The sequence below is a fragment of the Streptomyces sp. NRRL B-3229 genome (assembly GCF_000719505.1).
GTDB lineage: Bacteria > Actinomycetota > Actinomycetes > Streptomycetales > Streptomycetaceae > Streptomyces > Streptomyces griseorubiginosus.
In genome coordinates, this window is sequence record NZ_JOGP01000004.1 from 115,344 (window position 1) to 172,337 (window position 56,994).

At 70.4% G+C, this 56,994-nt stretch carries 54 protein-coding genes and 1 riboswitch (1 of these 55 cut by a window edge); of the genes, 12 read left to right on the forward strand and 42 right to left on the reverse strand.

The genetic code is table 11. The annotated features are described in order from the left end of the window. Positions 1 to 9 precede the first annotated feature (9 nt). Together IF54_RS0107290 and IF54_RS0107295 are read right to left on the reverse strand one after the other, a co-directional pair. Complete coding sequence (locus IF54_RS0107290) at positions 10 to 1,200, reverse strand: polyamine ABC transporter substrate-binding protein (protein WP_030315768.1); 1,191 nt, start codon at positions 1,198 to 1,200, stop codon at positions 10 to 12. Positions 1,201 to 1,356: 156 nt separating this feature from the next. Further along, positions 1,357 to 2,796, reverse strand: a complete 1,440-nt coding sequence (locus tag IF54_RS0107295; RefSeq protein WP_030315769.1) for a gamma-aminobutyraldehyde dehydrogenase — start codon at positions 2,794 to 2,796, stop codon at positions 1,357 to 1,359. A gap of 168 nt (positions 2,797 to 2,964) precedes the next feature. On the opposite strand from IF54_RS0107295, the gene IF54_RS0107300 reads away from it, so the two are divergent. From IF54_RS0107300 to IF54_RS0107330, 7 genes are all read left to right on the forward strand, one after another. Then, positions 2,965 to 3,489, forward strand: coding sequence for an Lrp/AsnC family transcriptional regulator (locus IF54_RS0107300; RefSeq protein WP_020138787.1), 525 nt, complete (start codon positions 2,965 to 2,967; stop codon positions 3,487 to 3,489). Between the two features lie 19 nt (positions 3,490 to 3,508). Continuing rightward, entirely contained in the window at positions 3,509 to 4,873 is a 1,365-nt protein-coding gene (locus tag IF54_RS0107305) for an aspartate aminotransferase family protein (protein WP_030315771.1), read from the forward strand. Positions 4,874 to 5,074: 201 nt separating this feature from the next. Then, positions 5,075 to 5,815 (forward strand): ABC transporter ATP-binding protein, encoded by a 741-nt coding sequence (locus tag IF54_RS0107310; protein ID WP_030315773.1) that lies wholly within the window; start codon positions 5,075 to 5,077, stop codon positions 5,813 to 5,815. After that, the gene (locus tag IF54_RS0107315) at positions 5,797 to 7,170 is read left to right on the forward strand and encodes a hypothetical protein (protein WP_030315775.1); all 1,374 of its coding nucleotides are present in this window, start codon (positions 5,797 to 5,799) and stop codon (positions 7,168 to 7,170) included. Before IF54_RS0107310 ends, IF54_RS0107315 begins: the two co-directional genes overlap by 19 nt. 154 nt (positions 7,171 to 7,324) lie before the next feature. Beyond that, positions 7,325 to 7,744, forward strand: a complete 420-nt coding sequence (locus tag IF54_RS0107320) for a VOC family protein (RefSeq protein WP_030315776.1) — start codon at positions 7,325 to 7,327, stop codon at positions 7,742 to 7,744. Between the two features lie 71 nt (positions 7,745 to 7,815). Beyond that, complete coding sequence (locus IF54_RS0107325) at positions 7,816 to 8,937, forward strand: LOG family protein (protein WP_030315779.1); 1,122 nt, start codon at positions 7,816 to 7,818, stop codon at positions 8,935 to 8,937. A gap of 147 nt (positions 8,938 to 9,084) precedes the next feature. Beyond that, positions 9,085 to 9,792 (forward strand): LAETG motif-containing sortase-dependent surface protein, encoded by a 708-nt coding sequence (locus tag IF54_RS0107330; RefSeq protein WP_030315780.1) that lies wholly within the window; start codon positions 9,085 to 9,087, stop codon positions 9,790 to 9,792. 210 nt (positions 9,793 to 10,002) lie between these two features. On the opposite strand, the gene IF54_RS0107335 is transcribed toward IF54_RS0107330, so the two are convergent. From IF54_RS0107335 to rpsB, 14 genes are all read right to left on the reverse strand, one after another. Continuing rightward, positions 10,003 to 10,791: a maleylpyruvate isomerase family mycothiol-dependent enzyme gene (locus IF54_RS0107335; RefSeq protein ID WP_030315786.1), complete on the reverse strand. Its 789-nt coding sequence runs from the start codon at positions 10,789 to 10,791 to the stop codon at positions 10,003 to 10,005. Positions 10,792 to 10,899: 108 nt separating this feature from the next. After that, positions 10,900 to 11,922 carry an ABC transporter ATP-binding protein gene (locus IF54_RS0107340; protein WP_030315788.1) on the reverse strand — a complete coding sequence of 341 codons (1,023 nt, stop codon included), beginning with the start codon at positions 11,920 to 11,922 and terminating at the stop codon, positions 10,900 to 10,902. Continuing rightward, positions 11,922 to 13,523, reverse strand: coding sequence for an ABC transporter permease (locus tag IF54_RS0107345; RefSeq protein ID WP_030315790.1), 1,602 nt, complete (start codon positions 13,521 to 13,523; stop codon positions 11,922 to 11,924). Before IF54_RS0107345 ends, IF54_RS0107340 begins: the two co-directional genes overlap by 1 nt. Positions 13,524 to 13,555: 32 nt before the next feature. Further along, the gene (locus IF54_RS0107350; protein WP_030315792.1) at positions 13,556 to 14,629 is read right to left on the reverse strand and encodes a thiamine ABC transporter substrate-binding protein; all 1,074 of its coding nucleotides are present in this window, start codon (positions 14,627 to 14,629) and stop codon (positions 13,556 to 13,558) included. Next, a riboswitch (TPP riboswitch) is annotated at positions 14,626 to 14,733 on the reverse strand. It overlaps the preceding gene by 4 nt. Positions 14,734 to 14,756: 23 nt before the next feature. Beyond that, the gene (gene rlmN, locus IF54_RS0107355) at positions 14,757 to 15,863 is read right to left on the reverse strand and encodes a 23S rRNA (adenine(2503)-C(2))-methyltransferase RlmN (RefSeq protein ID WP_030315794.1); all 1,107 of its coding nucleotides are present in this window, start codon (positions 15,861 to 15,863) and stop codon (positions 14,757 to 14,759) included. A gap of 195 nt (positions 15,864 to 16,058) precedes the next feature. Continuing rightward, positions 16,059 to 16,538, reverse strand: a complete 480-nt coding sequence (locus tag IF54_RS0107360) for a cadmium resistance transporter (RefSeq protein ID WP_078851900.1) — start codon at positions 16,536 to 16,538, stop codon at positions 16,059 to 16,061. A gap of 103 nt (positions 16,539 to 16,641) precedes the next feature. Then, complete coding sequence (locus IF54_RS0107365) at positions 16,642 to 16,905, reverse strand: hypothetical protein (RefSeq protein ID WP_030315797.1); 264 nt, start codon at positions 16,903 to 16,905, stop codon at positions 16,642 to 16,644. Continuing rightward, entirely contained in the window at positions 16,902 to 18,038 is a 1,137-nt protein-coding gene (locus IF54_RS0107370) for a WXG100 family type VII secretion target (protein WP_030315799.1), read from the reverse strand. Before IF54_RS0107370 ends, IF54_RS0107365 begins: the two co-directional genes overlap by 4 nt. Further along, positions 18,035 to 18,364, reverse strand: coding sequence for a WXG100 family type VII secretion target (locus IF54_RS0107375; protein WP_234438930.1), 330 nt, complete (start codon positions 18,362 to 18,364; stop codon positions 18,035 to 18,037). Before IF54_RS0107375 ends, IF54_RS0107370 begins: the two co-directional genes overlap by 4 nt. A 213-nt stretch (positions 18,365 to 18,577) precedes the next feature. Next, complete coding sequence (locus IF54_RS0107380; RefSeq protein ID WP_037819516.1) at positions 18,578 to 19,735, reverse strand: phosphatidate cytidylyltransferase; 1,158 nt, start codon at positions 19,733 to 19,735, stop codon at positions 18,578 to 18,580. Beyond that, complete coding sequence (gene frr, locus IF54_RS0107385; protein ID WP_020138771.1) at positions 19,735 to 20,292, reverse strand: ribosome recycling factor; 558 nt, start codon at positions 20,290 to 20,292, stop codon at positions 19,735 to 19,737. The genes IF54_RS0107380 and frr overlap by 1 nt, the downstream gene beginning before the upstream one ends. A 148-nt stretch (positions 20,293 to 20,440) precedes the next feature. Then, entirely contained in the window at positions 20,441 to 21,199 is a 759-nt protein-coding gene (gene pyrH / locus IF54_RS0107390; RefSeq protein WP_030315804.1) for a UMP kinase, read from the reverse strand. 189 nt (positions 21,200 to 21,388) lie between these two features. Beyond that, a complete protein-coding gene (gene tsf, locus IF54_RS0107395; protein ID WP_020138769.1) occupies positions 21,389 to 22,225 on the reverse strand; it encodes a translation elongation factor Ts in 837 nt (278 codons plus the stop codon). Positions 22,226 to 22,359: 134 nt separating this feature from the next. Then, positions 22,360 to 23,286 carry a 30S ribosomal protein S2 gene (gene rpsB, locus IF54_RS0107400; RefSeq protein ID WP_030315806.1) on the reverse strand — a complete coding sequence of 309 codons (927 nt, stop codon included), beginning with the start codon at positions 23,284 to 23,286 and terminating at the stop codon, positions 22,360 to 22,362. 332 nt (positions 23,287 to 23,618) lie between these two features. Between rpsB and IF54_RS0107405 the strand changes: the two genes are divergently transcribed. Then, complete coding sequence (locus IF54_RS0107405; RefSeq protein ID WP_234438931.1) at positions 23,619 to 24,170, forward strand: murein hydrolase activator EnvC family protein; 552 nt, start codon at positions 23,619 to 23,621, stop codon at positions 24,168 to 24,170. A 134-nt stretch (positions 24,171 to 24,304) separates the two neighbouring features. Here IF54_RS0107405 and IF54_RS0107410 read toward each other — a convergent pair whose 3' ends face one another. From IF54_RS0107410 to proS, 18 genes are all read right to left on the reverse strand, one after another. Next, positions 24,305 to 24,862 (reverse strand): TetR/AcrR family transcriptional regulator, encoded by a 558-nt coding sequence (locus IF54_RS0107410; protein ID WP_030315809.1) that lies wholly within the window; start codon positions 24,860 to 24,862, stop codon positions 24,305 to 24,307. A 105-nt stretch (positions 24,863 to 24,967) separates the two neighbouring features. After that, positions 24,968 to 25,810, reverse strand: a complete 843-nt coding sequence (gene whiG, locus IF54_RS0107415) for an RNA polymerase sigma factor WhiG (protein ID WP_028809835.1) — start codon at positions 25,808 to 25,810, stop codon at positions 24,968 to 24,970. 252 nt (positions 25,811 to 26,062) lie between these two features. Further along, positions 26,063 to 27,163 carry a DNA-processing protein DprA gene (gene dprA, locus IF54_RS0107420; protein WP_051735363.1) on the reverse strand — a complete coding sequence of 367 codons (1,101 nt, stop codon included), beginning with the start codon at positions 27,161 to 27,163 and terminating at the stop codon, positions 26,063 to 26,065. 41 nt (positions 27,164 to 27,204) lie between these two features. Beyond that, positions 27,205 to 28,815, reverse strand: coding sequence for a YifB family Mg chelatase-like AAA ATPase (locus tag IF54_RS0107425; protein WP_030315813.1), 1,611 nt, complete (start codon positions 28,813 to 28,815; stop codon positions 27,205 to 27,207). Between the two features lies 1 nt (position 28,816). Next, a complete protein-coding gene (locus IF54_RS0107430; protein ID WP_030315815.1) occupies positions 28,817 to 29,179 on the reverse strand; it encodes a YraN family protein in 363 nt (120 codons plus the stop codon). 121 nt (positions 29,180 to 29,300) lie between these two features. Continuing rightward, entirely contained in the window at positions 29,301 to 29,609 is a 309-nt protein-coding gene (locus IF54_RS0107435) for a DUF2469 domain-containing protein (RefSeq protein WP_003965949.1), read from the reverse strand. A 56-nt stretch (positions 29,610 to 29,665) separates the two neighbouring features. After that, on the reverse strand, positions 29,666 to 30,142 hold the full coding sequence (locus IF54_RS0107440; protein ID WP_030315817.1) for an NUDIX hydrolase: 477 nt from the start codon (positions 30,140 to 30,142) through the stop codon (positions 29,666 to 29,668). Between the two features lie 295 nt (positions 30,143 to 30,437). Further along, entirely contained in the window at positions 30,438 to 31,211 is a 774-nt protein-coding gene (lepB, locus tag IF54_RS0107445) for a signal peptidase I (RefSeq protein WP_030315820.1), read from the reverse strand. Between the two features lie 159 nt (positions 31,212 to 31,370). Then, positions 31,371 to 32,354 carry a signal peptidase I gene (gene lepB, locus IF54_RS0107450; protein WP_078851901.1) on the reverse strand — a complete coding sequence of 328 codons (984 nt, stop codon included), beginning with the start codon at positions 32,352 to 32,354 and terminating at the stop codon, positions 31,371 to 31,373. Further along, positions 32,242 to 33,336, reverse strand: coding sequence for a signal peptidase I (gene lepB, locus IF54_RS0107455; RefSeq protein WP_030315823.1), 1,095 nt, complete (start codon positions 33,334 to 33,336; stop codon positions 32,242 to 32,244). Before lepB (IF54_RS0107455) ends, lepB (IF54_RS0107450) begins: the two co-directional genes overlap by 113 nt. After that, a complete protein-coding gene (gene lepB / locus IF54_RS0107460) occupies positions 33,329 to 34,033 on the reverse strand; it encodes a signal peptidase I (RefSeq protein ID WP_030315825.1) in 705 nt (234 codons plus the stop codon). Before lepB (IF54_RS0107460) ends, lepB (IF54_RS0107455) begins: the two co-directional genes overlap by 8 nt. A 45-nt stretch (positions 34,034 to 34,078) precedes the next feature. Next, positions 34,079 to 34,429 carry a 50S ribosomal protein L19 gene (rplS, locus tag IF54_RS0107465; protein ID WP_020138756.1) on the reverse strand — a complete coding sequence of 117 codons (351 nt, stop codon included), beginning with the start codon at positions 34,427 to 34,429 and terminating at the stop codon, positions 34,079 to 34,081. A 132-nt stretch (positions 34,430 to 34,561) separates the two neighbouring features. Continuing rightward, entirely contained in the window at positions 34,562 to 35,395 is an 834-nt protein-coding gene (gene trmD / locus IF54_RS0107470) for a tRNA (guanosine(37)-N1)-methyltransferase TrmD (RefSeq protein WP_030315827.1), read from the reverse strand. Continuing rightward, positions 35,392 to 35,937: a ribosome maturation factor RimM gene (gene rimM, locus IF54_RS0107475; RefSeq protein ID WP_030315829.1), complete on the reverse strand. Its 546-nt coding sequence runs from the start codon at positions 35,935 to 35,937 to the stop codon at positions 35,392 to 35,394. Before rimM ends, trmD begins: the two co-directional genes overlap by 4 nt. Positions 35,938 to 36,036: 99 nt before the next feature. Beyond that, a complete protein-coding gene (locus IF54_RS0107480) occupies positions 36,037 to 36,276 on the reverse strand; it encodes an RNA-binding protein (RefSeq protein WP_003973401.1) in 240 nt (79 codons plus the stop codon). Positions 36,277 to 36,278: 2 nt separating this feature from the next. Further along, on the reverse strand, positions 36,279 to 36,707 hold the full coding sequence (gene rpsP / locus IF54_RS0107485; RefSeq protein WP_030315831.1) for a 30S ribosomal protein S16: 429 nt from the start codon (positions 36,705 to 36,707) through the stop codon (positions 36,279 to 36,281). Positions 36,708 to 36,959: 252 nt separating this feature from the next. Further along, the gene (locus IF54_RS0107490) at positions 36,960 to 37,562 is read right to left on the reverse strand and encodes a hypothetical protein (RefSeq protein WP_020138752.1); all 603 of its coding nucleotides are present in this window, start codon (positions 37,560 to 37,562) and stop codon (positions 36,960 to 36,962) included. A 261-nt stretch (positions 37,563 to 37,823) separates the two neighbouring features. Next, entirely contained in the window at positions 37,824 to 39,239 is a 1,416-nt protein-coding gene (gene proS, locus IF54_RS0107495) for a proline--tRNA ligase (protein WP_030315833.1), read from the reverse strand. A gap of 200 nt (positions 39,240 to 39,439) precedes the next feature. On the opposite strand from proS, the gene IF54_RS0107500 reads away from it, so the two are divergent. Continuing rightward, entirely contained in the window at positions 39,440 to 40,297 is an 858-nt protein-coding gene (locus IF54_RS0107500) for a methyltransferase type 11 (RefSeq protein ID WP_030315835.1), read from the forward strand. A gap of 71 nt (positions 40,298 to 40,368) precedes the next feature. Here the strand turns inward: IF54_RS0107500 and ffh are convergent, their stop codons facing one another. From ffh to IF54_RS0107525, 5 genes are all read right to left on the reverse strand, one after another. After that, entirely contained in the window at positions 40,369 to 41,916 is a 1,548-nt protein-coding gene (gene ffh / locus IF54_RS0107505; RefSeq protein WP_030315838.1) for a signal recognition particle protein, read from the reverse strand. Between the two features lie 84 nt (positions 41,917 to 42,000). After that, a complete protein-coding gene (locus IF54_RS0107510) occupies positions 42,001 to 44,454 on the reverse strand; it encodes a [protein-PII] uridylyltransferase (protein ID WP_030315841.1) in 2,454 nt (817 codons plus the stop codon). Positions 44,455 to 44,480: 26 nt separating this feature from the next. Next, positions 44,481 to 44,819 (reverse strand): P-II family nitrogen regulator, encoded by a 339-nt coding sequence (locus tag IF54_RS0107515; RefSeq protein WP_003997576.1) that lies wholly within the window; start codon positions 44,817 to 44,819, stop codon positions 44,481 to 44,483. Next, complete coding sequence (locus tag IF54_RS0107520; RefSeq protein ID WP_020138747.1) at positions 44,816 to 46,141, reverse strand: ammonium transporter; 1,326 nt, start codon at positions 46,139 to 46,141, stop codon at positions 44,816 to 44,818. The genes IF54_RS0107515 and IF54_RS0107520 overlap by 4 nt, the downstream gene beginning before the upstream one ends. 325 nt (positions 46,142 to 46,466) lie before the next feature. Continuing rightward, positions 46,467 to 47,960, reverse strand: coding sequence for a hypothetical protein (locus tag IF54_RS0107525; RefSeq protein ID WP_030315846.1), 1,494 nt, complete (start codon positions 47,958 to 47,960; stop codon positions 46,467 to 46,469). Between the two features lie 434 nt (positions 47,961 to 48,394). On the opposite strand from IF54_RS0107525, the gene IF54_RS0107530 reads away from it, so the two are divergent. After that, positions 48,395 to 49,051: a bifunctional DNA primase/polymerase gene (locus IF54_RS0107530; protein ID WP_020138745.1), complete on the forward strand. Its 657-nt coding sequence runs from the start codon at positions 48,395 to 48,397 to the stop codon at positions 49,049 to 49,051. Between the two features lie 100 nt (positions 49,052 to 49,151). Here the strand turns inward: IF54_RS0107530 and ftsY are convergent, their stop codons facing one another. Then, the gene (ftsY, locus tag IF54_RS0107535; protein ID WP_030315848.1) at positions 49,152 to 50,348 is read right to left on the reverse strand and encodes a signal recognition particle-docking protein FtsY; all 1,197 of its coding nucleotides are present in this window, start codon (positions 50,346 to 50,348) and stop codon (positions 49,152 to 49,154) included. Positions 50,349 to 50,562: 214 nt separating this feature from the next. On the opposite strand from ftsY, the gene IF54_RS0107540 reads away from it, so the two are divergent. Both IF54_RS0107540 and IF54_RS0107545 read left to right on the forward strand, forming a co-directional pair. Beyond that, entirely contained in the window at positions 50,563 to 51,534 is a 972-nt protein-coding gene (locus IF54_RS0107540; RefSeq protein ID WP_030315850.1) for an LLM class flavin-dependent oxidoreductase, read from the forward strand. A 52-nt stretch (positions 51,535 to 51,586) separates the two neighbouring features. Continuing rightward, entirely contained in the window at positions 51,587 to 51,964 is a 378-nt protein-coding gene (locus IF54_RS0107545; protein WP_030315852.1) for a hypothetical protein, read from the forward strand. Positions 51,965 to 52,080: 116 nt separating this feature from the next. On the opposite strand, the gene IF54_RS0107550 is transcribed toward IF54_RS0107545, so the two are convergent. Beyond that, the gene (locus tag IF54_RS0107550; RefSeq protein ID WP_030315854.1) at positions 52,081 to 53,499 is read right to left on the reverse strand and encodes a sugar porter family MFS transporter; all 1,419 of its coding nucleotides are present in this window, start codon (positions 53,497 to 53,499) and stop codon (positions 52,081 to 52,083) included. Positions 53,500 to 53,667: 168 nt separating this feature from the next. Further along, positions 53,668 to 56,994, reverse strand: the 3' portion of a protein-coding gene (gene smc, locus IF54_RS0107555) for a chromosome segregation protein SMC (protein WP_030315855.1). Its footprint extends 279 nt past the window's final position; only the last 3,327 of its 3,606 coding nucleotides appear in the window; its start codon lies beyond the right edge, outside the window; the stop codon is at positions 53,668 to 53,670.

Below are 56,994 nucleotides of genomic sequence, written 5' to 3' on the forward strand. Positions count from 1 at the left end.
CCGCCCCGCTCACAACCCCACGATCGCGTTCCACCGCTTGGCGAACCCGACCCGCTCCTTCGACGTGATGTCCCGCGCGATCACCAGCCGTTCGCGCATCTCCGCGTCGGGGAAGATCAGGGGGTTCTCGGCAAGCGCGGCCGTGTCCTCGTCCTTCGACGCGGCCAGGACCTCCCGCGCGGCCGGGACGGGGCAGACGTAGTTGACCCAGGCGGCGAGTTCGGCGGCGACCTCGGGCTCGTAGTAGTAGTCGATCAGCCGCTCGGCGTTGGTCTTGTGGAGGGCCCGGTCAGGAATCATCAGGGAGTCCGACCAGAGCTCCGCGCCCTCCTCGGGGACGACGAAGCGGATGTCGGGGTTGTCGGCCTGGAGCTGGATCACGTCCCCGGAGTAGGCCTGGCAGGCCAGGACGTCGCCGGAGACGAGGTCCTTGGTGTAGTCGTTGCCGGTGAAGCGGCGTATCCGGCCGCTCCTGACGTACTTCTCGACCTGGTCGCAGACCTCGTCGAAGTCGTCCGCCGTCCACCGGGTGATGTCGACGCCGTTGCCCTGCATGAGCAGGGCGAAGGCCTCGTCGAGACCGGAGAGCAGGGTCACCCGGCCCTTGAGGTCGCTCGCCCAGAGGTCCTTCACGTGCCGGATCTCGCGGCCCAGTTTCCTGTGGTTGTACGCGATCCCGGTGATCCCCGACTGCCATGGCACGGTGTGCCTGCGGCCCGGGTCGAAGGCGGGTGAACGCAGCAGCGGGTCAAGGTACTTCGCGACGTTCGGCTGCCGTTCCCGGTCCATCTCCTGCACCCAGCCAAGTCGCACGAACCGCGCGCACATCCAGTCGCTGACGACGATGAGGTCGCGTCCGGTCTGCTGGTGGTTCATCAGCGCGGGGCTGATCTTGCCGAAGAACTCGTCGTTGTCGTTGATCTCCTCGACGTAGTCGACGGCGATCCCGGTCCCCTTCCGGAAGGCGTCCAGCGTCGGCCGCCTCGTCGAGTCGGAGTCGTCCGTGTCGATGTACAGCGGCCAGTTCGCCCAGGTCAGCCACTTGTCGGCGGCGGAGCGATCGGGTACGGCCCGATCGCCCGCCGACACATAGGCGGCGGGCACCCCGCAGCCGGCGAGCCCGCCCAGCACCGCCCCACCACCGAGCGCGCGCAGCAGGGTCCGACGGGAGAGCGGAGACGTCCGCGGTGTGAGGGGCATTGCGGCAGCATGCCGCGCCGACCTGTGGCCGGACAATCGACGCTGCGTCGAGCCGTGGTCGAACAGTCGGACACGTTGTCGACCAACCCCAGGGGCGCGGGGAACTGCGCGACCAGCCCAGCCCCCACGCACCCGCAGACGACCTACGGCCTTCGACTACGCGTCCAGCGACGTCATCACATGCTTGATCCGCGTGTAGTCCTCGAACCCGTACCCCGACAGGTCCTTGCCGTAGCCCGACTTCTTGAACCCGCCGTGCGGCATCTCCGCGACCAGCGGGATGTGCGTGTTGATCCACACGCACCCGAAGTCCAGCTTCTTCGACATCCGCATCGCACGGCCGTGGTCCTTGGTCCACACCGAGGACGCGAGCGCGTACTCGACCCCGTTGGCCCAGGACACGGCCTGCTCCTCGTCGGAGAAGGACTGCACGGTGATGACCGGTCCGAACACCTCGTTCTGGATGATCTCGTCGTCCTGCTTCAGCCCCGACACCACGGTCGGCGCGTAGAAGTACCCCTTGTCACCGACCTGGTGACCGCCCGCCTCGACCTTCGCGTGCGCGGGCAGCCGGTCGATGAACCCGGAGACCTGCTTGAGCTGGTTCGGGTTGTTGAGGGGACCGAACAGCACGTCCTCGTCGTCCGGCTGCCCCGTCTTCGTCTCGGCGGCGGCCTTCGCCAGCGCGGCCACGAACTCGTCGTGGATCGAGGACTGCACCAGCACGCGCGTGGCCGCCGTACAGTCCTGACCGGCGTTGAAGAAGCCCGCGACGGAGATGTCCTCGACGGCCTTGGCGATGTCGGTGTCCTCGAAGACGACGACCGGTGCCTTGCCGCCCAGCTCCAGGTGCACCCGCTTCAGGTCCCGGGACGCGGACTCGGCGACCGACATGCCGGCCCGTACGGACCCGGTGATGGAGGCCATCGCCGGGGTCGGGTGCTCGACCATCAGCCGTCCGGTGTCCCGGTCGCCGGTGATGACGTTGAAGACGCCCTTGGGCAGGATCGACCCGATGATCTCGGCGATGAGGACGGTCGAAGCCGGGGTGGTGTCCGACGGCTTCAGCACGACCGTGTTGCCCGCGGCGATCGCCGGCGCGAACTTCCACACCGCCATCATCATCGGGTAGTTCCAGGGCGCGACCTGCGCGCAGACGCCCACCGGCTCGCGGCGGACGATCGAGGTGAGGCCCTCCATGTACTCGCCGGCGGACCGGCCCTCCAGCATCCGCGCCGCACCGGCGAAGAAGCGGATCTGGTCGACCATCGGCGGGATCTCCTCGGACCGCGTGAGCCCGATCGGCTTGCCGGTGTTCTCCACCTCGGCCGCGATGAGCTCCTCGGCCCGCTCCTCGAACGCGTCGGCGATCTTCAGCAGGGCCTTCTGCCGCTCGGCGGGGGTGACGTCCCGCCAGCCGGGGAAGGCGGCAGCCGCGGCGGCCATCGCCGCGTCCACGTCCGCCTGCCCGGACAGCGGCGCGGTCGCGTACGCCTCACCGGTCGCGGGGTTGACCACGTCCGTGGTCCGTCCATCGGCGGCGTCCCGGAACTCACCGTCGATGTAGTTGCGCAGACGACGCAGCTCGGTGCTCACTGCCGGCCTCCTGGAGGTTGAAACTGTCCACTGACTGAGACACCCACCCTAATCGCCAGGCCCACGTTTTCAACACCCCCGCTCCCGCCAAGGCTGCGAAATCCGCAGGTCTCGGTAGCGTAAACAACGGATTTCATCGCCTCGGCCTTGCGGAAGTGTCGAGACGTCGTGCACAGTGACGTCGTGGCCAGTCGAAGCACAGACCCCAGGGACTCACGGGTCGTCCGCGAGTCCAGGAACGGCACCCCGCATCTGGATGCCGTCTCCCTCGCCATCATCGAACAGCTCCAGGAGGACGGCCGCCGTCCGTACGCCGCGATCGGCAAGGCCGTCGGCCTGTCCGAGGCAGCCGTGCGCCAGCGCGTCCAGAAGCTGCTCGACCAGGGCGTGATGCAGATCGTCGCCGTCACGGACCCGCTCACCGTGGGCTTCCGGCGCCAGGCGATGGTCGGTATCCACGTCGAGGGCGACGTGGAGTCCGCGGCCGAGGCCCTGACGGCCATGCCGGAATGCGAGTACGTGGTGATGACCGCCGGCTCGTTCGACCTCATGGTGGAGATCGTCTGCGAGGACGACGACCACCTCCTGGAGGTCATCAACCGCCGTATCCGTGCCATCCCCGGAGTGCGCTCCACCGAGAGCTTCGTCTATCTGAAGCTCAAGAAGCAGACCTACATGTGGGGAACCCGATAACCGTGAGGACCCGATAACCGTGAGCTCCAAGGACCTCAGCCGCACCGCGTACGACCACCTGTGGATGCACTTCACCCGCATGTCGTCGTACGAGAACTCCCCGGTCCCGACCATCGTCCGGGGCGAGGGCACCTACATCTACGACGACAAGGGCAAGCGCTACCTCGACGGCCTCGCGGGCCTGTTCGTGGTGCAGGCCGGCCACGGCCGCACGGAACTCGCCGAGGCCGCCTTCAAGCAGGCGCAGGACCTGGCGTTCTTCCCGGTGTGGTCCTACGCCCACCCGAAGGCCGTCGAACTCGCGGAGCGCCTCGCGCAGCACGCGCCCGGCGACCTGAACAAGGTCTTCTTCACCACCGGCGGCGGTGAGGCGGTGGAGACCGCCTGGAAGCTCGCCAAGCAGTACTTCAAGCTCACCGGCAAGCCCACCAAGCACAAGGTCATCTCCCGCGCGGTCGCCTACCACGGCACCCCGCAGGGCGCCCTGTCCATCACCGGCCTGCCGGCCCTCAAGGCTCCCTTCGAACCGCTGGTCCCGGGTGCGCACAAGGTCCCGAACACCAACATCTACCGCGCGCCGCTGTTCGGCGACGACCCGGAGGCCTTCGGCCGCTGGGCCGCCGACCAGATCGAACAGCAGATCCTCTTCGAGGGCCCGGACACGGTCGCCGCGGTCTTCCTGGAGCCCGTGCAGAACGCGGGCGGCTGCTTCCCGCCCCCGCCCGGCTACTTCCAGCGCGTGCGCGAGATCTGCGACCGCCACGACGTGCTGCTGGTCTCGGACGAGGTCATCTGCGCCTTCGGCCGCCTGGGCACCATGTTCGCCTGCGACAAGTTCGACTACGTCCCGGACATGATCACCTGCGCCAAGGGCATGACCTCGGGCTACTCCCCGATCGGCGCCTGCATCATCTCCGACCGCCTGGCCGAGCCGTTCTACAAGGGCGACAACACCTTCCTGCACGGCTACACCTTCGGCGGCCACCCCGTCTCCGCGGCCGTCGGCCTCGCCAACCTCGACCTGTTCGAGCGCGAGAACCTCAACCAGCACGTCCTCGACAACGAGGGCGCGTTCCGCTCGACGCTGGAGAAGCTGCACGACCTGCCGATCGTCGGCGACGTCCGCGGCAACGGCTTCTTCTACGGCATCGAGCTGGTGAAGGACAAGGCGACGAAGGAGTCCTTCAACGACGAGGAGACCGAGCGCGTCCTGTACGGCTTCCTCTCCAAGGCCCTGTACGACAACGGCCTGTACTGCCGGGCCGACGACCGCGGCGACCCGGTCGTCCAGCTCGCCCCGCCGCTGATCTCCGACCAGGGGACCTTCGACGAGATCGAGCAGATCCTGCGCGCGACCCTCACCGAGGCCTGGACGAAGCTCTAGCCTTCGACACCCTCGGCGATTCAGCCGCTTGTACGACCCGGGGCGCACCCGTCCGAGTGACAGGGATGCGCCCCGGGCCGCGTGCTGTCCGGGGTCGCGCCCCCGTTTCCCTAGCGTGCCTGGTAACCGATCGGCCCTGTCTTCGTTCCCCCGCACGGGGGATCAGCACGGCACAACGGATCTGATACGAGGTGTACGCCCATGGAGGCCCCGCCCGACAACGACGTGCTCTGGGCACGCTCCCTGCACTTCACCCACCGCGACGGCTCGCCGGCGCTCCAGGGCGTCTCCCTCGGAGTGCGCGAGGGCGAGATCCTCGCCGTGAGCGGCCCGCGCGGCAGCGGCAAGACCGCGCTGCTGAGATGCCTGTCGGGGCTCACCCCGGCCCAGCGCGGCGAGGTCTGGTTCAACAGCGCGCCCGTGCACACCATGGGCCCGATGACCCGGGAGCGGCTGCGCCGGGACCGTTTCGGCTGGATCGACCCGGCCCCGGTGCTCGTCCCGGAGCTCAACGCCTGGGAGAACGCGGCCCTGCCCCTCATGCTGCGCGGCACCGGCCGCCGGCGGGCCCGGACGGCGGCGCTGGAGTGGCTGGAGCGCCTCGACATCGGCGACCGCACCCGCAGGCGCCCGCACGAGCTGACCCAGGCCGAACGCCAGCGCGTCTGCATCGCCCGCGCCCTGGCCCCGGCCCCGTCGGTGCTCTTCGCGGACGAGCCGACCGCCCCGCTGCACCGAGCGGACCGCGGCCACGTCCTGCGGACGCTCACCACGGCCGCCCGCTCCCACGGCATCACCGTGGTCCTGGCGACGCACGACACCGATACCGCGGCCCTGGCGGACCGTACCGTCACCCTCCTGGACGGCCGAAGGGTCAACACCGTGCACCTGCCCCCGATGGCCGACCCGGAAGGCCGTACCGCGTGCTCGCTCTCCGTCTGACCCGGGGCGCCCGTCCCGCCGTGCAGCTGCGCCGCCTGCTGGTGGCCCTGGCGTCGGCGGGCACGGGCTTCCTCCTCCTGTGCACCCTCGGCCACGCGATGAGCCACCCGGAGGACCCCTCCGGCTCCCTGCTGCGGCTGGCCTGGTGCCTGACCCCGCTGGCCGCCACGGTCCACCTCGCCCTGGCGGTGGCCCGTACCGATCCGGGCACCCGTCCGCGTCCGGGGCTCGCGGCGATCGGCCTGGGCCCGGCCCGGCTGATGGCCGTGTCGGCGGCTACCACGGCCCTGTCCTGCCTGCTCGGCTCGATGCTGGCCCTGCTGTTCTTCCTGCACCTGCGCGGCGATCTGACGGGCATGCCCTTCGACGGGGCGGCGGCGGACTTCCTGGCCGCGGGCTCCCCCCTGCCCCTGCCGGCCGCCCTGACCCTGCTGGCCCTGGTCCCGGCGATCGCGTCGGTGACGGTGGCGCTCGTCCTGCGCCCCCGGGACGACCGGCCGGCGTCGGCGAGGAGGGAGGCACGGTCGTACGGCCGCTTCGGGGCGTACGGCCGGACGACGGCGAGGGAGCCGTTCGGAGCGTACGGCCGTTTCCGCGCGCGTCTGGGCGCGGAGGGACCCGGAGGGACGGGGAAGGCCGCTCCCGCCGTCGTGACGGAGGAGCAGCGCCCGGGTCTCGACGCCGGTGCCGCCCTCCCCCTGGTGCCCGACCACGGCGGTGCCCTGGACGACACCCTCCCAGGGGCCCCCGAGGAAGCTCCCAAGGGCCTGCCCTGGGGTGTCGCCGTGCTCGCCGCGGGCCTGGCGGTGGAGGCCTACGCCCACCGCACCGCCGGCTCCGCCCACACCCCTCTCCCCGCCGGCCTCAGCGGCGCCCCCTCCGTCCTGGCCGGCTGGCTGCTCACCGCCGTGGGTCTCGCGCTGGCCGGCCCCGGCCTCACCCACCTCTGCGGTCGTCTCCTCCAGTCGACCCGGCCCGGTGCCCTGCGTCTCCTCGCGGGCCGCGTCCTGATGGCGGAGGCCTCCCGCATCGGCCGCCCCCTCGGCGTGGTCTGCGCGGTGGCCTCCGGGACCTACGCGATGGCCCTGCTGTACGACCCGACGGGACCCGAGGTCGGCCCCCTCACCACCGTCGGGGTGCTCCTGGTGACCGGCTGCACGCTCGCCACGCTGCTCACGGCCGCCGTGGAGGCGAAGCAGGCGAGGTCGGACACGACCGCCGCCCTCCTGCGGCTCGGTGCGCCCGCCACGATGCTCCGCAGCGCGGCGGCCCTGCGCGCCGGTGCCCTGCTCACCCTCTTCGGCCCGCTCACCCTGGTCGTGGCCGAGCTGGCGGCGCTCCCGCTGACTCCCTAGCCGAAGACCGCCGAAGGTCGCATCGCAGGCGGTCGCCGAAGGTCTCAGAAGGTCGCAGAAGGTCGCAGAAAAAAAAATCTCTCCCCACCGATGAGTTCCGCCGCACCCGTCCGTCTACCCCCCGTAACGCACGCACCCGATGGGAGAGACTCCGATGACCGCTCCGGCCTACCAGCAGATGATCTTCGTCAACCTGCCCGTGAACGACCTCGCCGCCTCGAAGAAGTTCTTCACCGAGCTCGGCTACTCGCTCAACGAGCAGTTCAGCGACGACAATGCGGCCTCCGTGGTGATCAGCGACACGATCGTCGCGATGCTCCTCACCAAGCCGTTCTACGCGACCTTCACCAAGAAGGAGATCGCGGACGCGACCAGGACCAGCCAGGTGCTGATCTGTCTGAGCGCCGAGAGCCGCGCGAAGGTGGACGAGCTGGTCGAGAAGGCGGTCGCGGCGGGCGGCACCGCCAACGACGACGTCCAGGACCAGGGGTTCATGTACGGCCGTTCCTTCGACGACCTCGACGGCCACAGCTGGGAGGTCGTGTGGATGGACCCGGCGGCGATCCAGGGCTGAAACCGGGCCGGAATCCGGCGGCGATCCGGGACTGAACTCCGGGCCGGAATCCGACGTGCGAGCATGGGCGGGTGCAGACGAGCCCCGCCCACGCGGCACACCACGACGACCGTGAGATCGAGACGCTGGAGGAGTTCGACGCGGTCGTCTCGGCCCGCGGCGCACTGACCGGGTTCCGTGTCCAGGCGGTCGATCTGACCGACCGGACACGGGAGTTGCTCGCCACCGACACCGCGGGCGCCGTCTTCCTCGGCTGCCCCATGCGGGAGAACGCGGCGGCGAAGATCCGCCACGACGGGGCCCTGGTCTTCCCGCCCGTACCGGGCCTCCCCTTCGATCCCTACCGCGGCCTGCTCTACTCCCCCGACGAACTCTTCGACGGGCTGGACAAGGGCTACGAACAGACACCGGACGCCCTCGCGTACGCCTGGTTCCAGCGCACCAAGGCCGACCGCGACATATACGCGTCGACCCTGCGCGCGGTCCACGACGACGCCGTCTCCGACGCCCTCGACGAACTGCTGCCCGGCGCACGGGTCGTGGGGGTGATGGGCGGCCACGCGATGGCGCGCGGGACCGAGGAGTACGCCGGCGCCGCCCGCCTCGGGCGTGAACTGGCCCGCGCGGGGCTCACCGTGGCCACCGGGGGCGGACCGGGCGCGATGGAGGCGGCCAACCTCGGTGCCTACGCGGCCCCCTTCGAGGACGCCATGCTGGAGGAGGCCTGCGAACTCCTCGGTGCGGCACCGTCGTTCACCCCCTCGATCACCGACTGGGCGCGCGCCGCCTTCGAAGTCCGCGCCCGCTGGCCCCGCGGCGGCGGTTCGGTCGGCATCCCCACCTGGTTCTACGGCCACGAGCCGCCCAACGCCTTCGCGTCGCACATCGCCAAGTACTTCGCCAACGCCACCCGCGAGGACGGCCTGCTCGCCCGCTGCAACGCCGGGGTGGTCTTCCTGCCGGGCGCCGCCGGGACCGTGCAGGAGATCTTCGACAACGCGACGCCCAACTACTACGAGTCGCGCGGCGAACCGACCCCGATGGTCCTCGTGAACCGTGCGCACTGGACGGAACGGCTGCCGACCTGGCCGTTGCTTCAGGCGCTCGCGCGGGAGCGGTCAATGGAGGCCCGAATCGCCCTGGTTGACCGGATCGAGGAGGCTCCGGGGGCGCTGAAACGTCTCGCTATGTAATAAGCAGGTAAAGCCAACGGGTGTAGGGTGCCTACACGTTGACACTACTTATGCAGCGCTTATAGACCTGTGAGACTCGTGGGGACGGTGATGACACATCACCATCCCGTCCACCCCCCGCATTTGCGCACCCCGTGAAGGACGAACGTGGCATTCACGCCCATATCCCGCCGCACCTCCCGCGCCGCGCGCTTCCTCGGCGTCGCCGCCGCCTCGACCGCGATCGTGCTCGGCGCCTCCAGCAACGCCCTTGCCTGCAACATCTCGGAGTTCTCCGCCGAGGCGCAGTGTGACGGCACCCAGGGCATCATCAGCGTCAAGGACGTGGACAAGTCCGGCGTCGAGGCCACCGTCTCCGTGTACCTCCAGAACAACGGCGCCGACGCCAAGAAGGTCGGCGAGAAGACGGTGAAGGGCTCCAAGAAGGGCACCATCATCACCTTCGCGGAGGACTGGGCGCCCAACGCCGAGTACCGCATCCACGTCGAGGCCCTGCCCTACATCAAGGGCGAGGACATCAAGCCCAACATGATCACCCCGGCGACCGCCTGCAAGACGGAGGACACGCCGACTCCGACGCCCACGCCCACGCCCACCCCGTCGGAGACGGCCACCACTCCGGCCGAGGACACCCCGACCCCGACCGAGACCCCCTCGGCCTCGGAGGGCACCACCGCTCCGGCCACCGTCGAGAGCAACGCCCCGTCGGCCGCGGCCGGCGACTCCAACCTCGCCGAGACCGGCGCCAACTCCAACACCGGCCTGATCGCCGGCATCGCGATCGCGCTCGTGGCGATCGGCGGCGGCGCGGTCTTCTTCGGCCTGCGCCGTCGCGGAGCGAGCAGCTCCCGCTGACGCACACAGCAGTACGGCGGCCCGCCCTCTCAACGGGGGCGGGCCGCCGCCTTGTTCGCCGGAGACCTTGTTGACCTGAGGCCTTGTTCACCTGAGGCCTTGTTCACCTGAGGCCTTGTTCACCTGAGGCCTTGTTCACCTGAGGCCTTGTTCACCTGAGGCCTTGTTCGCCGGAGGCCCTTTTCACCGGGTGCTCCGCCGGCGCCGGGTTCACCCGAAGCTCGCGCGCTCCAGCCAGAACTCCAGCAGCTTGCGCTCGCCGAGCACCTCCAACCCGGGGCTGTCCAGCGGCAGTCGGCGGTAGAAGGCGAGCATGACGGAGGTCAGCGGCCCACGCAGCGCGACGGTGGCCTTCTCGTGCCCGCGGCGCCAGTCGATGACGTCCTCGGTGAACCGGATCAGCCACTCCGCGTTCAGCTCCGCGCCCGTGTCGGTGGCGTGCAGATGGATGCTGCGCCCCGGGCCCCGCAGCTCCCGAGACTCGTCGTCCGGCATGGTCCGCTGCGCGAACGCCACGATCTGTAGCCACTCGTCGATGGCGTCGGCGGCGATCTCCGGGGCGACCTCGTAGGGCCGACCGGCGGCGAGCGTGGCGTCGGCGCGGTGGACGGTCAGCTCGTGGACCATCCGCCGGGCCCAGAACCCGGAGCTCGGAACCCCGGCCCAGGACCACACCTCGGTGTCCGGCCCGGCCTCCCGCAGTGTGGCGACGAGTGCGTCACCGGTCTCGGCGAGCCACGCGTCGAGGTCACCCGCGTCCTCGGGCCCCTCCCCCAACGGCACCTGGTCCTCGGGCACTTCCTCCCGGGCCCGGGTCCGCACCATCAGCTCCGCCCAGCGCAGGGCACCCCCGGTGTGCCGCACCAGCCGCTCCAAGGACCAGTCCGGACACGTCGGCACGGTCACCGACAGATCGGCCCCGGAGGTCACCACGGCCCGCAACAGACCCACCTGGTGGGCGATCTCGTCGCAGTAGCGGTCGTGTGCGAGCAGCGTCATGCCGGGCACCCTATGTCCGCTCGCGCGGGCCGTGCGCGACAATTTCAGCCGCGTCGGCCCGGCACGACGGCTCCGGCCACCTGGACCCAGCACACCGATCGGCCAGGTTCACCCCAGCACGACGATCTCCCCCGCGTCGAAGCCCACCCCCACCGCGTCCCCGACCTCCGGCGCCTCGCGCAGGGCGCACGCGGCCTCCAATCGGGGTCCGTCGTCCGTGGGTTGCAGGTGCACGGCGACATGGGTGCCCTTGAAGGTGCGTGCGGCGACCGTGCAGGGGAGCCCCTCGTCGGCCGGCACCAGTCGCACACCCGCGGGCCGCACCAGCACGCTCCGGACTCCCTGCGCGGCCCCTGGCGGCACCGGGACCTTGCCCCACACCGTGTCCGCCGCCTCGCCGGTCACGGTCCCCTCCACCACGTTCTCGAAGCCGAGGAAACGGGCCACGAACTCGTCCACCGGCCGCTGCCACACCTCGAGCGGCGTACCGGACTGGGCGATCCGCCCGTCCCGCATCACCACCACCCGGTCGGCGAGGGCGAAGGCCTCGCTCTGGTCGTGGGTGACCGCGAGCACCGTGGTGCCCAACCGCCCGAACAGCTCGCGCAGTTCGACGACGAGCCGCTCCCGCAGCGAACGGTCCAGCTGCCCGAGCGGCTCGTCGAGCATCAGCAGCCGGGGCCGGGGGGCGAGCGCCCGGGCCAGCGCGACCCGCTGCTGCTCACCGCCGGAGAGCGAGGCGACGGCCCGGCGGGAGGCGCCCGGCAGACCGACGAGGTCGAGCAACTCCCGTACGCGCTCGCCCTGCTGGGCCTTCGGGACGTCATGCATCCGGAGTCCGAAGGCCACGTTGGCGCCCACGTCCCGCTGCGGGAACAGCTGGTGGTCCTGGAACATCAGCCCCACCCCGCGCCGGTGCGCGGGCACCCCGGCCTGGTCCCGCCCGTCGAGCAACACCCGCCCCGCGTCGAGCGGTTGCAGGCCGGCCACCGCCCGCAGCAACGTCGACTTGCCGCTGCCGCTCGGTCCCAGCACGCACACGACCTCGTGCTCGGCGACCTCGAGCCCGACCCCGTCGAGCACGGCCCGCCCGCCGAACCGTACCGTCGCGTCCGCAAGGCTCAGCAGCATCAGAACTCCCCGGTCCGGTCGGTCCGCAGCCGTTCGAGGACCAGCAGCGCCACCGCGCACACGATCATCAGGATGGTCGAAAGGGCCATCGCCTGGCCGTAGTTGAGGTCACCGGCGCGGCCCAGCAGCCGGGCCACGGCGACCGGCAGCGTCGGGTTGTCGGGCCGGGCGATGAAGACGGTCGCCCCGAACTCGCCCAGCGACACGGCGAACGCGAACCCCGCCGCGATCAGCAGCGCCCGCCGCACCATGGGCAGGTCGACCTCCCGCCACACCCGCCAGGGCGAGGCCCCGAGCACGGCCGCCGCCTCCCGCAGCCGGTGGTCCACGGCCCGCAGCACGGGCAGCATGGTCCGGACGACGAACGGCACCCCGACCAGCGCCTGCGCGAGCGGCACCAGGATCCAGGACTGTCTGAGGTCCAGCGGCGGCTCGTCGAGGGAGATCAGGAACCCGAAGCCGACGGTCACCGCGGACACCCCGAGCGGCAGCATCAGCAGCGCGTCGAAGCCCCGTACCCACCGCCCCGCGTCCCGTCGCGTCAGGGCGGCCGCCGCGAGCCCTCCGATCAGCACCGCGATGGCGGTCGCGGCGAGGGCGTACTCCAGCGAGTTCCCGATCGCCTCGATCGGCGCGACGAGGAAGACCCCGCCGTCGCTGTGGGTCAGCGCCCGGTAGTAGCCGAAGTCGGGTGCGCCGAGGGAGCGTTGCACCAGCACGGCGAGCGGCAGGACCAGGAGGACGGCGACGACCGCGAGGACCCCGGCCAGCAGCCCCCACTCCCCTGCGCCGCGCGGGCGCCGGGCGGTGACGGACGCGTCCACGAGCCGGAGCGCGCTCTCCCTGCGCCGTACGGTCCACGCGTGCAGGGCGAGGACCGCGCCCACGGCCACGAACTGGATGATCGTCAGCACGGCGGCCGTGGAGAGGTCGAAGATCTCGGAGGTCTGGCGGTAGATCTCGACTTCGAGGGTGGAGAAGGTCGGGCCGCCGAGGATCTGGACCACACCGAAGGAGGTGAAGGTGAACAGGAAGACCATCAGCGCGGCGGCGGCCACGGCGGGCCCGAGCGCGGGGAGGGTGACCTTGCGCCAGGCGGTGAGCCGGGAGGCGCCCAGCATCCGCGCGGCCTCCTCCTGCCGGGGGTCCAACTGCGCCCACAGTCCACCCACGGTCCGTACGACGACCGCGTAGTTGAAGAAGACGTGCGCGAGCAGGATCGCCCACACCGTGGTGTCCAGCCGTACGCCCCACCACTCGTCCAGCAGCCCGCCCCGGCCGACCAGCGCCAGGAACGCCGTACCGACCACGACCGTCGGCAGCACGAAGGGCACGGTGACCACGGCCCGCAGGATCTGCTTGCCGGGGAAGTCGAAGCGCGCGAAGACGTATGCGCCGGGGAGCGCGACCAGCAGCGTGAGCGCGGTGGAGACGAGCGCCTGCCAGGTGGTGAACCACAGGACGTGCCGGATGTCCGGCTGGCCGAGGACGTCGGTGATCCGGCCGAACTGCCAGTTCCCGTCCGTGTCGAGGCCACGCTTGACGATCGCGGCGACAGGCCAGGCGAAGAAGACGGCGAAGAACGCGACGGGCGCGGCCATCAGGCCGAGCCGTGCCGCCGCGCCCCTACGGCTCACTTGAGGACGAGCGAGGTCCACGACTTGACCCAGTCGTCACGGTGTTCGGCGATCTTGGCCGGGTCCATGGTCTCGGGATCCTTGGCCTGCGGACCGTACTTCGTGAACTCGGCCGGCACCTGGGCGCCCTGCACCACCGGGTAGACGAACATGTTGAGCGGCATGTCCTGCTGGAACTCCTTGGTGAGCAGGAAGTCCAGGAACGCCTTGCCGCCCTTGGTGTTCTTGGCGTTGCTGAGCAGCCCCGCGTACTCGATCTGCCGGAAGCAGGTACCGTCGGCGACCCCGGTGGGCGCGGTGGCCGGCTTCGGGTCGGCGTAGATCACCTCGGCGGGCGGCGAGGAGGCGTAGGAGACGACGAGCGGCCGGTCGGCCTTGGCCTTCTTGCCGCCGGCCGACCCGGAGAACTCCTCGTTGTAGGCCTGCTCCCAGCCGTCGACGACCTTGACGCCGTTGGCCTTGAGCTTCTTCCAGTAGCCCTGCCAGCCGGCGTCCCCGTACTTCGCGGCGGACCCGAGAAGGAAGCCGAGGCCCGGCGAGGAGGTGGAGGCGTTCTCCGTGACGAGGAGGTTCTTGTAGGCGGGCTTGATCAGATCGTCGTACGACATTGGCGGCTGGAGCTTGTGCTTGCTGAACCACGCCTTGTCGTAGTTGACGCAGATGTCGCCGGTGTCGATGGGCGTGACCTTGTCCCCGTCGACGCGGTACCCGGCCTGGATGGTGCCGGCGCCCTTCGCCTCGTACGACTGGAAGAGGCCGTTGTCGAGCGCGCGGGAGAGCAGGGTGTTGTCGACGCCGAAGAAGACGTCTCCCTGCGGGTTGTCCTTGGTGAGGATGGCCTTGTTGACGGCCTGCCCGGCGTCGCCGTCCTCCAGGACCTTCACCTTGTAGCCGGACTTCTTCTCGAAGTCGGCGAGGACGCCCTTGGAGACGGCCCAGGAGTCGTGGCTGACGAGGGTGACGGTCTTGGAGCCGGTGCTGCCGGAGTCGGAGGAGGACGAGGACCCGCACGCGGACAGCGTGACGAGACCGAGGCCGACGACGGCAGCGAAAAGCTTCTTGTTGTTCACGGTGATGACCGAACTTCCTACCCAGAATGACCTGGGCGAGGTTCAGAGGGTCTGCGGCCCGATTGCCGCACTCTCAGCGCTGTGGCGCTCCCCTGTCGGATATGAAGGTGTACGTACAGTCGCCAGACTACCGCTCGGTGGCCGCGAGCTGGCCACAGGCCCCGTCGATCTCCTGGCCACGGGTGTCCCGGACGGTCACCGGCACGCCGTGCGCGGCGATGGCCTCGACGAAGGCCTTCTCGTCCTCGGGCCGCGAGGCGGTCCACTTGGAGCCCGGGGTCGGGTTCAGCGGAATCAGGTTCACGTGCACGGGCTTGCCCCTGAGCAGCCGCCCGAGCCGGTCACCACGCCAGGCCTGGTCGTTGATGTCCCGGATGAGGGCGTACTCGATGGAGAGCCGGCGCCCGCTCTTCTCGACGTACTCGAACCCGGCGTCGAGGACCTCGCGCACCTTCCACCGCGTGTTCACGGGGACGAGGGTGTCGCGCAGCTCGTCGTCAGGAGCGTGCAGGGAGATGGCGAGCCGGCACTTGAACCCTTCGTCGGCGAACCGGTGAATGGCGGGCACGAGCCCCACGGTGGACACGGTGATGCCGCGCTGCGAGAGTCCGAGCCCGTCGGGGGCGGGGTCGGTGAGCGCGCGGATGGACTGCGTCACCCGCTTGTAGTTGGCGAGCGGCTCGCCCATGCCCATGAAGACGATGTTGGAGAGCCGCGCGGGTCCGCCCGGCACCTCCCCGTCCCGGAGCGCCCGCATCCCGTCGACGATCTGGTGCACGATCTCGGCGGTGGACAGGTTCCGGTCAAGACCCGCCTGGCCGGTGGCGCAGAAGGGACAGTTCATCCCGCAGCCGGCCTGCGAGCTGATGCACATGGTCACCCGGTCCGGGTACCGCATCAGCACCGACTCCACGAGCGTCCCGTCGAACAGCCGCCACAGCGTCTTGCGCGTGGTCCCCTGGTCGGTCGACAGATGCCGTACGACGGTCATGAGCTCCGGAAGCAGCGCCTCCTGGAGCTTCTCGCGCGAACCGGCGGGGATGTCGGTCCACTCCGCGGGGTCGTGCGCGTACCGCGCGAAGTAGTGCTGCGAGAGCTGCTTGGCTCGAAAAGGCTTCTCCCCGATCCCGGCCACCACCTCCTTGCGCTCGGCAGGAGTGAGGTCAGCGAGATGCCGCGGCGGCTTCTTGGCTCCGCGGGGGGCGACGAAAGTGAGTTCTCCGGGCTTCGGCATAACCCGTCCAGTGTCGCAGATCCTCGCCCGGTACCCGGGCCGGACCGGGGTGGGGGTGGTCACCCGTGGGTACCGACTGTCGACGTTGGCCGACTTCGGACGGCCCAGAGATAGTGCGGGATTACGCGTTGGCCCGGCTCGGCAACTGCGAGACGGATGCAGGCATGGCCGACGACAGGATCGTCGCCGACCGGATCATCCTCGGCCTGAGGACGCTGCGTGATCACCTCGACTGCTCTGTGCAGGAAGCCCTCGACGGCTACGTCGCACGCTACGAGGTGCTGCGACCCAAGGGACGTAGACACCGATGTTGTCGCCGCCGTTGGCGAAGGTCACCGCGGCCACCTCCAGTGGCTTGGGACCGCCTTCCCTCGCATCCTCCTCGTCGTCCTCCCCGCGGTGGCGCCATGCCTGCCACGCGGCCTTGATGCCGAGAGCCAGCGGAAGCAGGCCCAGGTAAGGAATCGCGCTCTCCGGCAGGAACGTCGCGCCGAACGCGGCGGCGACGGAGACGGCGAGGATCGCTACGAACCCGAGGTACTGGCCGACAACCACACGGCGTGTCGACCCGCGGTGTCCGGCACCCTGAGCGAAGAACAGCGCCAGGACCAGGATGTCGTCGATATTGGTGACGGCGAACAGCCCGGCTGCCTGACCGATGATGCCCAGGCCCACCCCTGGACCGTCCTTCCCGTCGATGCGTACGGGTGACCGTATCCGGCGAGGAACGATGTCATCTCGCGCCCATGGCGGCCGCACCCATCACGTGGCTCGCCACTCACAGGATCCATGCACCGAGGGCCGCGACCGCCGCGCCGACGACGAGGAAGCACCCGGCGGTGAGGGTGACCGGGAGTACCTGGCCGCGGCGGCGGGAGGGGTCCAGGCCGCGCCATGTGCTGATCGCCGCGTACAGGCCGATGAGAGCGATCGCACAGCCGATGGCGAGGGCGAGGAAGCCGAAGAAACCGGACCAGGTGGAGGAGTGGTTCGGGTTCGGGGTGAACACGGCCGCGAGGGCCGTTCCGCCGAGGAGGCTCACTTGTCGTTCTCGTCCTTCGTCAGGTTCTGGATGTCGGCCTCGATACCGGAGGCGGCGGCGTAGACGCCCGTGTTGAGGGTGGTGCCCACGGTGTTCCTGAACGCTCCGTCCGCGATCCTGCCCTGCTCGCTGAGGTGTTCCCCACCGAGGCTGCCGTGCTGCTCCAGGGCGTGGTTGACCCCGTGGTTCTGAGCGTTTCCGGCGGCACCGGCGACCGCGTTCGTCAGCGCGTCCTGGCCCATGGTCGACGCGTCCTGGCCGTTCGCGTAGTCGGCTGTCAGACCACCCGTGACGTTGCCGAACGCGCCGTTGAGCGCGGTGCCGAGCAGACCCTCCCCGCGCAGGACGTCTCCGGCCGCCCCGGTGAGACGGGCCCCGACCGCGCCGGCTCCCGCGGTGAAGCCCGCCGTACCGCCCGCGAGCAGCGCGCCGTTCCTGAGGTCGGCGCCGACGGTCACCGGCTGCCCGTTCACGGCCTGGGTCACCATGATGCTTCCCGAGTCCGCCACGAAGTTCGTGGTGAAGCTCTCCAGCCCCGTCCTGGCGAAGCTCGCGCTGACCCTGGCGACGGCCGTGAGCATCTTCTCCAGCGTGGCGACCGTCTCCGCGCTGAGCCCCGAGAACCGCTCCAGGAGGCCCGCCACCCGCTCCGCCGCCGCCGTGAAGAGCCGGACCAGGTCCACGACCTTGGCCACCCGCGCCGCCACCGCCGTGTTCGCGACGAGGTCGGAGATGAAACCGGTGAAGAACGACAGTGCGACCCCGGCGATCTCCATCTCGGCGATCTCGACGCAGATGTCGATGATCTCCTTGTTGATCCCGTCGATCTCGTCGGCGTACGAGCGCAGCCCGTCGGCGACCTGGTGGAAGTGGGCGGCGACGTCCTGGACGACCTTCTTCTGCTCGCTCCAGTGCCGCTCGAAGGCGTCGCGCGCGGCTCCGTGCCACCCCTGCCGGTCGACCCCGGCTATCGCGGAGTCCACGGCCCGTACGACGTCCGTCAGCTCGGTGCCCATCGCGTCCCAGGAGCGGGCGATGGCCCGGAGCGTGTCGCCGTCGCCGCCCGGGAGCTCCACGCCGGCCGCCTGGAGGATCTCCAGGACCTTGCCGTCGATCCAGTCGTTGAGGCTCACGGACGGCCGCCCGAGGCCGCGGAGTGCAGATATCCGAGGGCCGTCCGATCGGAGTCCGCGTAGTGGGTGGCGTTCAGCCGCAACCGGTCGCCGTCGCTCCTGAGCACGTCCGGAAGGTGTCCGAGCGCCTGGACGGTGTTCTCCAGCAGTTGCCGGTACTTCTCCGACGCGCCGTCACAGACCCCCAGCAGCCCGAACGCCTGCCCTATCTCCGCCGCGCTCGCCGAGAAAGACCCGATGGGCCCTGCGAGTCCCGTCGCCTCCCGGTCGAACCTGCCCGCAAGTTCCGTCAATGTCTCGGGGTCCACCCCGAACTGCTCGCTCATCCCGCTCCCCCGTTCGAAAACCGACGCGGCGGTCAGCATCCCGGACGAACTCCCGCGGAAACGGCCCTTTTTACGTATGCGAAGCAAGCCCTGACACACAATTTGCGCCGACCTGGGCTCCGCCATGCCTACGTCGGCAGGCCTCCCCCTGCCCGCTGACGAAACGCAAAGGGGCGGCAGCCGTCGCTGCCGCCCCTCGCTCACCTTCGTACGTCAGCCGCTGCCCACGAACAGCACCATCAGCAGCCACACCACCGGCGCCGTCGGCAACAGCGAGTCCAGGCGGTCCATGATGCCGCCGTGGCCCGGCAGCAGGGTGCCCATGTCCTTGATGCCGAGGTCCCGCTTGATCATCGACTCGCCGAGGTCACCCAGCGTCGCGCTGGCGGCGACGGCGAGGCCGAGGAGCAGGCCCTGCCACCACGTGCCGTCGTCGATCAGGAACTGCATGCACAGCGCGCCCGCCGCCATCGCGAACGACACCGCTCCGACCAGGCCCTCCCGGGTCTTGCCGGGACTGATGCGCGGCGCGAGCTTGTGCGTGCCGAAACGCCAGCCGACCGCGTACGCGCCGGTGTCGCTGACGACGGTCAGGAGCAGGAAGGTCAGGACCCGCAGCGCCCCGTCCTCGGCCGCCAGCATCATGGCGACGAACGTGGCCAGGAACGGGACGTAGAACGCCGCGAAGACACCCGCCGTGACGTCCTTGAGGTAGCCCTCCGGCGGTTCCGTCATCCGCCAGACCAGGACCGCCAGTGCCGTGAGCGCCATGGCCACCCAGGCGCCCTCCGCGCCCCGGACGTACCCGGCGACGACCATCGCGGCCCCGCCGAGCGCCAGCGGCACCAGCGGCGCCTTGATGCCCTTGCGCTCCTGGAGCCTGCTGGTCAGCTCCCACAGGCCCACCACGACGGCGACCGCTATGACGCCGACGAAGACTGCCTTGACGAAGAACAGGGAGGCGATGATCACCACACCGAGCCCGACGCCGACCCCTATGGCCGCGCCCAGATCCCGTCCCGCACTCTTCTTCTGCGGCGCGGGCGCCGGCTGCGAGGCGTCGGGCATGGGCTCCGGATCCTGCTTCTGCGGCGCCGCGAAGGGCTGCGCCGACGTGGTCTCGTCACGGACGGTGGTGTTCCGGAACGGCTCGTCCTGGAACAAGGGGCCGCTCAGCCGAGCGGCCCCCCTGTCGTCATCCTGGTCTCCGCCGTACGCGGGTCCGTCGGGCACGATGGGCATGGGGCGAGTGTGCTGCGCGTCATGCGCATCGTACGCGGGACCCGCCGGGGCAGCCCCCTGGACAGGCCCCTGGTCGGACGGCCCCCAGTACCCGGCGTGGGGCGGAGTCGCCCAGGAAGAGTCGTTCATCAGACCTCGAGCAGCTCCGCTTCCTTGTGCTTCAGGAGCTCGTCCACCTGGGCGACGTACTTGTGCGTCGCGTCGTCGAGCTCCTTCTCCGCACGGCGGCCCTCGTCCTCGCCGATCTCGCCGTCCTTGACGAGCTTGTCGATCGAGTCCTTGGCCTTGCGGCGGACCGAGCGGATGGACACCCGGGAGTCCTCGGCCTTGCCCTTGGCGACCTTGATGTAGTCGCGGCGGCGCTCCTCGGTGAGCTCGGGGAACACCACTCGGATGATGTTGCCGTCGTTGCTCGGGTTGACGCCCAGGTCGGAGTCGCGGATCGCCTGCTCGATGTTGCGCAGTGCGGTCTTGTCGAACGGGGTCACGACCGCCATGCGCGGCTCCGGCACGGAGAACGAGGCCAGCTGGTTGATCGGCGTCGGCGCGCCGTAGTAGTCGGCCACGATCTTGTTGAACATCGCCGGGTGCGCACGACCGGTGCGGATCGCGGCGAAGTCCTCCTTGGCGACCACGACGGCCTTCTCCATCTTCTCCTCGGCTTCGAGGAGGGTCTCTTCGATCACCACTTGCTCCTGCGTGTCTTGAGTAGGCCCGGCTGCTGTTCCGTATGCGTGGGGGCGGCGGCCGGCTGCGTCGCGTCTTCTTCCTGCACGGTTCCCGACCGGCAGGACATTGTCCATCCCCCGGTCAGGGACCGGGTGTAACTCGGGTCTAGTCCCGGCTGCCCTGGTCGCCCACCAGCGTGCCGATCTTCTCACCCTTGACGGCGCGGGCGATATTGCCCTCCGCCAGGAGCTCGAACACCAGGATCGGGAGCTTGTTGTCGCGGCACAGCGTGACGGCGGTGGCGTCGGCGACCTTGAGGTCGCGGGTGATGACCTCGCCGTAGCCGAGGGCGTCGAACTTGACCGCGTCGGGGTTGGTCTTCGGGTCGGAGTCGTAGACCCCGTCCACGCCGTTCTTGCCCATGAGGAGCGCCTCGGCGTCGATCTCCAGGGCGCGCTGTGCGGCGGTGGTGTCGGTGGAGAAGTACGGCATGCCCATACCGGCGCCGAAGATGACCACGCGGCCCTTCTCCAGGTGGCGCACGGCGCGCAGCGGGATGTACGGCTCGGCGACCTGGCCCATGGTGATGGCGGTCTGCACCCGGCTGTCGATGCCCTCCTTCTCCAGGAAGTCCTGGAGGGCCAGGCAGTTCATCACGGTGCCGAGCATGCCCATGTAGTCGGAGCGGGCCCGGTCCATGCCGCGCTGCTGGAGCTCGGCGCCGCGGAAGAAGTTGCCGCCGCCGATGACGACGGCGATCTCGGCGCCGTCCCGGACGACGGCGGCGATCTCACGGGCGATCTTGTGCACCACGTCGGGGTCCACACCCAGGCCGCCGCCACCGGCGAACGCCTCTCCGGACAGCTTCAGCAGAAACCGGCCGCGTACTTTGCCGTCGTCGCTCTTCTGGGCCTTGGTGGTCATGGGGATCCCGCCTCTTTCACCTGTTGCACATACGAAGAAGGCCATTGCCGGTTGGGAACTGGTTCGCATCCCATGCGCGGCAATGGCCTCCTCGTCAGATCTGCTGTCGTCCGCCACGCGCGTGCGTGGCGGCGTACCGCACGACTGCTGACGACCCTATCGGGCCCGCGCGTCGCTCGCGGTACGGACTCAGATGCCGACCTTGATGCGCGTGAAGCGCTTCAGGGTGACACCGGCCTCGTCCAGGACCTTCTGGACCGACTTCTTGTTGTCCAGCGCGTAGGGCTGGCCGAGCAGCGTGGCGTCCTTGAAGAAGCCGTTGAGGCGACCCTCGACGATCTTCGGCAGGGCGGCCTCGGGCTTGCCCTCGGCGCGGGTGGTCTCCTCGGCGACGCGGCGCTCGGACTCGACGACCTCGGCCGGCACGTCCTCCTTGGAGAGGTACTTCGGCGCGAAGGCGGCGATGTGCTGGGCGACACCGCGGGCGACCTCGGCGTTCGGCTTGTCCAGCTCGACGAGGACACCGATCTGCGGGGGCAGGTCGGGCATCGTGCGGTGCATGTACGCGGTCACGAAGCCGTCGGCGAACTGCGCGAAGCGGTCCAGCACGATCTTCTCGCCGAGGTTGGCGTTGGCCTCGTCCACGAACGCCTGGACGGTCTTGCCGGCCTCGATCTCGGAGGCGAGCAGGGCCTCCAGGTCGGCCGGGGAGGTCGCGGCGACGTGCTCGGCGATCTGGTTGGCGACGGCCTGGAACTTCTCGCCCTTGGCGACGAAGTCCGTCTCGCACTTCAGCTCGACCAGGACACCGGAGGAGTTGTCGTCGGCGATGATCGAGACCACGGCGCCGTTCTCGGCGGAGCGGCCCTCGCGCTTGGCGACGCCCTTCTGGCCCTTGATCCGGAGCGCCTCGACAGCCTTCTCGACGTCGCCCTCGGCCTCGTCCAGCGCCTTCTTGCAGTCCATCATGCCGGCGCCGGTGAGCTCACGGAGCTTCTTGACGTCGGCGGCGGTGTAGTTCGCCATGAGTCTGTGAATCTTTCTCGAAGTCGGGAGATCTGCCCGATCCACGATCCACACGCAGATGAGGATCGCGAACCTATGGGTGAACGGCGGGAGCGAACCGGATGTCGGCCGCTCCCGCCGTCAACGCTGACTGATCAGGCCTGCTCGGCCTCGGCGGCGGGAGCCTCGGCGGCCGGAGCCTCGGCAGCGGCCTCGGCCGGGGCCTCAGCGGCGGGGGCCTCGGCAGCAGGGGCCTCAGCGGCGGCCTCGGCGGCGGGCGCCTCGGCGGGAGCCTCCTCGGCCTTCTTCTCGCCGCCCTCGAGCAGGTCGCGCTCCCACTCGGCGAGCGGCTCGCCGGCGGCCTTCTCGCCCTTGTCACCGGTGGCGACGCGCGAGCGGCTGATGAGGCCCTCGGCGACGGCGTCGGCGATCACACGGGTGAGCAGGGTGACGGAGCGGATCGCGTCGTCGTTGCCCGGGATCTTGTAGTCGACCTCGTCGGGGTCGCAGTTGGTGTCGAGGATCGCGACGACCGGGATGTTGAGCTTCCGGGCCTCGCCGACCGCGATGTGCTCCTTCTTGGTGTCCACGATCCAGACGGCGCTGGGCACCTTCTGCATCTCGCGGATACCGCCGAGGGTCTTCTCGAGCTTGGCCTTCTCACGCGAGAGGACCAGGAGCTCCTTCTTGGTCAGACCCGACGCGGCGACGTCCTCGAAGTCGATCTGCTCGAGCTCCTTGAGGCGCTGGAGACGCTTGTAGACGGTCGAGAAGTTGGTGAGCATGCCGCCCAGCCAGCGCTGGTTGACGTAGGGCATGCCGACGCGGGTGGCCTGCTCGGCGATGGCCTCCTGCGCCTGCTTCTTCGTGCCGACGAACATGACCGTGCCGCCGTGGGCGACGGTCTCCTTGACGAACTCGTAGGCGCGGTCGATGTACGACAGCGACTGGAGCAGGTCGATGATGTAGATGCCGTTGCGCTCGGTGAAGATGAAGCGCTTCATCTTCGGGTTCCAGCGACGGGTCTGGTGACCGAAGTGGACGCCGCTCTCCAGCAGCTCCCGCATCGTGACGACGGCCATGGCCGTTCTCCTTGGTGATCTCGGTTGTACCGCGGGTACCGGAGGGCACCCGCGCCTGACGCCCGCGACGCGCCTTGCCACAGAGGACCGAGAGGCGCTGACACCGACCGCTCGGCGGCCTGATGTCGGGGCGTGCGAAGTCGACCCGGTCACCCGGATCGCCAGAAGAAGTGTACGGGACCCGCGGGGTACCGGGTGACGCCGATGTCCACAACCGGGGAGTAGTCCACAGGTCCCGGCCATGAGCGGTGCGGACAAGGGACGGTTTCCCTATGCGAGTGAAGCGATACGGACGATGTGCCGGGTGGCTGGTGCTGGGGTTTCTGCTGTTCATGACGGCTGCGACCGCTGCGCCCTCTCCCGGCCCGGCACCCGGGGCGCCCCTTTCCACCCACGCGCCCTTTCTCACCCCGGTGGCCACGGACGTCTCGGTGCCGGCGATCGGCCGCACCTGGCCCGTGGGCATCCGCCCGGCGGTCCTGCGCGGCTGGGAACCTCCGGCGACGGTGTACGGCCGCGGCCACCGGGGCGTGGACCTGGCGGCGCCCGCGGGAACGCCGGTCAGGACCGTCGCCGCGGGCCGGGTGTCCTTCGCGGGCCGGGTGGCGGGCAAGGGGGTGGTGTCCGTGGAACTGACGGGCACGGACCTTCGCACGACCTACGAACCGGTCACGGCGTCGGTCGCGAAGGGCGACGAGGTGGCGGCCGGCGAGGTGGTGGGAACGGTGAACGCCACGGGCTCCCACTGTAGGACCACCTGCGTGCACTGGGGCCTGCGGAGAGGGGAGACCTACCTGGACCCGCTGTCCCTGCTCCCGCCATGGCTGTTGCACAGGGGGCCGTCGAGGTTGTTGCCCGTACTGGGACTGCCGCTGCCGACGTAGCGCCCGGCCCGCTGCACGTACCCAAGGGGCGCGGGGGAACTGCGCGACCGGCCACGACGGATCTGCACCCGGCAGCCGCCCCTCAGCCCCGTACGTCCCCAGCCGGCCTCAGCCCCGCACGTCCGCAGCCTCTCTCAGCCCCGCACGCCCCGCAGAGCCATGGCAACGGCAGCCTCGGTCACCACACCGGGTTCCTCAGCGGCACCCAGCTCGATCCTCCGGACAGCCGCGTCCACAATCCCCTGCACGAGCATCGCCGCCAGCCGGGGCTGCTCGTGCCCCGTCTCCCCCAGCGCCTCGACGATCAGCCCGACAAGACCCCCGTGCGCCGCCCGGATCTTCTCCCGGGCCCCTGCCTCCAGCTCGCTCGCGGAGATGGCGACGACGGCCCGGTGCCGCCGGTCCCCGACCAGCGTGAGCTGCTGCCGCACATACGCCTCGACCTTGCCCTCGGGCGAGGGCTCCCGCTCCATGGCCGCCGCGACCTCCGCGGCCCAGACGGGGAAGTCGACCTCGCACAGCTCCTCGACCACGGCGGCCCGCGACCGGAAGTACTCGTACACCGACGACCGCGCGAGTCCCGTCCGCTCGGCGAGGGCCGGGAAGGTCAGCGCTTCCGTCCCGCCCTCGGACAGCAGTGACCGAGCCGCGTCCAGCAGGGCGGCTCGCTGCATCGACCGGTGCTCGGCCACGGAGGCCGCTCGAATCCTTGGCACGTCAACCACTGTACGGACGCGACCCCGCGGACGGGAGCCACTCCGGTCGACCTGCCGTCGCCGTAAAGCCGTACGGCCAGGTCAGCGGCCGAAAGCGGCCAGCTTCGCCCGCAGCTGGAGCACCGACTTGGTGTGGATCTGGCTGACCCGGCTCTCGGTCACGCCCAGCACGTTGCCGATCTCCGCGAGCGTGAGGCCCTCGTAGTAGTACAGGGTCACCACGGTCTTCTCCCGCTCGGGCAGGGTGTTGATCGCCCGGGCGAGGAACCGCCGGAGCTCCCGGTCCTCGGCGACCTCCACGGGGTTGTCCGCGGCGGTGTCCTCCAGGGTGTCCATGAGGCTGAGCCGGTCGCCGCCCTCGCCCCCGACGTGCAGCAGCTCCTCCAGCGCCACCACGTTGGCCAGCGACAACTGGCTGAAAACCGCGTGCAGATCGTCCACCGCGATGCCCAGCTCGCCGGCGACCTCGCCCTCCGTCGGCGTCCGCCGCAGCCGCGCCTCCAGCGTGGCGTACGCCCGCTCGACGTTGCGCGCCTTCTGCCGCACGGACCGCGGGATCCAGTCCAGCGCCCGCAGCTCGTCGATCATCGCGCCCCGGATCCGGGTGATCGCATAGGTCTCGAACTTGATCTCGCGGTCGATGTCGAACTTCTCGATCGCATCGATCAGTCCGAAGACCCCGGAGGACACGAAGTCCGCCTGTTCGACATTGGGCGGCAGGCCGACGCTCACGCGCCCTGCGACGTACTTCACGAGCGGTGAGTAGTGCAGGATCAGCTGCTCGCGCAGCCGCTCGTCTCCCGACGCCTTGTACGACCGCCACAGCTCGTCGAGTGTCGAGGGAGCGGGCGGCCGCACGCTGCCACCGTCACGGGCGGCTGGGGGGATCGCCGCCCGGTCGGATCCGGAAGTGTGCTGGGGCATTCGTCGCCTTGTGCCGTTCTGCCGTGAAGTAGGCGTTGTACGTGCTGTACGTGGAGTGCGTCGGAAACCCCGTGAGCGTAGCGTGACTGAGCTGTCGCAGTGCGCAAACAGTGTGGCGGAGTGCCCGCCCGGACGCGTCCCGTCGGCGACTCACCGTAGCCGCGAGCGTCGCCCTGTGTGATCACCGGAACACCCCAACTGCTGTAATTCCCAAGGTTGTCGGGGTTCCCCCGGACGGCCGAACACGCTCGGTCAGCGCGGGCTGCGGCCGCCCCGGACCGAGATCACCGCTTGGCGTGTCAACTTCCAGCCGTCGCCGTGTCGTTCGACGTAACCAAGTGCACGGAGTTCGTACAGTCTCGCGATCGCGTCGTCGCCGGTCGTCTGCGCGCCCCGGGCGATCTCGTCCACCCCGGCCTCCCGGTGCCCGGGCAGCGCGGACAGCACTCTCCGCGCCGCCGGGGCCAGGAGGTCCCGCGGCAGCACGGGTCCGCGCCGGTCCGGGGCCAGCTCCCCCATGTCGCCGACGAGCTCCACGACTTCCGCGGCGTCCGTGACCAGCGTGGCGTCCTCGCGCAGCAGTTCGTGCACCCCGGCGGAGAGGCTGCTGGTGGCGGGCCCGGGCACCCCCATCGTGTGTCGGCCCAACCGCCGAGCCGCCCGCGCGGTGACCAGGGAGCCACTGCGGTGGGCCGCCTCGACGACCACGGTGCCGCGGGTGAGGGCGGCGATCACCCGGTTCCGCAGCACGAATCTGCTGGGCGTCGGATGCTCGCCGGGCGGCAACTCCCCGATCACCAGACCCTGTTCGGCGATCCTGGTGATCAACTGGGTGTGTCCGCGCGGGTAGGCCCGGTCGACCCCGCAGGCCAGCACGGCGACGGTGGCCCCGCCGGCGCCGAGGGCACCGCGGTGGGCGGCGCCGTCGACTCCGTAGGCACCGCCGGAGACGACCACCCAGCCGCGCTCGGCGAGCCCGGTGCCGAGGGTGGACGCCATGTGGGCCCCGTACTCGGTACAGGCACGGGCTCCGACGACGGCGACGGATCTCAGCGCCCACATCCTGAGGCCGGCCCTCCCCCGTACCCAGAGCCCGATGGGCCGCGTGTCCCCGAGGTCGTCCAGCTGGCCGGGCCACTCGGTGTCCCCGGGCACGACGAACCGTGCACCGGCCTCGTACGCCTGACCGAGGTCCCGTTCCGCGTCGGCGACCGCGGCCCGGGCCAGCAGCCCGCCCCACCGCTTCTCACCCACCCCGGGCAGGGCCTCCCCGCCACCCCGCAACCGCGAGGCCACCGCGCCCGCTCCCCACTCCCGAATCCACCGCCCCCCGACCTCGTCCCCCGGCTCCATGACCCGGGCGAGGAAGACACGGTCGATCAGCTCACCGTCGTTCACCGCGCCATCCCCTCCAGGACGGCACCGCGTCGGACACCAGTGCGCAGTTCCAGGGCCCAGTTCACGTCGTTGGCCGAGGGTCGATCACGGCCTGCCAGGTCAGCCACGGTCCAGGCCACACGCAGCACCCGGTCCAGACCGCGAGCCGTCAGGAGGCCGCGGTCAAGGTCCTCTTCGGCTTTGCGCAGCGCACCCGACTGCACATGCCAGCGGGTGCGCAGCTCATGACCCGGCACCTCGCTGTTGGTGCGCCACGGCGTCCCTTCGTAACGTCGGGCCGCCCGTTCTCTCGCCGTCCTGACGCGCTCTGCGACTGTTGCAGTCGTCTCGGCAGCGTTGTGGAGCTGGAGCAGCTCGGCCCTGGCCACCGGTTCGACTGTCACGCGCAGATCGACCCGGTCCATCAGAGGTCCGGAGAGCCGAGCGCGGTACCTCTTGATGGAGGAGGGCCTGCACTCGCAGACGTCGTCGCCCCTTCCGTGCCTCCCGCAGGGGCAGGGATTGGCTGCCAGCACCATGAGGAACTTCGCGGGCATCCGCAGCATCCCGGCTGCTCTGGCAACCACGACGTGCCCCGACTCCAGCGGCTGGCGAAGGGCGTCCAGGACACTGCTGTGAAACTCTGCGGCTTCATCCAGAAAAAGCACACCGTGGTGCGAAAGGGACACAGCCCCGGGTCGAGGCAGTCCGTTCCCTCCGCCGACGAGCGAAGCCATCGTCGCCGAGTGGTGCGGGGCGCAGTACGGCGCCCTGTCCACGAGAGGATGTCCTGGCGGCAGGACCCCCGCAACGGAGTGCACCGCGGTGACCTCAAGCGACTCCTGCCTGCTCAGCTCGGGCAGCAGCCCCGAAAGCCGCTCGGCCAGTATGGTCTTGCCGGCACCCGGGGGCCCCTTGAAGAAGACGTGATGACGACCTGCCGCAGCCACCTCCAAGGCGGACCTGGCCATGTGCTGTCCTGCCACATCGGCCAGATCCGGAGCGTGCTCCCCGGTGAGAGCTCCGGTCCCGAGGCCGGTCCCCGGAAGGGCGAGGCCGGCGAGGAACGGATCTGGGCGGATCTCTCCAGGGACCGGTTCCTCGTCGGGCACCGGCTCGTCGGTGAGCACCGCGATGAGCTGACGAAGGCTGCGCACGCCCAGGACCGAGACGCCCGGCACCAGCGACGCCTCAGGGACTGCGCACTCCGGTACGACCACCTGTTCGTACCCGGCGTCCGCGGCGGCCAGCACCGCCGGCAGGATCCCTCGGACCGGCCGGACCCGCCCGTCCAGCCCCAGCTCCCCGATCATCACGATATCGGCGAGGACTCGGGGGTCGATCCGCTCTGCCGCGCCCAGGACCGCCGCCGCCACTGCGAGGTCGAAGCCGCTTCCACTTTTCGGTACGGACGCCGGACTCAGCCCCACGGTCAGCTTCTTCTGCGGCCATGGCGCCCCCGAGTTCACCATCGCCGCCCGCACCCGGTCCCGGCTCTCCGTCAAGCTCTTGTCCGGCAGGCCCACCAGCGTGAACGCCGCCACACCCGGCTCCAGGTCCGCCTGGACCTCGACCACGACTCCCTCGACGCCCACCAGCGCCACCGAGCACGTACGAGCGAAACCCATCTCAGGCCACCCCCCGCGCATGCTCGACCATGGGCGCGCCGCGCCGGGGCAGGACCACGCCCACCAGATCGATGCGGACGCCTCCCGGCGGTGCCCCTCCATGGGCGTGGATCCAGCACGCGGCGAGGCCCCGCAGCCGCTCCGCCTTGTCCGGGGTCACCGCGGCCATGGGGTGCTCGAAGGTCCCCGTCCGCCGCGTCTTGACCTCGCAGACGACCAGGACCTCGCCGTCCTGCGCCACGATGTCGATCTCACCGGTCCTGCCACAGCGCCAGTTGCGCTCCAGGACCGTCATCCCGGCCTCGGTCAGCCGCCTCGCGGCCAGACTCTCGCCGTACTTGCCGAGTGCACTGCGTGCGTTCATGTCGGCACCACCTCCGGCACCGACGATCACGCAGTCCAGCCCACCCTGTTGATCTTGGTGGACTACTCAGCGGTTGTGGAAAACCCCGTCACCCACACGGGTGCGCCGACCCCGGCCGGGCTCATCCGCCCGGCAGCTCCAGGTCACTCTTGTTCAGCTCCTCGATGTTCACGTCCTTGAACGTCAACACCCGGACCTGCTTCACGAAGCGAGCCGGCCGATACATGTCCCACACCCACGCATCCGCCATGGACACCTCGAAGAACACCTCACCCTGGACCGAGTGGACCTGCATCTCGTAGTCGTTGGTCAGGTAGAAGCGTCGCTCGGTCTCGATCACGTATTTGAACAGACCGACGACATCGCGGTACTCCCGGTAGAGCTTCAGCTCCATCTCGGTCTCGTACTTCTCGAGGTCCTCGGCGCTCATGGCATGTTCCCCTTCAGCCGTGCGATCCCACTATTGTGCGCCAGCCCCGTCAGCCCCTAGACGATTTCGGTGTCGAGGGTCACGGGTCCGGCCGGGGGGCCTTCGTCGAGCAGCCTTCGCAGCAGCTCGGCGAGTCTGGTCGGATACACCGTCTCATGTGCCCGGGTCAGTTCCTGACACGTCCACCAGCGCGCTCCGGCGACGCTGCGCCGCTCCAGCTCGGTGAGGCCTCTCGCCTCGGTGGCCGTCTGCGTCGTACGGGCCAGGTAGTACCACTCGTCCTGGTCCCAGCGGCGGCCCGCGAACGGGAAGGAGCACGTCCGCCGCCAGAGCACCGGCCCGAGCTCCACCTCGGTGATGCCGGTCTCCTCGGCGAGTTCCCTCAGTGCGGCCTCTTCACGGGTCTCGTCGCCCTCGAGTCCTCCGCCGGGCGTGAACCACCAGTCGTCGGCAGGGTCGTCCGGTTCGTGCCCGTGCAGCAGCAGGATGCGGTCCTCGGGATCGAGCAGCACCACCCGGGCCACCTTGCGCAACCCGCCCTCGTACGCCTCCGCCGCCCCACCTGGAGCTTCGGCCGCGGCCCCTGCGGCCGAGCACGCATCCGAGTCCCCCTTCGAGGCTCCGCCCGAGCCCACGGACCCGGCGGCAGCAGGAGCCGAGTCAGAGGATCCACCGGACACCCCGGCCGACAGGTCGGAGCCACCGGACACTCCGGCCGCTCCACCCAGACCCGACGACCCACCAGACACCCCGGCAGACCCCGCCGGCCCCGACGACCCACCGGACACCCCGGCAGACCCCGCCGGCCCCAAAGACCCGCCCCCCGCCTCAGCGGGCACCGACAGGCTCCGTCCGCACCCGCTGCCGCCTGGCGAGGAGGCCGGCGACCGGACCGTACGCTCCACCGCCCAAAACCAGCACAGCGCCCACGACGATCAGCAGCAGGATCGTGTTCAGCGGGCCCGGCGTGGAGAGGGCACCGATTTTCCCGAAGCCGGTCGGACGCTCCAGCATGCCCTTCCAGGGCCAGACCACGGCGTCCACGCGGGCCTCCACCGCGCTGCGCGCCACCGTTCCCTGCGCCGCGTCGGTGAGGTGCGCGGAGGAGTCCAGCGAGCCCTGCCGCTCGTCACCGAGAAGGAAGAGCCGCCCCTGAGGCACCTTCACCGTCGGGATGGCCTTGTCCTCGACCACACCGCCCTTGAGGTACGGCTCGTCGATCTCCTTGCCGTTGACGGTCAGCTTGCCGTTCGTGCAGCAGGCGACCGTGTCCCCGCCGACCGCGACGACGCGCTTGACCACGAGGGCGCCGGTCACCCACGACTTGTCGTTGAAGACGACGACGTCACCCCGGCGGATCTCGTCCGCGTCGACGCGCTGTCCGAGCACCCGGTCACCGGCGGCGATGGTGGGCGACATGGAGCTGGTCGGCACGGTGAACGGCCGGTAGGCCAGCGCTCCCCAGGCGAACCCGCCCAGGAACAGCACGATGCCCAGCGCGACGGCCAGACCGGACAGTCGCTGTCCGGTCCGGCTGCCCGCCGGGCGTGTGCTGGTGCCGCCGCTGCGCGGGGCCGTACGTATTGCGCTCTCGCCACCCATGGGTCCGCACCCTACCGGGCGGTACCTGACGGGGTCAGCCCTTCCAGGTCGCCCGAGGTCGCAAGCTCCGCAAAGCTTTCACCAGGGAGGTCCCTCACATCAGGCAATGACCGGCGGACCGGACCCTCGCCCCGAGCAAACGCTTTCGGGACGACGCTCTCAGCGAGACCGCTCCACCGAAGCCTTCCGGCGCCGCCACAACACCAGTGGCACCGCGCCCACGAGCGCGGCCCCCTGGGGCGCGAACGTCAGCGCCTTGGACGCCGACGCCTGGTCGTTGATCCCGGCCTGGCTGAAGGTGTCCGGCTCCGGCAGGGTGCCCCAGCGGTTGACCGGCCAGGCCTTGACGATGGCACGGCCCACGACGTCGTCGACCGGGACCATGCCGTGGTGCGAGTCCGACTGGTTGTAACGGGAGTCCCGGGAGTTCTGCCGGTGGTCGCCCATCACCCAGATGTAGCCCTTGGGCACCTTCACGGTGAACTGGCCGCCCTGGTCGTCCTGGCTGCACGGAGTGTTGCCGGCGTAGACGTACGACGACTCCTCCAGCGCCTTGCCGTTGACCTTCAGCGGGCCGGTGCCCGAACAGGAGACCGTGTCGCCGCCGACGCCGATGACGCGCTTGATGAGGTCCTTCTCCTCGGCGGACGGCATGAGGCCGATCCAGGAGAGGAACTTCTGTGCGGCGTTCGGGTTCGCGGTCGGTTCGCCGGCCAGCCAGTTGTCGGGGTCGTGGAAGACGACGACCTCGCCGCGCTCGGGCTTGGAGCCGAACCAGGGGGTGAGCTTGTCGACCAGGACGCGGTCGCCCTGCTGGAGGGTGTTCTGCATCGAGTCGGACGGGATCGAGAAGGCCTGCACCAGGAACGTCTTGATCAGCAGCGCGAGCACGAGCGCGATGACGACCAGGATGGGCAGCTCCTTCCAGAAGGAGCGCGGCTTCTTCGCCTTGGGCGCGGAGTCGCCCGTCCCGCCGCCACCGGTCCTGGGGGGCTCGTCGACCGGCGGGCCGTCCCCGCCCGCGGCCGGGTCATTCCCGAAGGTTACGGCGCCCTCCGCGGCCGGGTCGGCTGCGTCCACGGGGCGTCCGCGGTGCTCCTCGCCGTCGTGCCCGGATCGTGCGCCAACCGCCACATCCCCCACGCCAACTCCTTACTCTGTGCCGCCGCCTGCCCCATGTACGGCGCAGGCCCACCACTCCCATAACGAGCGGGAGTTCCGCAGGGCTCGGGAGTTGGATCGCTTCGTTCGGATCCTCGGGAGCAACCCTAAGCGACGCCCGGGAGGCTGTGGTCGCCCCGGACGCCGAGTCGGCAACGGAAGAGTAAGTTTTCGGTTCGTCCAGCATGGTCCAGTGCCCGAAAGGCCATGCGATGACCCTGGCCCGTCCCACCACGGAGTCCAGGGAGACGGTGCCGCCGTAGTCGGTGTCCTGGTGCGCGCGGGAGTCCGCGGAGTTGGCGCGGTGGTCGCCCATCACCCACAACCGCCCCTGGGGGACGGTGATGTCGAACGGCTGGGTGGACGGGGCGTTGCCGGGATACAGGTAGTCGGTCTCGCTCAGGGGGACGCCGTTGACGGTCACCCGCCCCTGGGTGTCGCAGCACTTGACGCGGTCCCCGCCGACGCCGACGACCCGCTTGATGAGGTCCTTCTCGTTGTCCGACGGCAACAGGCCGATGAAGGTGAGGCCTTCCTTGACCTGCTTGACGACGACGGGGTCGGCTTTCCTCGTGGTGGTCTGCTCGTCCTGGAGCCAGCCGCCGGGGTCCTTGAAGACGACGACGTCCCCGCGCTTCGGCTCGGAGCCGAACCACGGGGTGAACTTGTCGACCAGGACGCGGTCGCCGATCCGGATCGTCTGTTCCATGGATCCGGACGGGATGACGAACGCCTGGACGAGGAACGTCTTCAGGACGAGCGCTATCAGGACGGCGACGCCCACGAGGAGCGGTATCTCCTTGACCGCTCCGCGCCGTCTGCGCCGCTTGACCTTGCGCTGGAGCTTGCGGCGCTCCGCGCGGGAGCGCCCGCCGCCGGGACTGGTGGAACGCCGGACGCCGGTGGGCAGGAGGTTCTCGGCAGGCGTGGTCGACACACCGCGCGGTTTCCCACGGTTACCCATCCGCACCCTCCGCGTCGGCGCGAACAGGCACGCGTGCGTACGCCGCCGCGCGACGCAGCCGGGTGGCGTGGTCGGCCGGCCAGATGATCCAGTCGGCCCGGCCGAGGACGTCACCGACGGGGATCATGCCGCCGCCCGGAGAGCCGAGATGGTCGCGGGAGTCGCTGGAGACGCTGCGATGGTCGCCGAGGACGAACAGCGTGCCTTCGGGCACCTCGACGTCGAAGGGCACCGAGGACGGAACGTCACCCGGGTACAGGAAGCCCGACTCGTCGACCGACCGGCCGTTCACCTCGATCCTCCCCTTCTTGTCGCAGCAGACCACATGGTCTCCCCCCACACCCACCACGCGCTTGATGTAGTCCCCGACCCCGAAATACCCCGATCCGTCGAACACCACCACATCACCGCGCTGCGGCTCGGCACCGAAACGGTACGCCAACCTATTTACGAGAACGCGGTCCCCGACCCTCAATCCGTTTTCCATGGATCCGCTGGGAATCTGGAAAGGTCTGACCACGAACGTACTGATCAGCAAAAGAAAGACCAGGCAGAGCAGCAGGGACAGGGAGATCCGGCCGCCGGGCACCCACTCCGTGATCCTCGACACCAACGCGAAACGCGACCGTCCCTCCGCGGTCCCTGGTGCGGGACGGGAGGAGCGGTCGCGCTCCGTCTGCTGTGCTTCGGTGTCCATCGGGGCCAGATGCTATCCGGCCCCGCTGTGACCTCCGAAAAGCGCTCAGTTGTCGCGCTTCTCCTTGATCTTCGCGGCCTTGCCGCGCAGCTCGCGCAGGTAGTACAGCTTGGCGCGACGCACGTCACCGCGGGTGACGAGCTCGATCTTCTCGACGATCGGGGTGTGCACCGGGAAGGTGCGCTCGACGCCGACGGAGAACGAGACCTTGCGGACCGTGAAGGTCTCGCGGACACCGGCACCCTGGCGACGGATGACAACGCCCTTGAACTGCTGCACACGGGAGCGGTTGCCCTCGATGACGCGCACGTGGACGTTGACGGTGTCACCCGGGCGGAAGGCCGGGATGTCGCTGCGCAGCGACGCGGCGTCGACGGAGTCGAGCAGGTGAGACATTTCGTCTGCTTTCTTCGCCCATGCCACAGGTCATCGGCGGTAGTCGTGTTTCGTGAGGATGCTGTCCGTGTCGGGGCGGGCGTCGTGTCCCCCTGTGGCAGGGGCGCACGCCGGACGACGCACAACAGCGACCTATTGTTCCATGCCTTCTGGCCTGCGCCAAAATCGCCCGTACGGCTCTCCCTCCGGGTCGGGCGCCCAGCCCAGGATGGAGAGCATCTCCCGGTCCTTCTTGTCGAAGGCCTTGGGGTCGCAGCGCTCGATGAGGTCGGGCCGGTGGGCCGTCGTCCGCCTCAGGGCCTCGTCGCGCCGCCAGCGGGCGATCTTTCCGTGGTGTCCGCTGAGCAGCACGTCCGGGATGCCACGGCCGCGCCACTCGGGCGGCTTGGTGTAGACGGGCCCCTCCAGGAGGTTGGCCATCGCGCCGGGCGCGAAGGAGTCGTCCTGGTGCGACTCCGCGTTGCCGAGCACTCCCGGCAGCAGGCGCGCGACGGCCTCGGTGACGACCAGGACGGCCGCTTCGCCGCCGGCAAGGACGTAGTCGCCGATGGACACCTCGTAGACCGGCATCCTGGTCGCGTACTCGTCGATCACCCGGCGGTCGATGCCCTCGTAGCGCGCGGGTGTGAAGATCAGCCAGGGGCGCTCGGAGAGCTCGACGGCGAGTTCCTGGGTGAAGGGGCGGCCGCTCGGGGTGGGGACGATGAGGGCGGGCGCGTGGGAGCCCGTCTCGTATCCGTCCGCCAGCGCGGAGTCCAGCGCGTCCCCCCAGGGCCCGGTCTTCATGACCATGCCCGGGCCGCCGCCGTACGGGGTGTCGTCGACGGTGTTGTGACGGTCGTAGGTCCAGGCACGCAGGTCGTGCACATGCACCTGGAGCTGCCCACGCGCGCGTGCCTTGCCGACGAGGGAGACGTTCAGGGGTTCGAGGTACTCGGGGAAGATCGTGACGACGTCGAGCCTCATGCGTCGTCGTCCCGGCTGGAGGCGATCTCGGCCCGGTCGTCGATCAGCCCGGGCGGCGGGGTGATGACCGCCTTCTGCTCGGCCAGGTCGATCTCGGCGACGATCTCCTCGACGAAGGGGATCATCACCTCGCTGCCGTCGGGCCGCTCGACGATGAAGAGGTCCTGGGAGGGCAGGTGCGAGATCTCGGTGATGCGGCCGACCTCCACGCCGTCCGCGGTGACCACGTCGAGGTCCATGAGCTGGTGGTCGTAGTACTCGTCCTCCTCCTCCGGCAGCTCGTCGGGGTCGACGTCGGCGATCAGGAGGGTGTTGCGGAGGGCCTCGGCGGCGGTGCGGTCCTTCACGCCCTCGAAGCGCAGGAGGAGACGGCCGCTGTGGACGCGGCCGGTCTCGATGGTGAGGGGCCCCGTGGCGGCGGGATCGGTGGCGAGTACGGCACCGGGGGCGAGCCTGAGTTCCGGCTCGTCTGTACGTACCTCGACGGTGACCTCGCCCTTGATGCCGTGGGCGCGGCCGATCCGCGCGACTACCAGCTGCACTGTGCTTGCTCTCCTGTCCTGCGACTACGGACCCTCATACGACTACGGGCCGGGGACGGCCCGATGGCCCTCCCCGGCCCGAGCCGGTGCTGCGTTGCGTCAGCGGACGTGGTCCACGTCGACGAGGTCGACGCGGACACCGCGGCCGCCGATGGCGCCCACGACGGTGCGCAGGGCGCGTGCGGTGCGGCCGTTGCGGCCGATCACCTTGCCGAGGTCGTCGGGGTGGACCCGGACCTCCAGCACACGCCCGCGGCGCAGGTTGCGCGAGGCGACCTGCACATCGTCAGGGTTGTCGACGATGCCCTTCACGAGGTGCTCGAGAGCCTCCTCGAGCATGCTCAGGCCTCGGTCGACTCAGACGAAGACGACTCGGCCGGGGCCTCGTCCTTCTTCTCAGCCTTCTTCTTCTGGGTGATGGCCTCACCCTTGCCCTCGTCGTCCCCACCGAGGGAGTCGAAGACCGGGCGAGCGGCCTTCGGCTCGGCCACGAGCAGCGGAGCCGGAGCCGGCAGGCCCTTGAACTTCTGCCAGTCGCCGGTCAGCTTGAGGATGGCGAGAACCGGCTCGGTCGGCTGCGCGCCGACACCCAGCCAGTACTGCGCACGCTCGGTGTCGACCTCGATGCGCGAGGGGTTCTGCACCGGGTGGTACAGACCGATCTCCTCGATCGCACGGCCGTCACGACGGGTGCGGGAGTCGGCGACGACGATGCGGTAGTGAGGCGAACGGATCTTGCCCAGACGCTTCAGCTTGATCTTGACTGCCACGGGAGTGGGTTCTCCTGGTTTTGACGTGGTTGGGCACGGCGAGATTGCCGCGTGGGGTTGCGGTACCCGAGTGCCCGATGGACGCGTCAGCCGGAGGCGAGAGGGTTCCTGTGCGGCTGTCGAGTACAGCTAGCCATTGTGCCACACCCCGCGGCTCCCTTCGGACCGAGGTCACGCGCGAGCATGCCTGAGGGGCACCCGGCACTCCGGGTGCCCCGAGGCCGACCGCGACTGCCACGAGCAGCCGCGATCTCAACTCGCTGCCGCGCCCACGATCTCGGGGATCCGGAACGGCTTGCCGCACCCCCCGCAGACGATCGGCGCCTGGGCCAGCACGGAGGGGACGACCCGGACGTTGCGGCCGCAGTCGCAGACCGCCTTGACCCGGACCCCGCCCCCGGAGGAACCGTGCCGGGCCGCCGGACCCCGGAAGGAGCGGGCGGTGTCGGCGGAGGTCGCCGCGGTGTGGGCCTTGAGGGCGCGCTGGAGCCGCTCGATGGTCGGGCGGTACCGGCGCTTCGCCTCGGGGGTGAGCGTGACCAGCGAGAAACCGCTGCTGGGATGCGGCTCCTCGGGGTGGTCCAGGCCCATCTCCTCGGCGATCGCGAGGAATCTGCGGTTGTGGTAGCGGCCGGCGCGAGAGGTGTCGCGAATGCCTCGCGCGGCGGCGATGCCGTGGACTGCCTCGTGAAGCAGTCGCTCGAAGGAGAGCTCGTGACCGCAGGCGGACGACGACTCCCCGATCAGTGACTCTGGCGCGGCAAGGTCGGGCAGCTCGGGGTGGTACCGCTGAATGTCGGCCCACGCCTCTGCCAGCTCTGCGGCGAGAACAGGTGGTGTCTGTGTCGTGCTCACGTAATGACAACGAGCCAGAGTGCCGCTGTGTTCCTATTCCGGGGCATCCCAAATAATTTGCACGTACCCGTCAGTTGCCACTGATGCGTGGAGACGAGGGCGGGTGCGCTGATCTGCGGAGAAGCCTCGCAGCTCATACCAAGCCGGTACGTAGCGTGAGGTACGCCCCGGCGCGTAGATCGTGTCCACGCGCCGGTGCTGTGGTGATCCGCGGGCGTGCAAGAGGCGTTTCGGCCGCTCTCGCACCGGAAGGGCGCTGCCTCAGTAAGCGCGTGCGACGACCGCGACGTTACCGGGCGCGTCGTCGGCGCTCGGCACCGACCCGTCCTCCGCGACCAGACACCGTACGGTCACGGCGTGCTCGGCCAGCCTGGCCTCGCCCTCTTCGCCGAGGACGGCCCACGGGATCCGCGCCCAGCCGCCGGCGACCGCGGCCTCGACGGCCTCCTCGAAGGTCGACACGTCGGCCGTACGGGACTCGCGGCGCTCCCGGGACTGGGCCAGCAGCAGAGCCTGGTCCTCCTCGAGGGCGGCCGGGACGAGCCGTACGAGATCGTCGAAGGCGATCGCCTCCTTGCCGCCCGGAATGCGCCGGGCCACCATCGCGGTGCCGTTCTCCAGGTCACGGGGTCCGACCTCGACGCGGACCGGCACTCCCTTGAGCTCCCAGTCGACCGCGCGGCGGCCGAAGGGGGTGTCGGTGCGGTCGTCGACGTGGACGCGCAGGCCCGCCGCCCGCAACCGGTCGCCGAGTTCGCGGACCTTGGCCAGAACCGGTTCGTCCCCCTTGATGGCGAGCACGACGACCTGGGTCTGCGCGAGCCGGGGCGGGACGCGCAGGCCGTTGTCGTCGCCGTGCATCATCACCAGGGCGCCGATCATGCGGGTGGTGGAGCCCCAGGAGGTCTGCCAGACGAGTTCCTGGGTGCCGTCCTTCGACAGGTAGGTGGTGTTGAAGGCCTTGGCGAAGTTCTGGCCCAACTCGTGGCTGGTGGCCATCTGGAGGGCCTTGCCGTCGCCCATCATCCCTTCGAGGGTGAGGGTGTTGATGGCTCCGGCGAACCGCTCCTTGACGGTCTTGCGGCCGGGCACGACGTCCATGGCGAGGACGTTCGTCATGAAGTCCTCGTAGACCTGCCGGTGGATGTGCGAAGCGAACGCGCGCGCGTCCTCCTGGGTGGCGTGCGCGGTGTGGCCCTCCTGCCACAGGAACTCGGTGGTCCGCAGGAACAGCCGGGGCCGCAGCTCCCAACGCACCACGTTCGCCCACTGGTTGATCAGCAGGGGCAGGTCGCGGTAGCTCTGCACCCACTTCGAGAAGTAGTCGTTGATGATCATCTCGGAGGTGGGGCGGACGACGGCGGGCTCTTCCAGTTCCTTGCCGCCGCCGTGCGTGACGACCGCGAGTTCGGGCGCGAAGCCCTCGACGTGGTCGGCCTCGCGGGTGAGGTAGGACTGGGGGATCAGCAGCGGGAAGTACGCGTTCTGGGTACCCGTGGCCTTGATGCGGGCGTCCATCTCGGCCTGCATCCGCTCCCACAGCCCGTACCCGTACGGTCGGATGACCATGGTGCCGCGCACCGGACCGTTGTCGGCCAGTTCGGCCTTGGTGACCAGATCCTGGTACCAGCGCGGGAAGTCGTCCGCCCGGGGCGTGAGAACAGGTGCCTTTGCCATGGCGCGATGTTACGGGCCCACGTTGCCGCCATGTGAATTCTTTTCGCCGGGACCGCCGCCCGGGCAAACGGGGCCCTTCGCCCTCTGGACGCGCGGACGAGTGCGGAGTTACCTGGCATACGGGGGGAGTGCGAACGCACGTCACGGGGGCTACGGAACCGAGCAAAGAGTCAACCGACGGCGGATTGGGGCGCTTATCCATGACACCTACGCTCGTGCGGCAGCACCTGACTTCGGCGGGAGACACCTCCCGCGCGGACCTCGGTGCACGCGCGCGTGACTGGTCCGAGATCCAGGAGCGGATGCTGGTTCCGCTGTACGAGGCCGTCTACGAGCGACTGGAAGTGGGCCCCGCGACGCGGCTGTTGGGCCTCGGCTGCGGCAGCGGACTGGCCCTGCTGATGGCCGCCTCCAGAGGCGCCGCGGTCGCCGGTGTCGAGGCCGACTCCCCCGAGCGCCTGGCCCTCGCGCGGGACCGGTTACAGCCGGAGACGGGGGCTTCGCGCCCGCGAAACCGCCCCCGGCTCGCCGTGGGGACGCCCGAGGACGTCACCGACGCCGGGGCGCCGCCGTACACCGTGGTGACCGCTTTCGAGCCGATCGGCTGTCTCGCGGGCGACTCGGAGGGGCTCGGGGACCTGCTCGCCTCGGCGACCCCGCTCGCCTCGCAGGGGGCGGCCGTGGTGCTCGTCGGCTGGGGCCCGCCGGAGCGGTGTGCCACCTCGTCCGTGCTGCGGGTCGCCACCAAGCTGGCGGATCCGCTGCGGGGCACGGCCCGTTGGCGCCCAGCGCTCCGCGACGACCTGGAGGAGGTCGCCGAGGGGGCCGGGCTCCGGCCCGACGGCTCGGGCCGGGTGGCCTGTCCCTTCGGGTACGCCGACCTCGACAGCGCGCTCAAGGGACTGCTGTCGACCGGGCTGTTCGACGCGGCGATAGCGGCGACCGACCAGGCCCAGGTGGACGAGGAGGTGACGGAGGCGCTCCATCCGCACCAGCGCCCGGACGGCACGGTGTGGATGCCGAACGTGTTCCGCTACCTGATCGCGCGCACGCCGTAACCGTCGCCCTCCCTGCACGGCGCGGGGGCGCCCCTCCGAAGAGGAGCGCCCCCGGCGACAGGGCCGACGACTCAGCCCATGAACTTCTTGAACTCGTCCGGCAGCTCGAAGTCCTGCGGAGCCTGCTGGCCGGGGACACCGAAGGCGCCGCCGCCCTGGGCGGCCTTGCGCGCCGCCTCCTCGGCCTCCTGCTGCTTGCGCTTCATCGGGTTCCCGGAGCGCTGCTTGCCCTTGGCCTTCTTCGGCTGCTTCTTGGCACGGCCGGGACCGCCGCCCATGCCCGGGATCCCCGGCATGCCCGGCATGCCGCCGCCCTGGGCCATGCGGGACATCATCTTGCGGGCCTCGAAGAACCGCTCGACGAGGTTCTTGACCGCGCTGACCTCGACACCGGAGCCCTTGGCGATACGGGCGCGGCGCGAGCCGTTGATGATGGTCGGCTCCTGGCGCTCGGCCGGGGTCATCGACTTGATGATCGCGGCCGTGCGGTCGACGTCCCGCTCGTCCAGGTTGTTGATCTGGTCCTTGATCTGGCCCATGCCCGGGAGCATGCCGAGCAGCTTGGAGATGCTGCCCATCTTCCGGACCTGCTCCATCTGGGCCAGGAAGTCGTCCAGAGTGAAGTCCTGGCCCTTCTTGGACGCCAGCTTGGAGGCCATCTTCTCGGCCTCTTCCTGACTGAACGTCTTCTCCGCCTGCTCGATCAGGGTGAGCAGGTCACCCATGTCGAGGATGCGGGAGGCCATCCGGTCGGGGTGGAAGGCGTCGAAGTCCTCCAGCTTCTCGCCGTTGGAGGCGAACATGATCGGCTTGCCGGTGATCTGCCGGATCGACAGGGCCGCGCCACCGCGGGCGTCGCCGTCGAGCTTGGAGAGCACCACACCGTCGAAGCCGACGCCGTCGCGGAAGGCCTCGGCGGTGTTGACCGCGTCCTGGCCGATCATCGCGTCGACGACGAAGAGGATCTCGTCGGGGCTGACGGCGTCGCGGATGTCCGCGGCCTGCTGCATCAGCTCGGCGTCGATACCGAGCCGGCCGGCGGTGTCCACGATCACGATGTCGTGGACCTTCGCCTTGGCGTGCTCGACGGAGTCCTTGGCGACCTTGACCGGGTCGCCGACGCCGTTGCCCGGCTCGGGGGCGTAGACGGCGACCCCGGCGCGCTCGGCGACGACGCTGAGCTGGTTGACGGCATTGGGGCGCTGGAGGTCGGCGGCGACGAGCAGCGGCGAGTGGCCCTGCTCCTTCAGCCAGTGACCGAGCTTGCCCGCGAGGGTGGTCTTACCGGCACCCTGGAGACCCGCCAGCATGATCACGGTGGGCGGGTTCTTGGCGAACCTCAGGCGCCGGGTCTCGCCGCCGAGGATCGTGACGAGTTCCTCGTTGACGATCTTCAGGACCTGCTGGGCGGGGTTCAGCGCACGGGAGACGTCGGCGCCGAGGGCCCGCTCCTTGACGTTCTTGATGAACGTGCGGACGACGGGCAGGGCCACGTCCGCCTCGAGGAGCGCGATACGGATCTCGCGCGCGGTGGCGTCGATGTCCGCCTCGGAGAGCCGTCCCTTGCCGCGCAGGTTCTTGAAAGTCGCTGAGAGGCGATCGGAAAGAGTATCGAACACGGCGCTCGCGGTCCTCGGGGTCGGTGGCAGCTGGGAATCGCCCTCCAGGGTATCCCGGCGACATGGCTCGCCGGGATCCCCCGGTCAGCCCCGCAGGGTCTCCTCCAGCTTCCGGGCCACGGAAGCCGCCTCCGCGCTCCCCAGCGGCGCCCCCTTGCCGTCGGTCACGTAGAAGGCGTCCACCGCGTTGGCGCCCAGGGTGGACACATGGGCACTGCGCATCCGCACCCCGGCGTCCTCCAGCGCCTGCCCGATGCGGAACAGCAGTCCCGGGGCGTCCTGGGCGCGCACCTCGATGACGGTGGCGTGCCGGGAGGCCGCCGAGGCGACCGCCACGCGCGCGGGGGGCGCGACGACACCCCGGCGCCTCGGGTAGGCGGCGTCCCGCTCCGCCAGCCGCCCGGCGATGTCCAGGGAACCGTCCAGGGCCCGGACCAGATCGGCGCGCAGCCGGGCCGCCTGGGGCAGCGAGCCGTACTGGGCGGCGACCCGCCAGTTCAGCAGCAGCACCGAGCCCTCCACGCCGTCGGGCAGGTCCAGGGCGCGCAGTTCCGCGGTGCGCACGGTGAGCCGGTGCACGGCCAGCACGCCGGCCACCGCGGGCAGCACACCCGGCTGGTCCGGTACGGCGATCACGAGCTCCACGCCGAGCGGCTCGGGGTCCCCGGCCGGCTGGTCCTCCGCGGTCACGGGCGGTTCGGTCTGGGCCCGCAGCGACAGCACCGGTCCGCCGGTCGCGACCGCCTCGATGGCGAGCCGCTCCTGCTCGGCGGTGGGTGCGGCGGCCTCGGGCTCCTCGGGGGCGTCCCCGGCGAGCACCGCGGCCACCCGCTTGACCAGGTCGGTGACGAGCGAGCCCCGCCAGGACGACCAGGCGGCAGGACCGGTGGCCAGGGCGTCGGCCTCGGTCAGCGCGTGCAGCAGTTCCAGCGTGCCCTGGGATCCGACGGCCTCGGCGACCGAGCGCACGGTGGCCGGGTCGTCCAGGTCTCGCCGGGTGGCGGTGTCGACGAGCAGCAGGTGGTGCCGTACCAGAGCGGCGAGGACGGCGACGTCGTCGCGGTCGAAGCCGATCCGGCCCGCCACGTCACGGGCGATGATCTCGCCGGCCACGGAGTGGTCGCCGGGCCAGCCCTTGCCGATGTCGTGCAGCAGCGCGGCGACCAGCAGCAGGTCGGGGCGGTGAACACGGCGGGTGAACTCGGAGGCGCGCACGGCCGTCTCGATGAGGTGCCGGTCGACGGTCCAGATGTGCACGGCGTTGCGCTGGGGGCGGCAGCGCACCCGCTCCCAGTCGGGCAGCAGCTGGGTGATCAGGCCCTCCGCCTCCAGGGCCTCCCAGACGTCGATGGTGGGCTGGCCCGAGCCGAGCAGGGTGACGAGCTGTTCCCGGGCCTCGGCGGGCCAGGGTGTGGGCAGCGGGCGCACTCCGGCCGCCATGCGCCGCACGGCGTGCAGGGAGAGCGGGAGTCCGGCCTGGGCGGCGGCGGCCGCGGCGCGCAGCGGGAGCACGGGGTCGCGGTCGGGGCGGGCGGCCCGGGCGAGGACGACCTCGCCGTCCTGCTCGACCACGCCTTCCGCGAGCGGGGAGCGCTCGGGGACCGGCTTGCCGCCGCCGAGCATGGCGCGCAGGCGCGGCCGCACGGAGCGCGACCTGAGCACGCGCCCCACCTCGCGCCAGGTGACGTCACTGGCGTAGGAGATGACCCGCGCGGCCTCGTAGACCTGGCGCAGCAGGGTGTCGGCGTCCAGCAGGCCGAGTTCGGCGGCGACCTGGTCCTGTTCCTGGAGCGCGAGCCGGTCGGTCGCGCGCCCCGTCGTCAGGTGCAGGGCGTCCCGGACGTCGAGCAGCCGGCGCCGGGCGTCGTCGAGGCCCTCGCGCGGGGCGTCGGCCAGCCAGGAGGCGGCGACGGCACGCAGGGCGGTGGCGTCCCGGAGTCCGCCGCGGGCCTCCTTGAGGTCGGGCTCCAGCAGGTACTGGAGTTCGCCCTGGCGCTCGGCGCGCTCGGCGCACAGCTCCTGGAGTTCGGGGAGGCGCTTGGGCGCCTGGTTGCGCCAGTCCGCGAGGACAGCCGTGCGCAGTCCGGCCGTCAGGCCCAGGTCGCCCGCGAGGTGACGGGCGTCCAGGAGACCGAGCTGGACTTTCAGATCCTCGCCGGCCGTCTTGCGCGCCTCGCCGGGGGTGCGCACCGAGTGGTCGAGAGCGAGGCCCAGGTCCCACACCGGATACCAGATGCGGTCGGCCAGGGCGGCGACCGCGGTCGGGTCGCTGCCGTCGTGCAGCAGGACAAGGTCCAGGTCGCTGCGGGGGGACAGCTCGCCGCGGCCGTAGCCGCCGACGGCGATCAGGGAGACCCCGCGCGGCTGCTCGGAACCCGCGGAGAACAGTCCCGCGAGCCAGTCGTCGGTCAGCTCGGAGAGGGCGGAACGGCGCGGCGGCCCGGACCGCGCCCCCTCCTGGAGGAGGCGCAGCCGGGCCGCCGCGTAGCCGCTGGGTCCCGAGTCCTCTACGTCCTTGTGCACGTTCGTGCTCGTCACCCAGCAGCTCCTGTTCTGTTCTTCGGTCAGAGCGCGTCCGGGCCGCGCTCGCCCGTCCGGACCCGTACGGCCGTCTCGACCGGCAGGGACCAGACCTTGCCGTCACCGATCTTGCCGGTGCGGGCCGCCTTGACGATGACGTCGATCAGCTGCTCGGCGTCGTCGTCCTCGGCGAGGACCTCGATACGGATCTTCGGGACCAGGTCGACGGTGTACTCGGCACCGCGGTAGACCTCGGTGTGGCCCCGCTGACGACCGTAACCGCTCGCCTCGGTGACCGTCAGGCCGTGGACCCCGAAGGCCTGGAGGGCTTCCTTGATCTCGTCGAGCCGGTGCGGCTTGACGACGGCGGTGATGAGCTTCATGCGTCCACCTTCTTGGACTCGGCAGCGGCCGCGACGGCGACCTTGGCGGAACCGCCGCCGGCACCGCTGAAGTCGTATGCGGTCTCGGCGTGCTCGGCCTGGTCGATACCGGAGACCTCTTCGTCCTCACTGACCCGCATACCGATGGTCTTGTCGAGGAGGAAGGCGAGGATCGCGGAGGCGATCAGCGAGTAGGCGAGGACCGCGAAGACACCGGCGCACTGCTTCCAGAACTGGTCCATGCCGCCGCCGTAGAAGAGGCCCTTGACGTCGGACTGGCCCTTGCCGCTGGCGAAGAAGCCGATCAGCAGGGAGCCGAGGACACCGCCGACCATGTGGACACCGACGACGTCCAGGGAGTCGTCGTAGTTGAACCGGTACTTCAGGCCGACGGCCGCGGCACAGCCGACACCGGCGATGGCGCCGATGGCGATCGCGCCGATCGGGGTGATCGCACCACCGGACGGGGTGATGGCGACCAGACCGGCGACCGCGCCGGAGGCGGCACCGAGCGTGGTGAACGCGCCGTGGCGGATCTTCTCGTAGGCCAGCCAGGCGAGCATCGCGGCCGCGGTGGCGATCTGGGTGTTGACGAACATCAGCGAGCCGACGCCGTCGTCGTTGCCCAGCCAGGAGCCGGCGTTGAAGCCGAACCAGCCGAACCAGAGCAGACCGGCACCGAGCATGACCAGCGGGAGGCTGTGCGGACGCATGGGGTCACGCTTGAAGCCGACGCGCTTGCCGATGACCAGGATCACGCCGAGCGCCGCGGCACCCGCGTTGATGTGGACCGCGGTACCACCGGCGAAGTCGATCACTCCGAGCTCGAAGGCCCAGCCGCCGGTGCCCCAGACCCAGTGCGCGACCGGGAAGTACACGACCGTCGCCCACAGCAGGACGAACAGCGACCAGGCGGAGAACTTCACCCGGTCGGCGAGGGCGCCGCTTATCAGGGCGGGCGTGATGATGGCGAACATCATCTGGAAGACGGCGAAGGCGAAGACGGGGATCGTGTACCCCGACCAGATGTCGGCCTTGTCGATGCCGGTCCAGCCGAAGAAGTCGTTCTCCCAGCCGATGAGCGAGCCGTGGTCCGTGCCGAACGCCATGGAGAAGCCGTAGACCACCCACAGGATGGTGACGATACCCATGCTGATGAAGCTCATCATCAGCATGTTGAGGGTGCTCTTGACCCGGACCATGCCTCCGTAGAAGAAGGCCAGGCCCGGGGTCATGATGAGCACCAGGGCGGAACAGATCAACATGAAACCTGTGTTGGCCACGGACAGCTTGTCCGCGGCGAGCGTGATGGCTGGTGCCATCGGCGTCTCCTCGTCGTTGGTACGGCCCCGTGCGGGCAGAGCCTGAGCGGTCTTTGAGGGGGTGGACCGGTTATGCGCCACGAGATTGGCGCAGCGCGGTTTCGGTGGAAGCCCCTCGTTGTTTCGCCGCCATGACGAAGGCGCCTGGTGTGTTACGCGTCGATGAACTGGCAGATTCGGGCCGCGTCGATCGTTATCGTGGCGCAACCTTCGTAGAAGGAAAGAAACCGGCCGCGGTCGGCCTTCCGATGACCTGGCATGGGGGAGCCGAGTCGGGCAGTTCGGGAGGGCCGGCCGCGGCCGGGGTTCCGGGGATCCGCGGGCCTCAGACGGCTTCCGCGGTCTCGGGGAGTTCCACGGCGAGCTTCTCGGTCAGGTCCACGACCTCGGCGAGATCACCGAAATCGCGTACGGCGGTGTCGACCGTCTTTCGAATACGAGTGTTGACGCGCTCGGAGCGGACTTTCTTGGCGATGTGCATGGCCTGTTCCACCAGCCCGGCGCTCTGCTCGGGCTCACGACGCAGCAGGTGCACGGTGGCCATGCCGATGAGATTGAGTGCGTACGACCGCTGGTGCTCGGTGTCGTCGGAGAAGAGCTGCACGGCCCGCTGCATGAGGGGCTCCGCCAGCGAGGCGTAGGTCGGGCTGCGACCGGCGACGTAGGCGAGGTCGCGGTAGGAGTGGGAGTTCTCGCCGTACAGCTCGGCCTCGGAGAAGAAGCGGATCCAGTCGGGATCCGGCTCGTCCCAGTCGTCGGCGTCGGCGAAGGTGTCCTCGGCCATCCGGACCGCCCGCTTGCACTTGCCCGGCTGGCCCATGTTCGCGTAGGCGCGGGCCTCCATCGCATACAGCATGGACTGGGTGCGCGGGCTCGCGCAGTCCCGGCTGCCGTACTGCGCGAGGTGGATCAGCTCCAGGGCGTCCTCGGGCCGCCCCAGGTGGATCATCTGGCGGCTCATGCTGGACAGGACATAGGAGCCGAGCGGCTTGTCGCCGGCCTCCTTGGCCGCGTGCAGGGCGAGGACGAAGTACTTCTGGGCGGTGGGCTGGAGCCCGACGTCGTACGACATCCAGCCCGCGAGTTCGGCCAGTTCGGCGGCGACCTTGAACAGCTTGCGGGTGGTCGTCTCGGGCTGGGGCTCCTGGAGCAGGTCGGTCACCTCGTGCAGCTGGCCGACGACGGCCTTGCGGCGCAGTCCGCCACCGCACTGGGCGTCCCACTGCCGGAACATCACGGTGGTGGACTCGAGGAGGTCGAGCTCGGGCCGGGAGAGCCGGCCGGCTCGGCGGGCGGCGGCCGGGTCGGGCTCGCGGTGCGGGGTGGCGCCGGGGCCGGGGACCAGCCAGCGCTGCATGGGCTCGATGAGGGACGGACCCGCGGACAGGGCCAGCGAGGTTCCGAGGAAGCCGCGCCGCGCCAGCATGAGGTCGCTGCGCGAGAACTCGCTGAGCAGGGCCACGGTCTGCGGGCCCGTCCAGGGCAGGTCGACCCCGGTCGCGGACGGCGACTGGCGGGCGGCGCGCAGTCCGAGGTCCTCGACGGAGACGACGCATCCGAACCGCTCGGAGAACAGCTCGGACAGGATCCTGGGGATGGGTTCGCGGGGGTTCTCGCCGTCCAGCCAGCGGCGCACCCGCGAGGTGTCGGTGGAGATGTGGTTGGCGCCCAACTGGCGTGCTCTGCGGTTGACCTGGCGGGCGAGCTCGCCCTTCGACCAGCCGCTGCGCACGAACCAGGAGGTGAGCAGCTCGTTGGGTCGCTTGTCGGGCTGCACGGTGCTCCCGGTGCCCGTCCCGCTTCCGCTGTTGCCGCCCACTGGAACGCCCCCATCCCTGAGTCCACTTGTCGCCGAGTGCGCCAAGCGTTATCAGAATGCCGGTAAATACGGCCGTTCGTCCGGCAGTTGTCAGCCTTCGAACGGGGAACCTACTTGCCTCCGGCATACCCACATGTGCATGTGCCCCCAGGACTCGTGCACTCAAAGTAATCCTACGATCACGCGTCCAGCCATGGCGATCCCGGAAACGCCACCATTCGCCACCCCTTCGAATGAACTCACGGTCGCCTCCACACGATTCACTTGACATAGACCGAGCGGGGGTGGGCGGAGCGGTGCACGCAGGGGCGCGCAGCACCCGGCACACCACCCGTGGCACTTCCGGGCGCCGCCATCGCCCGGAAGAGGAAACGGAGAGTGACCTGCCGCGTCCGTTCCGTAACCACCGGCGCGGTGAACCCGTTGGAGGGGGCATGGGCTTCACGATCGGCGGTATTCGGGAGATTCGTACCGGTACGCGCAGGCGCGGCCGCTCCTCGGAGTGCACCGCCGTCGCCGAGTTCACCGGACTCTGGGGCTGGGACGTCGTCCCGGGCGCGCGGGCCGCTGCGGGCGCCTGCTCCTGCGGACGTCCGGACTGCCGGCTGCCGGGCGCCCATCCACTGGACTTCGCGCCCCAGGTCCCGGCCGGCGCCACCCTCGACGACGTGTCCAAGGCGTGGTCCGAGTTCCCCGGCGCCTCCGTGATGCTGCCGGTCGGGCGGGCCTTCGACGTCATCGAGGTCGCCGAGCCGGCCGGGCGCCGCGCCCTGGTCCGCCTGGAGCGCATGGGCCTGCCCCTGGGCCCGGTCACGGCCACCCCCGAGGGCCGCGCCCAGTTCTTCGTCGCCCCCGGCGCCGCGGCCGACCTCACCGAACTCCTCTACCGCATGGGCTGGGACGACGCGACCTCCCTGGACCTGCACGGCCTCGGCCCCGGCGCGTACATCACCGCTCCCCCGTCGGACCGCGGCGGGCTGGGCCCGGTGCAATGGCTGCGCCCCCCGTCCCTGGACACGGCGACGAAGCCCCCGGCGGCGAGGCTGCTGCTGGGCACGCTGGCCTACGTGGCGCACCGGTCGCGGGCATAGCCGTACGCCGGTCGCACACACAGCCGTACGGCCGTACACAGCGAAGCGCCCGCTCCCAACTGCACCTTGGGGCGGGCGCTTCTTCGCGTACGGGGACTTCTCAATCGCCGATAAGCGCATCCACGAACGCCTCCGGCTCGAACGGCGCCAGGTCGTCCGCGCCCTCGCCCAGCCCGATCAGCTTGACCGGCACGCCCAGTTCACGCTGGACCGCGACCACGATGCCACCCTTGGCGGTGCCGTCCAGCTTGGTCAGGACGATGCCGGTGATGTCGACGACCTCGGCGAAGACGCGGGCCTGCACGAGGCCGTTCTGCCCGGTGGTGGCGTCGAGGACCAGCAGCACCTCGTCCAGCGGCGCGTGCTTCTCCACGACCCGCTTGACCTTGCCGAGCTCGTCCATGAGCCCGGTCTTGGTGTGGAGACGGCCGGCGGTGTCGATGAGGACCACGTCGACCCCCATCTCCTTGCCCTCCTTCACCGCGTCGAAGGCGACGGAGGCGGGGTCGCCGCCCTCGGGCCCGCGCACGGTGTGGGCGCCCACCCGCTCACCCCAGGTCTGGAGCTGGTCGGCGGCGGCGGCACGGAAGGTGTCCGCGGCGCCGAGGACGACGGTCCGCCCGTCGGCCACGAGCACGCGCGCGAGCTTGCCGGTGGTGGTGGTCTTGCCGGTGCCGTTCACGCCGACGACCATCACGATGCCCGGCTTGCGGTCGTCCGGCTCGGTCCGCACCGTGCGGTCGACCTCGGTGCCGACCAGCTTGAGCAGCTCCTCACGGAGCAGTCCGCGCAGTTCGTCGGGGGTGCGGGTGCCGAGCACCTTCACCCGCTCGCGCAGGCCGTCGACCAGCTCCTGGGTGGGGGCCACGCCGACGTCGGCGGTGAGGAGGATGTCCTCGATCTCCTCCCAGGTGTCGTCGTCGAGGTGCTCACGCGACAGGAGCGTGAGCAGCCCCTTGCCGAGCGCGTTCTGCGAGCGGGAGAGCCGGGCCCGCAGCCGGACCAGACGTCCGGCGGTGGGTTCCGGGATCTCGATCCCGGCCGCCGCCGGGAGCTCTTCGGTGACGGGCGGCGCGGAGCCGTCCGGGAGATCCACCTCCTCAATGGTCCGGCGCGCTTCGTCGCGCGGCGTCTCGGCCTCGTCGCCGACGTGCGGCTCGGCCGGAGGGGCGGTGATGTCGGGCGCGGCGGGGGGCGGCGGGGGCAGCGGCTTCTTGCGCCGGCTGCCGACGACGAGCCCGCCGAGCACACCGAGCACGACCACGGCGATGACTACAGCAAGGATGACGGTTTCCATAACCCGTCCAGTATCCATCCCTGCCTCCCGGGGGAGGGTCAGCGGCCACGCCCGGAACGGCGGAGCGGAGGGCGGCGGAGACCCGCGGACCGGTTCACGGCTCACCCGCGACCGTGGCCATGGCTGCCGGCGCACCCGCGGTCATGACCATGGCTATCTGACGTACCGTCAGCTACCGTCCCCCGCACCAACCGCCCGGTGAAGGAGGCCCCCCATGCCCGTCACGGTCGTCCGGTTCAACCTCGTCGAGCCCGGCGCCACGCCCGCCTCCCTCAGCGCCCGCTACCGGGCCGCCCTGGACATGGCCGCGTACGCCGACGAGCACGGCATCACCACCGTGCAGACCGAGGAGCACCACGGCGTCGACAACAACTGGCTGCCCTCACCGTTCGCCTTCGCCGGCGCGGTGTTCGGGGCGACCCGGCGGATCGCGGTCACGGTCTCCGCGATCATCGGCCCGCTCCACGACCCGCTGCGCCTGGCCGAGGAGATCGCCGTACTGGACCTGCTGAGCGGCGGCCGCCTGGTGACGGTCGCCGGGATCGGGTACCGCCCCGAGGAGTACGCCCTGTTCGACGTGGAGTGGCGGCGCCGGGGCCGGATCCAGGACGAGCTCCTGGAGACCCTGCTCAAGGCCTGGACCGGCGAGGAGTTCGAGTACCGCGGCCGCACGGTACGGGTCACTCCGCGCCCTCTGACCGACCCGCACCCGCTCCTCCTGGTCGGCGGTTCCTCCAAGGCCGCGGCCCGGCGAGCCGCCCGCCTGGGTCTGCCCTTCTTCCCCAGCGCCCACCTGCCGGAGCTGGAGGCGTACTACAAGGAGCGGCTCGTGGAGTACGGCACGGAGGGCTGGACCATGATGCCGACCGCCGAGACGCCGCTGCTGCACATCGCCGAGGACCCGGACGAGGTGTGGGGCCGGCACGGCGAACACTTCCTGCACGAGGCCCGCACGTACGCCTCCTGGCAGTCCGGCGACATCCGCTCGGCGGTGCGGTCGGCGGCCACGTCGGTGGACGAACTGCGGGCGGAGGGCGTGTACCGCATCCTCACTCCGGACCAGTGCGTGGAACTGGGCCTGGACAACCTCGTCCTGCATCCTCTGGCGGGCGGAATGCCGGTGGCGGAGGGCTGGCGAAGCCTACGGCTGTTCGCGGAACGGGTGCTGCCGGCGCTGGGTGGGTGAGCGGGGCGGTATCTGATGGCCGAGAGGGACCCGGCGATGCTCCACTGTGCCCATGAGTTCGTCGGTGGAGGTGTTCGTCCGAGAGTCGGACGGCACAAGGCGCGTCCTCGACGTTCCCGACGACGTGTACCAGTCGGGCGGCTTCGAGTCCTGGCGTACGACGGTGTGGGGCTCGGAGTTCGTGCGCTCCCTCGGCGCGCGCTTCCTGCCCGTGCTGGCCGAGGACGACCTCTACGTCGAGGCCGAGGACGTACCCGAGTTCCAGCGCGAGGTGGCAATGCTGCGCTCCCGCCTCGACCGGGTCGCCCACGGCACCCAGCGGCCGCGGACCGTCGAGGAGCACCGGCATCAGATCGAGACCCGACCACGGATCATTGAGGGCAGCTGCCGCAAGGCCCTGGAGGTCGGCGGCGGCGTCCTCATCCGGTGACCGCACATGACTCCGCCGGCCCCGGTCCAGGCGGTTGCCTGGGCCGGGGCCGGCGGAAGGTTCGGGAAGAGGGGCAGCGGGGTGTTGACCCCTCCCCCCGGGCTCGGGGTGGGCCGTCAGCCCATCTCCTCCAGCTTCTTGCCCTTCGTCTCCTTGACGTACTTGAGGACGAACGGGATGGAGAGCGCGGCGAAGACCGTGTAGATCACGTAGGTCGCGGAGAGGTTCCAGTCGGCCAGCGACGGGAAGCTCGCGGTGATGGCCCAGTTGGCGATCCACTGCGCGGACGCGGCGACGCCCAGCGCGGCGGCGCGGATCCGGTTCGGGAACATCTCGCCGAGGAAGACCCAGACGACGACACCCCAGGACAGGGCGAAGAAGAGGACGAACACATGGGCTGCGATCAGCGCGGTCCAGCCCTGCGCGGCCGGCAGCTTGCCGTCGACGAGGTCGAAGGAGAACGCCCAGGCCTCCAGCGCCAGACCGATCACCATGCCGACGGAGCCGATCAGGGCGAGCGGCCGGCGGCCGACGCGGTCCACGAAGATCATCGCGATCACGGTGCCGACGATGTTGATGATCGACGTCGTGAAGGAGTAGAAGAACGAGTCCGTCGGGTCGACACCGACCGACTGCCACAGGGTCGAGGAGTAGTAGAACGCGACGTTGATGCCGACGAACTGCTGGAAGACCGACAGGCCGATACCGACCCAGACGATCGGCTTGAAGAAGAAGGAGCCGCCGAGCAGGTCCTTGAAGGTGGACTTGTGCTCGCTCTTCATCGCGTGCTCGATCTCGGAGACCCGGGCGTCCAGGTCGACCTTGTCGCCCTCGACCTCGGTGAGGATCTCCCGGGCACGCTCGTGCTTGCCGACGGAGATCAGGAACCGCGGGGACTCCGGGATGGCGAAGGAGAGCAGACCGTAGAGGACGGCCGGGACCACCATGACGCCGAGCATGACCTGCCAGGCCTCGAGACCCATCAGCTTGCCGCGCTGGTCGCCACCGGCGGCGTTCAGCAGCCCCCAGTTGACCAGCTGCGAGATGGCGATGCCGACGACGATCGCGGCCTGCTGAAAGGAACCGAGACGGCCGCGGTAGGCCGGCGGGGCGACCTCGGCGATGTAGGCGGGGCCGATGACGGACGCCATACCGATGGCGAAACCGCCGACGATCCGCCAGAACGCCAGGTCGTACAGCGCGAAGGGCAGCGCCGAGCCGACGGCGCTGACCGTGAACAGCACGGCCGAGATCTGCATGCAGCGGATACGGCCGATGCGGTCCGCGATGCGTCCGGCGGTCGCCGCGCCGATCGCACAGCCGATCAGGGCGATGGCGATGACCTGCGCCAGGGCCGCGGAACCGATGTCGTAGCGGTCCCGGATGGCCTCGACCGCGCCGTTGATCACGGAGCTGTCGTAGCCGAAGAGGAAACCGCCCATCGCGGCGGCCGCCGCGATGAAGATGACGTGCCCGAGATGATCGGGATGAGCCGCTCCGGCTCCTGACTTCTGCGCCTGCGCTGTACTGGTCACGTTCAACTCCTAAGGCCATCGGCAACGCTGCCTGACAGCAAGAACAACGACGACGACCCTATGCCTTCAAGTTCCGAAAGCAACAGCTGGAAGCGTGTGAGAAAACAGGCACACGTGAGGATGTTGAGTTCAAGGAATGAACGAATCGAAACGGGGTAGCCGGAGGGGTCAGCGCAGCCGTTGGCTGATCACCTTCGACACGCCGTCACCCTGCATGGAGACGCCGTACAGCGCGTCGGCGACCTCCATGGTCCGCTTCTGGTGCGTGATCACGATGAGCTGCGAGGCCTCCTGGAGCTCCTGCATGATCCGGATCAGCCGCTGGAGGTTGGTGTCGTCGAGCGCGGCCTCGACCTCGTCCATGACGTAGAACGGGCTGGGCCGCGCCTTGAAGATCGACACCAGCAACGCCACGGCGGTGAGCGACCGTTCGCCACCGGAGAGCAGGCTGAGCCGCTTGACCTTCTTGCCCGGGGGTCGCGCCTCGACGTCCACGCCGGTGGTGAGCATGTTGTCGGGGTCGGTGAGGATCAACCGCCCCTCGCCGCCCGGGAAGAGCCGGCTGAACACGCCTTCGAACTCCCGGGCGGTGTCCCGGTACGCCTCGGTGAAGACCTGCTCGACGCGCTCGTCGACCTCCTTGACCACCTGAAGGAGGTCGGCGCGGGTCTTCCTCAGGTCCTCCAGCTGCTCGCTGAGGAACTGGTGCCGCTCCTCCAGGGCCGCGAACTCCTCCAGCGCGAGCGGATTGACCTTGCCGAGCTGCTGGTAGGCCCGCTCGGCCGCCTTGAGCCGCTTCTCCTGCTCGGACCGGTGGAACTGCCTCGGCCGGTTGCGCGGGTGCTCGGGGTCCTCCGGCAGCTCCTCGCCCTCGGCGGGCAGGGAGGGCGGCACCAGCTGGTGAGGGCCGTACTCCTCGACCAGGCCCGCCGGCTCGACGCCCAGCTCCTCCAGCGCCTTGGTCTCCAGCTGCTCGATCCGCATCCGCTTCTCGGCACCGAGCACCTCGCCCCGGTGCACCGAGTCGGTGAGCTTGTCGAGCTCGGTCTTGAGGTCCCGGCCCGCGGTGCGGGCGGCGGTCAGCTCCTGCTCCCTGAGCGCCTTGGCGGCGTCGGCGGCGGTCCGCTCCTCGCCGGCGCGCGCGAGGGACACCTCGACGTGCGCGAGCAGCTGCCGGGCGCCTGAGGCGACGGCCTCCGCGACGGCGGCCTCGTGCCGCAGCCGGGCCCTGCGCTGTTCGGCACGCGCGCGTGCGTCGCGCTCCGCGCGGGCGGCACGGTCCAGGGAGTCGGCCCGCCCCGCGAGTCCCTTGACCCGTTCCTCGTGGGTACGGACCTGGAGGCGGGCCTCCATCTCGGTCTGGCGGGCGTTGGCGCCGTCGGCGGCGAGACGGTCCCGTACCGAGGTGTCGGGCTCCTCCTCGACCGGCATCTCCTCGGCGACGGCGAGGCGCTCGGCGAGCTCCTCCACCTCTTCGAGGGCCCTCTCCAGGGACTCCTGCGCACGGGCGGCCGCGGCGGTGGACCGCTCGGCCTCACCCGCGGCGCCCTTCGCCTGGCCGGCGAGCCGACCGAGCTGCTGGGCCACGGCGGACTTCTCGCGGTCCGCGGCCCGGCGCCGCTCCCCCAGCTCCTCCACGCGGGCGGCGCATGCCCTTCGGTTCTCCACGGCCGTGTGCTGGGCCTCGGTGAGCTCCTCGCAGCGGATCGCCAGCTCTTCGAGTTCCGCCGCGGCCTCGTCGACGGAGGCCTGCACTTCGAGGAGGCTGGGGGCGCCGGCGGAGCCGCCGTGGGCGAAGTGGGCGCCGAGGAGGTCGCCTTCGGCGGTGACGGCGGTGAGGTGGGGGTTGGCGTAGACGAGGTCCTCGGCGTCTTCGAGGGTGCCGACGACGACGATGCCGTGGAGGAGGCGGCGGACCGCAGGCATCAGGTCGGACGGGGCGCGGACTAGATCTGCCGCGTGCTGATGGGTGGCGTCAGCGGGTCCGCTGTGGCTGGTCGTGCCCCGCGGCGGAGCCGCAGATTGACCCAGCCCCGCGCCCCTGAGTGAGTCAGCTTCCCCGGCGACCAACAGTGACGCCCGACCTCCGTCCTGCTTGCGCAGCAGGCGGATCGCTTCTGCCGCCGCCGACGGGGAGGTCACCGCGAGGGCGTCTGCGGCTGCCCCGAACGCGGCCGCCAACGCCACCTCGTGGCCCGGCGTCACCGTCAGAAGTTCGGCGGCCGGACCCAGCAGGCCGGTGAGACGGTCCTTCGCTCCCAGCAGTGCGCCCGTCCCGTCCTTCCTCCGCAGCCCCATGGCCAGAGCCTCATGGCGGGCCTGGGTCGCCGCGCGTCTGCGTTCCGCCGTCGTGGCCGCCTCCCGGGCGGCCGTCAGGGCGGACTCGGCCTCGGCGAGCCGGCGCTTGGCCTCGTCGTGCTGTTCCGCCAGCTCCGCGTCGCCCGCGTCGAGGCCGTCCACCTCGGCCTTGAGCGCCTCGTACTCCTCCTGCGCGGCGAACGCCCGCTCCTGGGCCTCGTCCCTCGCCGCGGCCAGGCGGTCGATCTCGGCCTGGGCGGAGGCGGCGCGCGAACGGGCCGCGTTGACCTGGCCGTTGAGACGGGCGAGGCCCTCACGGCGGTCGGCGATGGCCCGGGCCACGTCCTTGAGCCGCCGCTCCTCCTGCACGAGCTCGCGCTCCAGTTGGGAGCGGTGGGCGACCGTGTCCTCCAGGGCGTGCTCGGCCGCTTCCAGGGCCGCTTCCAGCTCGGCCTCCTGCTCGCGGATCCGCGCGGCCTCGCGCTCCATGTCCTCGGGGTCGCGCCCCCGGCGCTCCTCGGGCGGCGCCGAGGTCGCGCTCTTCACGCGCGCGTCGGCCAGCGAGATCGTGCCGCGGACCCGCTCGGCGAGCTGGGAGAGTTCGTACCAGGTCTGCTGGGCCCGCTGGAGCCGGGGCGTGAGCTGCCGGACCTCGTCCTCCAGGAGCGCCTCGCGCTGGAGTGCCTTCTTCAGCTCCTGCTCGGCGGCCTCCTTGCGCTCCTTGAGCGCGGCCTCGTCCGCGACCTCGGTCCTGAGCGCCTGCCTCAGCCGTACGAGATCGTCGGCGAGCAGTCGCAGACGGGCGTCCCGGAGGTCCGCCTGGATGACGGCCGCCCGCCGGGCCACCGCCGCCTGGCGTCCCAGCGGCTTCAACTGGCGGCGGAGTTCGTCCGTGAGGTCCTGCACGCGCGCGAGGTTCGCCTGCATCGCGTCCAGCTTGCGGAGTGCCTTCTCCTTGCGCTTGCGGTGCTTGAGGACACCGGCAGCCTCCTCGATGAAGGCGCGGCGGCCGGTGGGGTCGGCGTGCAGGACGGAGTCGAGCTGCCCCTGGCCGACGATGACGTGCATCTCGCGGCCGATGCCGGAGTCGGAGAGCAGGTCCTGGATGTCGAGGAGACGGCAGGTGTCGCCGTTGATCTGGTACTCGCTGCCGCCGTTGCGGAACATGATCCGCGTGATGGTGACCTCGGCGTACTC

Excerpts from the sequence above, each read along its gene's own strand:
- IF54_RS0107425 (WP_030315813.1), bottom strand. The coding sequence starts at position 28,815 with ATGGGTTTCGCTCGTACGTGCTCGGTGGCGCTGGTGGGCGTCGAGGGA.
- IF54_RS0107500 (WP_030315835.1), top strand. The coding sequence starts at position 39,440 with ATGACACCTACGCTCGTGCGGCAGCACCTGACTTCGGCGGGAGACACC.
- IF54_RS0107545 (WP_030315852.1), top strand. The coding sequence starts at position 51,587 with ATGAGTTCGTCGGTGGAGGTGTTCGTCCGAGAGTCGGACGGCACAAGG.
- IF54_RS0107335 (WP_030315786.1), bottom strand. The coding sequence starts at position 10,791 with ATGACGCTGCTCGCACACGACCGCTACTGCGACGAGATCGCCCACCAG.
- pyrH (WP_030315804.1), bottom strand. The coding sequence starts at position 21,199 with ATGACCACCAAGGCCCAGAAGAGCGACGACGGCAAAGTACGCGGCCGG.
- IF54_RS0107540 (WP_030315850.1), top strand. The coding sequence starts at position 50,563 with ATGCCCGTCACGGTCGTCCGGTTCAACCTCGTCGAGCCCGGCGCCACG.
- IF54_RS0107290 (WP_030315768.1), bottom strand. The coding sequence starts at position 1,200 with ATGCCCCTCACACCGCGGACGTCTCCGCTCTCCCGTCGGACCCTGCTG.
- IF54_RS0107405 (WP_234438931.1), top strand. The coding sequence starts at position 23,619 with ATGACGGCTGCGACCGCTGCGCCCTCTCCCGGCCCGGCACCCGGGGCG.
- IF54_RS0107530 (WP_020138745.1), top strand. The coding sequence starts at position 48,395 with ATGGGCTTCACGATCGGCGGTATTCGGGAGATTCGTACCGGTACGCGC.
- lepB (WP_030315823.1), bottom strand. The coding sequence starts at position 33,336 with ATGGGTAACCGTGGGAAACCGCGCGGTGTGTCGACCACGCCTGCCGAG.
- IF54_RS0107340 (WP_030315788.1), bottom strand. The coding sequence starts at position 11,922 with ATGCTGCTGAGCCTTGCGGACGCGACGGTACGGTTCGGCGGGCGGGCC.
- lepB (WP_030315820.1), bottom strand. The coding sequence starts at position 31,211 with ATGGGTGGCGAGAGCGCAATACGTACGGCCCCGCGCAGCGGCGGCACC.
- lepB (WP_030315825.1), bottom strand. The coding sequence starts at position 34,033 with ATGGACACCGAAGCACAGCAGACGGAGCGCGACCGCTCCTCCCGTCCC.
- IF54_RS0107515 (WP_003997576.1), bottom strand. The coding sequence starts at position 44,819 with ATGAAGCTCATCACCGCCGTCGTCAAGCCGCACCGGCTCGACGAGATC.
- IF54_RS0107310 (WP_030315773.1), top strand. The coding sequence starts at position 5,075 with ATGGAGGCCCCGCCCGACAACGACGTGCTCTGGGCACGCTCCCTGCAC.
- whiG (WP_028809835.1), bottom strand. The coding sequence starts at position 25,810 with ATGCCCCAGCACACTTCCGGATCCGACCGGGCGGCGATCCCCCCAGCC.
- IF54_RS0107480 (WP_003973401.1), bottom strand. The coding sequence starts at position 36,276 with ATGCTCGAGGAGGCTCTCGAGCACCTCGTGAAGGGCATCGTCGACAAC.
- IF54_RS0107345 (WP_030315790.1), bottom strand. The coding sequence starts at position 13,523 with ATGGCCGCGCCCGTCGCGTTCTTCGCCGTCTTCTTCGCCTGGCCTGTC.
- ftsY (WP_030315848.1), bottom strand. The coding sequence starts at position 50,348 with ATGGAAACCGTCATCCTTGCTGTAGTCATCGCCGTGGTCGTGCTCGGT.
- IF54_RS0107380 (WP_037819516.1), bottom strand. The coding sequence starts at position 19,735 with ATGAACGACTCTTCCTGGGCGACTCCGCCCCACGCCGGGTACTGGGGG.
- proS (WP_030315833.1), bottom strand. The coding sequence starts at position 39,239 with ATGGCAAAGGCACCTGTTCTCACGCCCCGGGCGGACGACTTCCCGCGC.
- dprA (WP_051735363.1), bottom strand. The coding sequence starts at position 27,163 with ATGGAGCCGGGGGACGAGGTCGGGGGGCGGTGGATTCGGGAGTGGGGA.
- rpsB (WP_030315806.1), bottom strand. The coding sequence starts at position 23,286 with ATGGCCGTCGTCACGATGCGGGAGCTGCTGGAGAGCGGCGTCCACTTC.
- tsf (WP_020138769.1), bottom strand. The coding sequence starts at position 22,225 with ATGGCGAACTACACCGCCGCCGACGTCAAGAAGCTCCGTGAGCTCACC.
- rplS (WP_020138756.1), bottom strand. The coding sequence starts at position 34,429 with ATGTCTCACCTGCTCGACTCCGTCGACGCCGCGTCGCTGCGCAGCGAC.
- trmD (WP_030315827.1), bottom strand. The coding sequence starts at position 35,395 with ATGAGGCTCGACGTCGTCACGATCTTCCCCGAGTACCTCGAACCCCTG.
- IF54_RS0107430 (WP_030315815.1), bottom strand. The coding sequence starts at position 29,179 with ATGAACGCACGCAGTGCACTCGGCAAGTACGGCGAGAGTCTGGCCGCG.
- IF54_RS0107375 (WP_234438930.1), bottom strand. The coding sequence starts at position 18,364 with ATGAGCGAGCAGTTCGGGGTGGACCCCGAGACATTGACGGAACTTGCG.
- IF54_RS0107435 (WP_003965949.1), bottom strand. The coding sequence starts at position 29,609 with ATGAGCGCCGAGGACCTCGAGAAGTACGAGACCGAGATGGAGCTGAAG.
- IF54_RS0107520 (WP_020138747.1), bottom strand. The coding sequence starts at position 46,141 with ATGGCACCAGCCATCACGCTCGCCGCGGACAAGCTGTCCGTGGCCAAC.
- rlmN (WP_030315794.1), bottom strand. The coding sequence starts at position 15,863 with ATGCCGAAGCCCGGAGAACTCACTTTCGTCGCCCCCCGCGGAGCCAAG.
- IF54_RS0107320 (WP_030315776.1), top strand. The coding sequence starts at position 7,325 with ATGACCGCTCCGGCCTACCAGCAGATGATCTTCGTCAACCTGCCCGTG.